Source organism: Streptomyces sp. NPDC054757 (assembly GCF_053612185.1).
The window spans coordinates 1-47,467 of sequence record NZ_JBSHBW010000047.1 but is presented as its reverse complement, the minus strand read 5'-3'; the positions used below and the strand labels follow the sequence as shown (position 1 = coordinate 47,467).

Sequence of the window (47,467 nt, the reverse complement as noted above, 5' to 3'; positions counted from 1 at the left end):
GTCTGCTCCGCAGACACGCCGCGCCGTCGCTACGCGACGGATTGGATAGCGATGCTCCGCATCGCTGATGCGGCGTCACTCCGTGACGCAGGTCGGCCGCTCCGCAGCCGGGCTCGGTTCGCTCCGCGAAACCGAGCGTGAGAGATCCCGCTCCGCGGGATCTCTCAACGGAGTTCGCTTCGCGAACTCCTAAAGCTGGCTGCAGGGATGCGGCGGCGCTTGGGACCTCCCCAAGCGCCGGCCTGCTGCTAAGTCTCAAGGGTTCCGGGCCGCTCTTGTGTCGATGGGAAGCCTTCCGGAATGCTTCCTTAGTGGAATCCATGAGAAAAAGTTACGAGATCTCTGAGATTTCGGGGCGTTCCTCTTCGGCGGGGACAGTGTCGGCTTCACGGAGGATGCTCTGGATCAACTGGCTTCTATTTTTGGAGAGCTGGCCGTTCTTCTGGCTGGTGCGGACCTTGCAGAGCCAGGGTCCGATCATGACGCGTTCCCCGTCGACCTCGATCTCCTCCCGGGCGCCGGGAGGACGGTCGTGCCGTTCTATGAAGGCCCGCAGCAGTGTGGCTGTTTGTTCGAAGGAGCGGCGTTTTCTGGTCTGGGGCGTGCTGGGTATGGAGGGGGCGGTGGTCTTCTTCGTCGACAGGGTGATGTGGTCTGGGGTGAGGTCGAGGCGGGCCAGGAGGTGGCGTTGGCCATCGTCAAGAGTGTTCCAGGTGGTGAGCTGGCGCTGCAGCCAAGTGCCGACTTTTACGCCGTCAATCACCGTGTCGCGGCGCAGAGTTGCGGGGTCGTGTCCGTCCTGGATGTGGCGGGCCAAGAGGTGGTACTTGCGGTGCCAGTCGGGTCCGTGCGGGAGGAGCCAGTCCGGGTCGAGGACGATGAGGCGGATGTGGCGGGTTTCGGGGAGTTGGCCTTTGCGGGCCAGACCGCGTTGGTCGACGAGGAACTGACCGCCGGGAGCATAGGCGGGGATGGCGAGGTGGCCGTGTTCGGTGTGGAAGGCCTCGATGAGGGTCATGTTGCCTTCGAAGGCGGCTTCATTCTCGTCCCAGATCATGCCGAGGGTCTCGAGTTCGGCGATCCAGTCCACAGTGAGGGTACGTCGGCGGTGGGCGGTGCGTTGGCCAGCGATGAATGCTCCCAGGCGGTAGCCGTATGCGTCGGTGTAGTCGACCGGGACCTTCAGATGGCCGTGTTCGGCGTGGTAGCGGGTGGCCGCAGCCAGGCCGGCGCGGCGGGGTGCGGAGAGCACCGCGCCGGCCGACGGCCAGACCAACAGGTCCATGGCGCGGGCGATCGCGTGTGGGTCGAGGGTGAAGTCGAAACGGAACCGGCGTGCAAGAAGGCGGTGGGTGCTGTCGTCCAGGCGGTGCGCGGTGGCCTTGCGGGGGGCGCGGGCAGCGATGGTCTGGTCGTGGTGGCGCAGCGCGGCGGTGATCAGCCAGAGGGCTTCGAAGGGGGTGTCGAGGAGGTCGGTGGGGTCGGCCTCGGGTGGGATGTAGGCGGGGATGACCAGGCTCGCGGTCTTCACGTCAGTGGTGGGGGGTTTGCGCAAGGCGCGGCCCAGTGCCTGGACAATTCGGCGCACGCTCTCGGTGCGGGAGGCGAAGACGATCGCATCTACGACCGGCAGGTCGATGCCTTCGGACAGGACTTGGGCGTTGGTGATCACTGCACGGTCGGCGTTCATGAAGCGGCCGAGGATTTTGGCGCGCTGGTCGGGGGTGTGGTTGCCGTTGATTGAGGAGACGGAGAGCTTCGCGGCCCAGGAGGGGCGCTGGTCGGGTGGGAGGGTGCGCAGGGTGTGGGGGAACTGGCGGGCGAAGTCCGCGGCGTCTGCGACCTGCTGGAAGTAGACGATCACATGCTTGAGGTCGTGTTCGGTCATCGCTTTGAGGACGGCCAGGTGCAGGGCGGTCGTCCGGCGCGTGGTCGGGGTGAAACCTGTGTGCGTGCCGTCGGGGTCGGTCAGGACGGTGCGGAGGACGGTGTCGGTGATGGTGGGGACGAGGAGCTGGTAGTCGGCCAGGACTCCGTCCTCGATCGCCTGGGCGTGGGTGTAGGTGTGCAGGCGGGGGCCGAAGACTTTCGGGTCGTCCATAGAGGCGATCAGGGACGGGGACTCCCATGCGGGTGCGGTCGAAGCGGTCCGCATGGGGCGCGGTCGGGTATCCGGTGCTTCGGCCAAACGGGGGGCCTCCCATTCGTAGGGCGTCGCGGTCAGGTAGAGGCGGCGGTCGGTGCGGATGCGGGAGGCGTCGTGGACCATCGTCCACTCTTTGTCCCAGGAGCCTGCGGTGCGGTGCGCCTCGTCCACGATCGCGAGGTCGAAGACGGGAGCCGGGAAGACGGAGTGCTGGATCTCCTCGATCCGCTGGAGGGAGTCCAAAGTGACGAATACGGTCGCCCGCTCGTTCTTCTTGGCGCGCTGGGTCAGCCAGTACGCCAGGTACTCCCCCGACCCCGTACTGCTCGCCCCGGCCTCAGCGAGCACGGGGTGCTTTTTTGCGTTCAGTGACGACACCGCCATCAACGGCTCGGTCCGCCCGTCCGCGCGGGCCGCCGCCGCCCACTGGCCGATTAGATCCCTCGAAGGGACCACCACCAGCAGGAACCGGATGTCGAGGGCTTCGGCCGTACGCAGTGCGCTCAGTGTCTTGCCCGTGCCGCAGGCGGAGACCATGTGGCCACGGGTTCCGGACTTTCTCAGTCCACGTACCCCACTGTCCACTGCCGCCTGCTGATCCGGGCGCAGTACCCGCCGGGCGGGAACGGAGGAGTCAGGCAGGGCCAGGGGGCTGTCCCGAAGAGCGAGGCGGGGGCTGATGGCCATCAGGCGGTTCCTTGGGACATCGACAGAAGGTTCGCAAGGGCTAGGGGCGGACAGGTCACTGGGAGAGGAAGTCCGTTCCCCGCATCTGGAGTCCGTCGACCAGGGGGACGGCGGTGTCCGCCGCTTCCCGGTGCTGTGCAGCTGTGCACGCGTCGTGTATGGCGTTAGTCAGTCCTGAGTTGTGGTACTTCGCAGCAAGCTGGCGGAAGGTGGCCGAGGGGCGGAAAACGGTATCCGCCGACGCGTCCTCATCGACGAGCTCCGCGGGAAGCCCGCCGTGCATCTCCGAAGTGATCAGGCATGTCCAGTCGATCAGTTTGCATGTCGACCCTACGTCGCTGGCGACGCGGTCGAGAAGCGTGGACCGGCACTCGTGGCATTCGTCCACTGTCGCGTAGAACAGCTGGTCCAGCAGAGCAGTGTCGATCCTAGTCGCAAGGTCTGGATGCAGCTCGGACGGCGGAATGAACTGCCGTTGTCGGCGGCGGACCGTGGCCGCATTGTGTACATGGTCAGCGCCGATCACGATTTTCTCCACGGCTGCTGCCTCCTGCAGGTTCGATATCTGGTCTTTCAGCCCATCGTCGCGCGCTCTGTCTGCACAGCGAGCGGAAATACGAATATGCCGCGCAGCGCTAGATCTTCTAGTAGGGAGGCTGTCGGCCCGCTCCCCCACCTTGCGGTGCTTCACCGTTGCCACCGCGCCCTTGCTTCGATCTCACGTCTGGCTTTGTTGCATGACATGCGCCGGGGGCGCCCCGGTGTCACCGCTGGCGGCGAAGAGTTGGCAATATTGGCAAGGGTCGTTGCCTAGTTGTGCCATTGGCTCTTATCTTTGTGCCATGACCGACATGAGGTTCAGCATCGTGATCCCGTACAAGCAGCGCCTGAACAACATCAGGGCGGTCCTGACCTCGCTGTGTGAACAAGACCTGGAGCCATGGAGCTTCGAGGTCGTCATCGGGGCAATGGAGTACGACCCCGCCTTCGTCGCGCTCTGCGAGGAGTTCACCGGGCGGCTACGGATCGTCTCGGTGCTCTCGGCCGAGGAGTGGAACACCAGCAAGGCCCGGAATCTCGGCATCCGGCAGTCCTTGGGGCGGGTGGTCGTCGTGCTTGATGCCGACGTGGTCCTCGCGACGGACGCCCTGCGCAACCTCTGGCAGACCTACTACCGGCACGGGCAGAACGTCTGCGTGCAGGGGGAGGTGTTCGGGTACGACGATGTGCTGGACGAGGACATCGACATGGTCGCGGCTCAGCCCTACAGCGTCTACCGCACGGCGCTCGAAGAGCTCGACGCGGCGCCGCTGGGCCGCCGGGATCCGCGGTGGTCCCCGGAGTACGCCGCCGCCATCGCTCGCTTCCCCTGGGCCTTCGTCCGTACCGGCTTCATGGCGCTTCCCGCCTCGGTGATACGTGATCACGGTCTCCTGCTGGACGAGGGCTTCCTCGGCTGGGGAGCCGAGGACCAGGAGTGGGGTCTACGGATCTCCAGGACCGGCACCCCGATCGTGCTCGGTCAGGGGGTCCGGGGCATGCACTTGCCGCATCACCGTGACTTCGCCGCCCAGGACCTCTCGGCCGGTGTGACCAACCGTTACTACCTGGCCAAGTGGCCGCGTCTCGAACTGGAAATGGCGCTGGCGCTGGGTGGCTGGCTGGAGGCCGAACGTCATCTACCGGAAGTCGAGCGGCAGATGGACGTCGTGGCGGGGGCCGGAAAACGGCTCGGTGTCGCCCTGGGAACCGTCGGGGGCACCCGCGTCCTCGTGGTGGGCGCCGTCCTCGTCGCGTCGGCGGACGGCCACCACACGCTGATCGACGCCACGGGCGCGGCACTCTTCGCCCCCTGGCCGAACGGACACGAGGAGGTGATGCCGCTCCTCGGCCTCGCCCTGCCCTACGAGGACGCGACGTTCGACGAGTGCCATCTCCTGCCGGCCGTCGACCAGCTCAGCGAACCCTATCGGCAGGCTGTGCGGCGTGAGGCCGGGCGGGTGTCGAAGAAAGTCCTGCCGGTCAGTCCCTGACCTCCCACCCCACCCTCTGGAGATGACCATGAACGCAACCCCCATCCGCCTCTCCGTGGCCGTGATGAGCCACCCCGACCGGGCCGCGGCTGCTGAGGCGCTGGCGCGCAGATACCCCGAACTGCGCGCCCGTGTCGTCCTGGATCCTGACCCTCAAGGTCCGCCGAGCGCCCTCAGGACCGCTCGACGGGCCTGGGCAGCGGTGGAGCCGGACGCGACCCACCATCTGGTGCTCCAAGACGATGCTCTGCTCGCCGACGACTTCGCAGCGCGGCTGGCCGCCCTGATCACTGCCTACCCGCGCGCCGCTCTGAGCCTGTTCGCGGAGTGGGGCTCGCGCTCCTCGTACGCGCTGCGGATCGCCGCCATGCACGGGCACCACGTGGCCCCCGTCGTCGACGACTACATCCCGTGTGTGGCACTCGTCCTGCCTGCCGAGGACGCCCGGCAGTTCGACGGCTGGGCCGGGGCCAAGGCCGCCACGGAGGATCCCGATGACCTCACCCTGCTCCACTATCTGGTCGAGCGGAAGACCCCCGCCCTAGTCCCGGTGGTCAACCTCGTCGACCACGAGAACGGCGACAGCCTCGTCGGCAACAACGTGCATGGTCCCCGCAGCGCCGCCTGCTCGGTACCGTGGCGCGACGATGTCGCCCTTCCCGCCGTTCCGTCCCTCCTGACAGGACTCGGGACGGTCCCCTACTACGACTTCTGGGGGCAGTACTCGGACGCCTGCCTATCCGATCCGAGTTCAGTGGACGGCAGGGTGCGCAGTTCGGCCCGCGTCTTCCTGCGAGAGAAGGGTGTCAGCGAGGTGGAGCTGGCGGTCGGGCTGCGGGCCGCGCTGGAACGGTCACCCGAGCGCGGATTCCTGGTGGACCGGCTCAGCGAGGTCGTGCTCACCGAGGTGTGGATCGTCTCCTTCCTGCTCGGCTACCTTGCCGCTGCGCACGAGGGGCGGGGCGCCGGTGCCCTCGACCTCACCGGGAGGGTGGCCGGGGCGGCGCTGGCCACCCTCGGACCCGGCGCGGTGCGGCGCGTGGTCCCCACCCGGTGGCTGCCCGCCATCGGGACGCTGCTGACACCGCTCGTGATCGACGCCGTACGGGCCGGAGCGGCACGCGTCCCGCTCGTCGGCTGACAAGCGGGACGGGCGGGGCGTGGTCTCCCCCGTGAAGTGAGAAACATGATCCGACGGGCGTCCGCTTTCCGCGGGCGCCCGTCGGCGTAGTGGCGTGGTCCACGGGCCGTGGGGTGCCACCAACCAGGCCTCGTCCCGCCCGTCGCGGCACGCCCGGGCGCCGCGATGGATAGGGCAAGGCCTGGCGCCCGGGGAGCAACCGCGGGTGCCAGGCCTCGGCTAGCCGTCAGCCGTAGCTACGGGCCTGAAGGGCGAAGAGCTCGGCGTACAGCCCGTTTGCGGACACGAGTTCCGCGTGCTCGCCGAACTCCACCACCGCACCGTCCTCGAGGACTACGATCCTGTCGGCCATCAGCACCGTCGAGAAGCGGTGGGAGACAAAGAGGGTGACACCCCCGTCCCCGCTCACCTCGCCGGCCGTTCCCGCATACCGTTCGAAGACGGCGTGCTCGGCCGGCGCGTCCAGGGCGGACGCCGGCTCGTCCAGCACCAGGAGCAGCGGATCTGCGCGGAGCGCCGACCGGGCCAGTCCCAGTGCCTGCCACTGGCCACCTGAGAGTTCGGCCCCGTCGTCGTAGCCGCGGCCGAGTATCCCGTCGAGGCCGCCAGGAACCCGGTCGATGACCGCTCCGGCGCCGGCTGTCGCCATCGAGCCGGTGAGGGCCGCATCGTCGCCGAGTCGCGCCAGGTCGCCTGTACCCACGTTCTCGCGCAGCCTCAGTTCAAACCGGGCGAAGTCCTGAAAGAGGGTGGAGACCCGGTCCTTCCACGCTTGGGCGGGAACGTCACGCAGGTCGGCACCGTCGACGAGGATCCGGCCGCTCGTGGGTTGGTAGAGACCGCACAGGAGCTTTACCAGGGTGCTCTTGCCTGCACCGTTTTCGCCCACCAGCGCTACGGTTGCCCCGGCCGGGAGGTCCAGGGTGACGTCCTGGAGTACAGGGCGGTCGGTGCCGGGATAGGTGAACGAGACATGGTCCAGCCGGATGCCCCGCTGTAGTCGCCGGGGCACGGTTGCGGACGCTGTGGCGGGCGGCTGTGTACGGGTCGTCGGCCAGGTGCGCAGCGCCGTCAGACGGCGCTCGGTCGCGCCGGCCGCCTGGAGGGTGGAAAGCATGCCGAGGGCGGCGGCCACCTGTACGTTGATCTGCACGGCGACAGTGATGACGAGGACTACCTCGCCGACCGTGACCTGCCCGGCGGCGGCCCGGCGCAGCACGAGGTAGACAGCCGAGAAACAGGCGACGGTGAACACGAGTTGACCTGCGGCCCGCAGTACCGCCCCTGTGACCTGGCCGCGTCCGATCCGGGATGTTCCGGACTGCCAGCTTGCGTCGTGCAGCGCCACCAGCGCGTCGTCGGCACCGAAGAGCCGTGCCTCCTTGGCTGATTGCGAGGATGTGGCTACGTGGAGCAGATGGCGTGCTCTGCGGTTGTGTTCGGCAGCTGCTGTCTTGCCGGCGTCGACCTTGCGCTGGGCGTATCGCCCCAGCACGACGGGCGGCAGCGCTCCGAGGGGCAACAGCAGCAGCCACGGTTCCAGCGAACCGAGAATGGCGGTGATCAGCGCAAGTTGCACGCCGAGCGTGGTGATCTGTAGCAGGGCTTCGACGTAGCCCCGCATCTTCTGGATCTCCTCACGGACCAGCGCCATCGTGTCGGCGAAGCCGGAACTCTCCAGATGTTCCACACCGCTGGTGCCGTTGGCGTATTGGATGAGCTCGGAGTTCACCCGTCCTTCGGCCTGTTCGCCGAGCTCGAAGTAGTACAGGTGGGCGAAATGGCCCATCATCAGCTCCGCCACCAGCATCAAGGCGATCACGCCGCCAAGGGCCGTCGCCTGCGCCGTCTTTCCGGCGAGCATCCGGTCGGTGAAGGCGCCCAGTGCGACGGCGACGACGGGCGTCGCCACATGGCCGATCCCCATCAGGACAAATGACTTGAGGAGTCGGCCGCGATCGGTTGCCCAGGCTGTGCCCAGCAACCAGCGTGCCGTGCGGGCAAGGCCACTCACCGCGTCACCTCTGTCATCGTCCGTGTCGTGCGTGGTTCCACGGGGCCCGTGGGAGCCTCCGCGAACCGGTCTGCCTGCAGTCTGAACATCTCGGCGTAGCGCCCCTCGGCCGCCATCAGTTCCTCGTGGGTGCCGCGTTCCACCACGTGTCCCTCCGCGAGGACCAGGATCTGGTCCGCCCGGCGAACTGTGGAGAAGCGATGGGAAATGATCAATGTGGTGACGCCCTCCGTCAGTTCGAGGAATCGGTCGAAGAACTCGACCTCGGCACGGACGTCGAGTTGTGCCGTCGGTTCGTCGAGCACCATCACCGAGGCGCCGGCCCGTACGGCGTACAGGGCGCGGGCGAGCGCGACGCGCTGCCACTGCCCGCCGGAGAGGTCGGTGCCGTCCTGGTACTGCCGTGAGAGCACGGTGTCCAGGCCCTCGGGCAACCGGTCGAGGAAGGCGTCGGCGCCTGCCCGCTGGGCGACTGCTCGTAGTGCCTCGTCGGAGCGGGGCATCGACGGCGCGCCGAGTGCGATGTTGTCGGCGGCCGTCAATTCGTAGCGCGCGAAGTCCTGGAAGATAACGGCGAGTTGCCGGTGCCAGTCGCGAACGTCGATGTCCGTCAACGGGCAGCCGCCCACGGTGATGTGTCCCTCGGTGGGGTCGTAGAGCCTTGTGAGCAGCTTTACCAGAGTCGTCTTGCCGGCTCCGTTGAGGCCGACGACGGCGGTGGAGCGTCCGGCGGCCAGTTCGAGGTCGAGCCCCTCCACCACGGCGCGTTGTCCCGGGCCGTAGCGGAAGCCGACGTTCTCGAAGCGGATCGAGCGCCGCGCAAGCCCGGTGGCCGGTACCGATCCCCCGGGGACGAGCGCCGGCATCGCGCGTGCTCCGTCGCGGAAGGCCTGCAGCGCGTGCAGGGCCATCAGGCCGTACTGGGTCTGGACATCGCACTCGGGGAAGTACACGCCGAAACGCATCAGGATTAGCACGGCCTGCAGGGCCATCCCCAGGCGCAGCAGGTCAAGACCGTGGCCGCCACCGGTAAAGGAGAGTCGGGTGAACACGACAGCGGCACCGACCAGGCCTACCAGCGCCAGTTTCACGAACGGGAGCCCGAGGATGCGCCTCCGTCCTCGCCACATCGCGGAGAGGTACGCAGTGGTTTCCCCCCGGTACCTGTCAGCCAGCCAGTCGACCAGGTGCAGCAGCCGGATCTCCTTCGATGCCTGCGTCCCGGTGGCGAGGTTCTTCAGGTAGGTCGACTTCCGCCGCTGGGCGCCGAGCCCGTCGTAGAAGTCGCCGAAAGAGCCCAGTGAACCCCGTTGGCCGAACCTCACGGCGAGAGCGGTGGCGCCGATAACCGCGCCGGAGAGGGGATCGATGGCGTAGCCAACCAGCGCGACGGCGCCCGCCAGCTGGAGGTATCGGGCGAGCAGAGCGAAGAGGCCCGCTGCTGCGTCACCCGGCGAGGCGGAGGCCCGGTCGAAGGCTTCGCGGGCCACGTCGAGCCGGTCCAGGAGCCGCTGATCGTCCAGCGCCATGGCAGGCGCGTCGGCGAGGGCGGAGCGCATCAGTTCCCCGCGGCAGCGCTGGTCGACATGGCGTACGACCAGCTCGCCGAGTGCCGCTTGGAAGGGGGCCAGCAGCTGCTGGGCTCCGAACGTCGCGCCCGCCACGAACAGGACCACCAGGACCCCGGCCCAACCGCCGGGCTCCGCGCCCCCGAGGGTCGTCGGAACGCGGTGCAGCAGGACGCTCATCGTGATCACGAAGAGGATGGGCAGTAGCCCGAGCAGGAGGTTGAGCAGCAGGGCGCAAAGCCGGATCCCTGGTGGGACGTGGCGCAGCAACGTCGCGATGTCCAGCCATCTGCTCAGTCGCCTGCGCAACCTGTCGGACGGTCTCGTCACGGGTTCGTCCCCCTTGAGAAGAACGGGATGGTGGAGGGAACAGGGTCCGGTGGATGCGGTGACGCCCTGCCCCTCGCACGTTGGCAATTATTTGACAGCGCCCAGGCGCCCGTTCGCTGCTCGATGCGCAGCGGAGATGCGGTACCTGTTCAGGGCCAGTCGATGTCGGAATGGTCGAGCGACACGGACGGCCTGTGGTGGACAGGGGGGTACACGAGAGGTCCCTACGGTGGAGGCCGCCGGATGACACCCGAAGGCGCGAGATACCTGACGTGAGGGAAGCTAACAGCCCACGATCCAGGTTGGCAACGTATTGCCATCTGAATGTCAAACTCCGCTCTGGCGCCGCCGTGTCACGCGCCGCGCGCGGTCTCCTCACAACGCATGTGGGACGGCGTGACGGCGGCGGTGGCGGGGTGGGGGCGGGGGAATACCCGGATCACTCGTCGTGCGTCCGGGTCGCGTCGAGGATTTCGGCCATGGTGCGCCAGATCTCCGCGGCCAGGCCCATGTTGCCGGCCCCGTGTGCCTCCTCGCCCAGCTGCTTGAGCTGCGCCAGGCCCTTGCGGGCCTCGCCCTCGAGGATCATCAGCCTGCTGCTGAGCACCCCCAGCCTGATCCGGTCGCGGTAGGTGAGCAGGACCTCCTGGCCCTGCAACTCGCCGAGGAGGGCGTGCGCTTCCTCGTACCTGCCCTCCTCGAAGGCCAGATGCGCCTTGAGCGTCAGGAACTCCTGCTGCATTAGCGGGGTGCGGACGAACTCGAGGGCCGACTCGGCCTGGCACAGTCGCAGTGTGGCCGGTCCGGTCAGCGGCGGAGTGCTCTGGAGGCAGAGGGAGGCCGCGGCAAGCCGCAACCGCACCCACAGTGAGAGGTCGGTGTTGCTGTGGAGCCCCTCCAGTGCCTCTTCCATGGAGCGCAGCGCCCGCTTCTGCTCGCCCTGGCGGAACAGCACGGTCGCCGCCGACCACAGAACCTCGGACCGCAGCGTCCCCTTGAACCCCTCGACGAGACTTACCAGTTCGTCGCTGTGCGTTCGTGCCTCGGCGAGCCGGCCGTCCTCGGCCTCGGCCGACACCAGTGCCATGAGGGCCGTTCCCGTGTCGTGGACGGACAGCCGCGCCCGCTGGGCTATCTCCACCGCCTTCCTGGCGACTTCGATGGCCCGTCGCACCTGGCCAGTGGCGCGCAGGCAGCGGGCCAGCGAGGACCAGGTGCGGCACTGCAGTTCGGGGAGCCCCAGTTCGTCCGTGATCTCGCTCAGTTCCTCCAGGCATGCCAACTCCTGTGCCTGGTCACCCAGCTTCCGCCTGCCGCGGGCCAGCAACCAGAGCGCCTGCCAGCGGAGCAGCAGGTCACCCGAATCCGCCCCTCGCAGGGCCGACACCAGTGGCTCCATCGACTCACCGTCCTCCGACGAGGAGGCGAGGCTGAGCGCGTGGGCCAGGGAGGTGCCGGGTGAGACGGTGAACGCCTCACGCTCGACACCCAGTTGGCTGGCGAGGTAACTGACGACACGCTCGGTCGGCTGTCGCGCGCCGGACTCCAGGCGGGACAGGTACCCCGTAGAGATCTCATCGCCGGCGAGCCTGGCCTGCGAGAGGCCGCGCGCCTGCCTCAGCTCCCTGAGGCGTCGTCCGAAGAGTGGCTGTTCCATGGGCGGTTCTCCGGATTCAGGGGGGTGCGCAACGGGACCCCGTGGTGAGCGGGGGCGCCAAGCACCCGCGGAACTCCTGATTTCGCATCCCCCGCCCGAAGGTAACCTCTGACCCACACTTTGACAACGTCTTGCCCGCCCTATTCAGCAACGAGAGATTCAGCGCGCTCCTCATTGGTCTAGGCTTGACATGCGTTGGCAACTATTGCCAACCGAGGTTTCCGTGCACTACCTTGACCAGCGGTCAGCACGACGCCTGCCCCACCGGCCGGTTTCCCGGCGGCTCTTCGCCGCCGACGCCGCAGGCGCTTCTCGTTCACGCGTCCTTATCGCGTGTTTTCCTTCACGATTTCCGCCTGGAGAGACAATGAGCATGATCGTTCGCGTCGTGGTCGCCTCGGCACCGGTCGCCCTGGCCCTGGCCTTCATGGCCGGCTCGTCCGACATCGACTGGCCATCGAGCGGGGGAACTTCCCCGTCCAGAGCCGTCGCCTCTGACATCGACTGGCCGACCTCCGGCCAGGACGGCGTCGTGACCACCGCCTCCGATGCGGGCCCGAGCGACATCGACTGGCCGTAGGCGTCCAGGGCAGGGCGTCCGCCCGGCCCGCCCCCGCGGGATCGGCGACCGTCGCTCCCGTGACCCGGCCACAGCGAACGGGGGCTTCGCGTCGGATCGCCGACGCGCATGCCGTGACACCCCTGAACCCGACGATACGACGGCAGATGCCCGGCGCCGCGGTGCCGTCGCCACACCGTGCACGTCCTTCCTATGGAGTTGAAATGAACGGGTCGTCCGAACACACCCTTGACCTGGACCGAACCGTCCGCTTCGGAGAGGTCCAGTACGACTTCCACGTCCGCTCCGGCACCTCGGGCTGGAGCGACCTGCGCGTGCGCCTGACCGAGCTGAACGCCGACCGCTTCGTGCTGGTCGCCGATGCCGGGCTCCCACAGGACCTGCTGCAGGCGGTCGAGCTCAACCTCGGTTCCGTCGCTCCCACCACGGTCGTCAGAGCCCGCGCCGCCGAGACGGACAAGAGCCTCAGCGCCTTGGACCGTATCGCCGAGCAGGCCCTCATCAGCGGAATCACCCGCCAGTCCGTCGTGGTCGCACTCGGCGGCGGAGTCGTCGGCAACCTCGCAGGTCTGCTGGCCGCGCTGCTCTTCCGCGGAGTACGGCTGGTTCACATGCCCACCACACTGCTCGGGATGTCGGACTCCGTGCTCTCCCTGAAGCAGGCCGTCAACTCGACGTGCGGAAAGAACCACTTGGGCACCTTCCATGCCCCGGTGATGGTGTGGAACAACCTTGACTTCCTCCAGACGCTACCGAGGGACGAGATTCGCTCCGCGCTCTGCGAGATGATCAAGAACGTGCTCGGAATCGTACCGGAGCGCTTCGACGAGGTCGCCTCCCTGCTGCGTGCCGATGCCGACTACACCCCGCAGGTCCTGGGCCGCTTCATCGACCTGTGCGTGGACGCCAAGTCCGCCGTCATGCGGAGCGACCACACAGAAAAGCGCGAGGCGCTGATCCTTGAGTACGGTCACACCACGGGACACGCTGCGGAACTCCTCACCGGCGGTCGGCTGAGGCACGGTTACGCAATCGGAGTCGGCATGCTGGCCGCGGCACGCATGTCCCGGCGGCTCGGTCTCCTCGACCTCTCCGACGAGCGGGCCCACCGTGAACTCCTGGAGCGCAACGGAGCGCCGACTCAACTGCCGCCGGGCCTGCACACCGACGCCCTGGTAGAGCTGGTACGACTGGACAACAAGCGGGGATACCTGCCCGGCAGCCCCGGGATGCTGGACTACATCCTGCTGGAGGCGCTGGGCCGGGCGCACCGCCCGGCCGGCGGGATGATCACCCAGGTCGACGAGGAGACGGTGCGGGCCGGCATCGCGTCCGTTCTCCACGAGCAGCACTCCCTGGTGGTGGCCTGAGATGGCGACAGTGGTACGCGGCGAGCGCCGCCCCTTCGGCCCGATCGCCAACGACATCTCCGGCCCCGCGGTCACCCACCGCCAGGTGGGCGGGGAAGGGGTCTGCCGTTGGAAGATGCTGATGAACGGCATGCATCTGGAAGGCGAGTGGAACTGCGTCGAGTACGTAGTGATCGAGCCGGGAGCCTCGGTCGGCGAACACGTCCACCTGCGCACCGAGGAGATCTACTACATCGTCTCCGGCCGGGCCGTTCTCACCATGAACGGGGAAGAGTTCGAGGTGGCGGCCGGTGACCTCGTCACCACCCCGATCGGCGCGGCCCACGCGATAGCCAACCACGGCGACAGCGACATGCACTTCTTCGTCACCGAGGTTTTCCCCGGCACGGGCCCCGCCGCAGACCCCGCGATCGTGCGCGTGCCGGAACTGCTCGCCCCGCGGGGGGACCACCGCATGGCCCAGGTGGACCTGAAGTCGTACTTCACGGGCGACTGGCAGGAGTTCCAACTGCTGGAGATCCCGCCCGGCGTCCGGATCGAGGAAGTCGTGCCACAGGACCGCAGCGTGGTTCTGCACGTGCTGGAGGGCAGCGCGGTGATCGGCACCGGCGGTGTGGAGTACCGGGACGAGGCCGGGCTCTCGGTGGCCGTGCCGCCGAAGTACGTCTGCACCGTGGAGAACACACACGCATTCGAACTGCTGAGGGTTATTCGTACGGAGGTGGGGATCAGGTGAAGCTGGGGATCGAAGGACAGCGGGCCATCGTCACGGGAGCCGCCGGCGGCATCGGAGCCGAGACGGCCCGGGCGCTGGCGGCCGAGGGAGCCAGGCTGGCTCTGCTCGACCGGGACGAGACCGGACTCAAGACGCTGAAGGCGGAGCTGGAAGGCACGGTTGAGGTCGCGGTCGTCCCCGGCGACCTCTCGACGGCGAAGGGCGTGAACGAGACGATCGGCGCCGCGCTGGCGGAGCTCGGCGGCGGCGCGGACGTCCTGGTCAACAACGTCGGCCAGTGCCGGGCCCGGACGTTCGACGAACTCTCCGACCAGGACTGGCGGGACACCTTCGAGATCAACTTCATGAGTGCGGTGCGAGCGACGCGTCTCGTGCTGCCCGGGATGCGGGAGCGCGGCCGCGGAAGCATCGTCAACAATGCCTCCGACCTGGCCCGCCAGCCGGAGGCAGGACCGGCCGACTACCAGGTCTCCAAGGTCGCGCTTGTCAGCCTGACCAAGAGCCTGGCGCTCTCGGAAGGGCCGGCGGTCCGGGTCAACGCGGTCGCACCCGGCCCGGTGTGGACTCCGCTGTGGACCCGCCCGGGAGGCTTCGCCGACACGCTTGGTGACGTCCACGCCCGCGACGCGCGCGAGGCGGTGGAGTACGAGTTGAGCAAGCGGCAGTTGCCGCTCGGACGGATGGGCACCCCCGACGAGGTCGCCCGGGTCATCACCTTCCTCGCCTCGGACGCCGCGTCCTTCGTGACTGGTTCGGTCTGGGGCGTGGACGGCGGCACCATCCGCGGTCTGCTCTGATGCCACCGCCCGCACCAAGGCAAGGAGGTCCCCGATGAGCACAGCACCCCCGCTCCGCGGCCGCACACCGCTCCGCGCAGGCCGGCCCTGGCCCCGCTGGCCTCGGCCGGCGGCGGGAGCCGAGCAGGCCCTGCTGGAGGTCCTGCACTCGGGACGCTGGTCCATCGCGAGCCCGTACGACGGGAATCCCACGCAGGAGCAGCGGTTCGCAGCCCGGTTCGCCGACTACCTCGGCGTCCGCAACTGCATCCCGACCGCCAGTGGCACCGCCTCCCTCATGACGGCGCTCGAAGCGTGCGGGGTGGGCGCCGGCGACGAGGTGATCGTGCCCGCGCTCTCCTGGGCGGCGTCGGCCTCGACGGTGCTGGGGGTCAACGCGGTACCGGTCTTCGCCGACGTGGACCCCGGCACACTCTGCCTCGACCCGGCCGCGGCGGAGGCCGCCATCACATCCGCGACCAAGGCGGTGGTGGTGGTGCACCTGTACTCGGCGGTCGCCGAACTTGCCGCTCTGAGAGCGGTCGCCGACCGGCACGGGCTCGCCCTGATCGAGGACAGCGCCCAGGCACACGGCGCCGCCTACCGGGGCCGGAAAGTAGGCACCATCGGTGACGTGGGCACCTTCAGCATGCACCACACCAAACTGCTCAGCAGCGGGGAGGGTGGTGCGGCGGTCACGAACGACGCACGCATCGCCCGCCGAATTGAGCATCTGCGCGCCGACGGCCGGTGCCGGAGCACGGCCCCGCCGGCCCTCGGCCTCCCCGAACTGGTCGAGAGCGGCGAGCTGATGGGCAGTAACCGCTGCCTCTCGGAGTTCCAGTCCGCGCTGCTGACAGCCCAGCTCGACGAGCTCGGCCCACTGAACGCCCTGCGGCGGACCAACGCGGAGATCCTCGACTGTCTGCTGGGCCGGATGGGACTCGTCCCGCAGCGGACCTCACCCGGTACCACGGAACGCACCTACTTCGGATACGCGGTCGGTCTGCCCGACGAGGTGCTGAGGACGACGTCGGCCAAGGCAGTGGCCGGTGCCCTCACGGCCGAACTCGGTCTGCACGTGAAGCCGGTGTACACACCGCTGTACGCCAGCCCGCTGTACGACCCGGCCTCACGCCCACGGTTCGGCATCGGGGCCTGCCACCTCGACCGGCTGACCCGCGGCCGGCGCGCCCTGCCGGTCGCCGAACGGGCGGCCCGGTCCTTTCTCACCTTCCACCACGCGGCCCTCCTCGGTGAGGAGAGGGACATGGAGGACATCGCCGAGGCCTTCCGGCGCGTGCTCGACCCTCGCACGCGGCTGCCGCAATGATGAGTGTTCACGCCCCCTGCACGGCCGAGGCCTCGCGCAGGCGCCGCAGCGCCCGTACGGCGGACCGGATCTCCAGCAGGTACTCGGTGGCGCTCAGGGCCCAGGCAAGGGCCGGCGGCACCGATTCCGCCGTGTGTCCGACGGTGTCGATGCGGGCGCCGTACGGCAGCGCCAGCATGCGCAACGCCGTGAAGTGCTGAGCGGGCACGTTGACGGCGCTGGTAACCAGCAACAGTTGTGATTCCGAACGGAGTTGACCGAGCCGATCGGCGAAGAACGCGTACGTGTCGGCGGTGTCGGCGCGGCGGCCGGGTGTCCGCGAGGGCGCGGCGGCCACCCGCACCGGCAGCCCCACCGTGTTCCGGTAATGCCGTACTCCCCAGGTCGCACCGATCTCGGCGGAGTCCTCCCCGACGACCCGCTCGGGTTCGCCCAGGCCGAACATCTCCCGTGCGCAGGAGTCAAGTGCCTGGAACTCCTCACGGAGGTGAGAGTGCCCGATGGCTGCGGCATGAGTGAACTCCTCAGGCGAGAAGGGCCGGTGGCCCCCGAGCGCGGTGACGGCCTTCGCGCCGAGCCGCCCGCTGTTCAGCAGCCGCGCCGCCTCGCCGGTACGGACACGGCACCCCCTCAAGGTCCCGCCCAGCACCAGCACGTGGTCGTAGGTGGAGAACCGCGCCGGGGGGCCGCCGCGAAGTCCGAGCGCGGTGGCCGCCTCCAGCACCATCGCCTCCTGATGGCTCGTCATCTCCAGTGCACGGGCTTCGCGCCGCTCCTTGCCTCCGCGGGTGTCCCACCTGTCGGTGAACGCGTCCAGCCGTGCCAGCACGCCGGTCTCACGGGGCGCCCCCGCGGCGAGCGCCGCGGCCAGGCGCCGCTCGTCGGGATGGAGGGCGAAGGCCGAGACCAGCCGTGCAAGGGCCGGTGCGGCGAGCCATTTGGCACCGTACCCGGTGGCCTCGTCCCCCCATTCCGCAGGCAGCGATCGTCCCGCGACAACTGGCATGCCAGGCCCCTTCCCGAACCTTCATGACGTACTTGGCAACGTCGTCAACGTAGCCGCACCGACACACTCTTGCCAAACCTTGCCCAAGACTGGCAATGTTTGCCTAATCCTGAACACAGCTGCGAGAGGCCCGGCATGACGGAGCAGAGCACGCTCACCCCCTCCCCCGACACCCGGCCCGCCCGTCCTGCGGACGGGGCGGAGCCCGAGGGCCGGCTACTGGCCCCCGTCCACTTCGTCGGCATCGGGGGTGCCGGCATGAGCGCTATCGCTCGGCTCCTCGCCCAGCGGGGCGTAGCGGTCTCCGGCACCGACGCGAAGGAGTCGCCCCGGCTGTCTGCCCTGCGCGCCCTCGACATCGACGCGCACGTCGGCCACGACCCGGCTCACCTGCCGCAGACGGGCACTGTCGTCGTGTCGGGCGCCGTTGCCCAGGACAACCCGGAGCTGGCACACGCCCGCGCGCTCGGCCTGCGAGTGATGCCGCGCGCCGCGGCGCTGGCCGGCGTCATGGAGGGGCACCGGAGGGTCGCGGTGGCCGGCACGGCGGGCAAGACCTCGACCTCCGGCATGCTGACGACGGTCGCGCAGCACTGCGGAGCCGAACCGTCCTTCGCGATCGGCTCCGAACTGAGCGGCTTCGGCACAAACGCGCACCACGGGGCGGGAGGACTATTCATCGCCGAGGCCGACGAGAGCGACGGCTCCTTCCTGCTGCTCTCCCCCGAGGTCGCCATCGTCACCAACGTCGGCAGTGACGACCACCTCGACTTCCACGGCACTCCCGAGCGGTACGCGAGGGTCTTCGAGGAATTCGCGCACCGCGTCACACCGGGCGGTGTCCTCGTCGTCAACGCCGACGACCCGGGCGCCGCCCGCCTGGCGGAACTCACCCGCCCCCACATGCGGGTACGCACCTTCGGGGAGTCACCCGGGGCCGACCTGCGCCTCTCGGGGATCACCGTGACGGCCGATGGCACCACCTACGACTGCGCCCTCGGCGGGGCGCCGCTGCCGACCGTCCGCATCGCGTCCCCCGGCCACCACATGGCGCAGAACTCGGCCGCGGCGCTCCTGGCCGCGCTCGAACTCGGTCTGCCCGTCGAGCGCGTCGTCGAGGGTCTCGCCGAGTACCGGGGGGTCGCACGACGTTTCGAGTTCCGGGGCACGGAGGCCGGGATCCGCGTCTACGACGACTACGCGCACAATCCGACGAAGGTCACGGCGCAGCTGCGGGCGGCCCGGCAGGTGGCAGGGGACGGCCGGCTGGTCGTGGTCTTCCAGCCGCCCCTCTTCACCACCACCCGCCGTTTCCCCGCCGAATTCGCCGCCGCTCTGGGCCAGGCCGACGAAGTGATCGTTGCTGATGTCTCGCGCGCCCGGGAGAAGCCCATCGAGGGGATCACGGGGGCGCTGGTCGCGGACCGGGTGCCGCTGCCGGCGGATCGCGTCCACTACTGCCCCGAGCGCGCCGAGGTTGTGCCCCGCCTGGCCCAAATCGCACGCCCCGGCGACCTCGTACTGACCGTGGGGACCGGTGACATCACCACGGTCGGTCCGGAGTACTTGGCCCTGCTGAGGGCCACGGCGGAGAACTGACGTGGGAGTCCCCACGGACCGGAGACGAAGCAACATGGAAACGCACGAGGCATCACCCGCGTCAGCGGCCAAAACGGCCGGGCCCGGGGCAGCCGGACTCAGACGGAACCGCGAGTTCCTGGTGTTCTTCCTCTCCAGGACCGTGTCCCGGTTCGGCGACGGCATGGTGCCCGTCGCCCTCTCCCTCGGACTCGTCGCCACCGGGCACGGTGCCTCTGCGGTCTCCTTCGCCCTCGGAGCCTGGACGGCGTGCTTCGGTGGTCTGGTGCTCTTCAGCGGGGTCCTGGCCGACCGCTTCTCCGCCCGCACTCTCATGATCCTCGCCGATGCGGGACGGGCTGTGGTGACGATCGGCCTTGCCGTCCTGTTCACCACCGACACCCCGCCTCTCGGCCTGGTCTACCTGCTCAGCGCCGTCAACGGGGTGGGCGCAGCCCTGTTCCAGCCCGGCATCGCGAGCACCATCCCCTCCGTAACGGACTCGGTCCGTCAGGCCAACGCCGCCATCCGGGTGACGGAGTCGCTGATGATGACGGCCGGTCCCGCAGTCGCCGGCGTCATAGCCGGGTTCAGCAGCGCCTCAACCCTCTTCCTCGTCGACGCCGCCACCTTCGCGCTCAGCGGACTGTGCCTCGCCCTGATGCGCCGGCGGACGGCGACGGCGCCGCGGGGGACGTCCCTGCTCTTTGACCTGACCGAGGGATGGCGTGAGTTCCGTTCGCGGACCTGGCTGTGGACGGTGATCGCGGTGTGGACCGTGTACTCGCTGGCTTCGCTCGGCGCGCAACTCCCCCTCCAGGCGGTCCTCATCACCGAGGACCACGGGCCGGGCGTCTTCGGCCTGATGATGGCCGTCCAGGGGGCGGGGAACGTCGCTGGCGGACTCGTGGCCTTCCGGACCAGTCCTCGCAGGCCCCTCGCCGCGGGGACGCTGGCCCTGCTTGGGGTAGCCCTCAGCACCTTCGCCCTCGCGGTCTCCGCTCCGGCCTCCCTGATCGCCGCCGCCCTCTTCGCCGGTGGCGCGGGGCTGGCTTTCTGGGTCGTGATGTGGAGCACCTCGATGCAGACGCACATCCCGCGAGCCGCGCTCAACCGGCTCAACGCCTATGACGTGACCGGCTCCGTGCTGTCCCTGGCCGCGGGTCGTGCCCTCGCGGGTCCGGTCGCCCAGCACGTCGGCGCCCACCGGCTCCTTGCGGTCTCGACCGTGGTCAACCTGGCGGTGATCGTGGTACTCCTCGCAATTCCCGCCGTGCGGAACCTGCCTCCGGCTGTCGCAGAACCGCGCCCATCCGGGACCTGACGGTTGGTCGCCGCCCGGCACGTGGCGGCCGCAGCCACGTTGACGCTGGCAGGGACGGGAAAATGGTGGTGGAGCGGGAGCGTCCGCACTGTCATGGCGTCCGCGGCCCAGGACCGTACGGACGAGCTGCCCGGAGAACACACGTGAGGATCGAGAGCAGTTGAGCATCGAGAGCAGTGCGAACAACCGGCCCGCGATCGATGCCGGTCTGGCCACACGTCTGGTAGGCGCCCAGTTCCCCCAATGGGCCGAGTTGCCTGTGAGGCTGGTCGATCCGGCAGGGTCGGACCACGTGATCTACCGGCTGGGGGACGAACTGGCGGTCCGGCTGCCGCGTCACCCGGGAGCGGTAGGCCAAGCGGAGCGGGAGCTGAGGTGGCTGCCGCTGCTCGCGCCCCACCTGCCGCTGGCCGTACCCGTGCCGCTCGGTGTCGGCGAGCCCGCCTTCGGATACCCGTGGAAGTGGTCGCTCGCCCGCTGGCTGGAAGGGGAGAGGGCGACGTCCGACGCACTGTCCGACTCAGCCGGGGCGGCCACGGCCCTGGCGGAGTTCCTGCTCGCCCTCCACTGTGCCGTACCGGTGCCCACGGCCCCCGAGCGCTCCGGGGACGGCCTCACCGTGGCGCCGCTGGCAGTCCGGGACCGGGCCACCCGCGAGGCCATCGCGAAGACCCGCGACGTCTTCGACGCCTGCGCCATGACCGGCTTGTGGGACGCCGCACTCGCCGCCCCGGCGTGGGACCGGCCGCCGGTCTGGTGTCACGGCGATCTCCACACCGGCAATCTGCTGACGGTCGCCGGCTGTCTCAGCGCCGTCATCGACTTCGGTGAACTGGGCTTCGGTGATCCGGCCTGCGATCTCACCATCGCCTTCACGCTCATGTCTCCCCGGTGCCGGCGGCTGTTCCGCGCCGCCCTCGGCGTGGACGACGCCACGTGGATGCGGGGCCGCGGGTGGGCCCTGGCCACCGGGCTCAACGCCTACAGCAACTACGCAGCGGTGAACCCCTGGGTCGCCGCGCAGACCACCAGGCAGATCACCCAGGCCCTCATCGGCTGAAGACGGCCACGCCGCCGGAGCGGGCGCCGTCAGCGGGCGGCCAGCACCTGGCCGATGGTGTGGCGGGCGTTGGCGGCGATGACGGGGTTGGTGCGCCGGTAGTACGGCAGTTGGATGAGCGCCATGGACAGAGCCCAGCCGCGCCCCCGGGCCCAGGTGGCCTCATCGACGTCGACAGCGTCATGGAAGCGGGACCGGCCAGCCGGGGATAGCAGGTTCCACGCGGGGATGAGATCGATGGCCGGATCCCCCACGCCGACGGTGCCGAAGTCGAGCACAGCGGTCAGCCGGCCGTCGGCCCCCAGCAGGTTCGACGGCATCAGATCGGAGTGGGACCACTGGTCCCGTCCCGTCCAGTGCGGGACCCGCAGGACCGAATCCCAGGCGGCGAGCAGCGCGTCCGGTTCGAAGGGTTCCTCGGTGCGCCGCAGGGCATCGATCGCGTCGCGCGTCTCCGTGTCCACGCTCACCGGCGGGCTTCCCCGGTACGAGCGGGGGCCGCCCTCGGGATCGATTCCGCGCAACGCGGTCACGAAAGCGGCCAGGTCCCGCGCCAGCGTCCGCTGACCATCCGTGCAGCCCTCCACCAGCACCTCGCCCGCCACCCACCGGTGCAGGGCCCACCGGTGGGGGTAGCCTTCGGCCGGCTCTCCGAGCCCGATGACCTCGGGGATCGGGAACGGCAGCGACGGGGCGAGCCGCGACAACCAGCGCACCTCGCGCTCCAGCGCCTCGACGCCACCGGGCAACAGGGGCAGCCGGACGGTGGCCCCCGTTCCCACACGGTAGATCGCGTTGGTGGTGCCGCCGGACGCCAGTCGCCTGATGGGCAGGCCCGCCAGGTGACGGAACTGGCCGCGCAGCAGGGAACGCACGAGCGACTCGTCGGTCCGTGCCTCGTTCGCGTGCATGCGCATACCGTGCATCACTCCCTTTTCGCTCCGCTGTGTGGCGGCCTGTCAAAGCCGTGCACCCTGGCCAGTTGCTCGACGGCGCCCCTGGGAGGCGCCACGCCGGGCCGGCTCTCATTCCTCCGGAACCAGCGACTCCGCGAGCAGGCGCCACGCCTCGGCCGCGAGGTCCACGTCGGCTCCGCGCTGCGCTTCCTCGCCCAGCCGCCGCAGTCGTTGCGCCCCCTCGGTTCGCTCGCCCCCGAGAATCATGAGCTGGGCCTCCAGGACCTGGAACCTGAGTTGATCGCGATGGCTGAGGCGCTGCGGTTCGTCGCGTAGTGAGCGGACGATCTCCCGGGCGTCGTCGAGACGGTCCTGGTGGAAGGCCAGGCGAGCCCGGAGCGCGGCCAGCTCCTGCCGGGTCACGTCCGTGCCGACCAGTGCGACCGCGGGCTCCGCCTCCGCGAGGAGAGCCGCGGCCCTCGTGACCAGCGGGGGGCGGGACTGAAGGGAGAGGGAGGCTGCAGCCAGGCGCAGCCGGAGCCAGAGCAGCAGGTCGTCGCCGCTGGCCAGCCGGTCGAGCGCTTCACCCAGCAGTCGCTGGGCGCCGTCGTAATCGCCCTGGCGGACCCGGACGGTCGCGGAGGCCCAGCGCGCCTCTGCCGCCGGGGCGCCGTCGGAGTCGCCGACGAGTCCGAGCAGTTCGTCGGCGTGTGCGCGTGCGTCCGGCAGCCGGCCGGTCTCGGCCTCGCAGGAGATGAGAGTGAGCAGTGCCGCGCCGGCCTCGGGCCCGGGCAGCTCCGCGTCGCGCGTCACCCGGTACGCCTGCTCGGCGACAGTCAGCGCGTCGTCGAACTCGCCCAGGGAGCGCAGGCACCGGGCTAGTTGGGTACGCGCACGGCAACGCAGCTCAGGGACGTCCAGTTCGTCGGCGATCCGGACCGCTTCCCTGAAACCGTCGCGCGCCTGCGCAACCTGCCCCTGCCGCTGTTTGCGCCCTGCGATCAGCCAGAAGGCGTGCCACTGGAGGGCGGGGTCCTCGGCATCCGACCCACCCAGCAGTTCGTCGACTTCTGCGGCGGGCGCCTCGCCCGAGGAGGCGATGGCGAGGGCCTGGAGGAAGGGACGCCTGCCCGGCTCCTCGAAGGCCTCCCGCTCCACGCCGAGCCGTCGGCACAGGTAGTCGACGGCCCGGTCGGTAGGTCTCCGTGCCCCTGATTCCAGCCGCGAGAGGTATCCCGTGGACATGCCGTCCCCGACGAGCGCGGACTGCGACAGGCCGCGTTCAGTCCTCAACTGCTTGAGGCGGCGGCCAAAATGGGGCTGTTGCACCTGGCGAATCCCAGCATCGTCCGGACAGGGGGTGAACCACGCGTGATGCGCGAAAGCGGCCCTCCTTGGAGCGTCAGGTTGGCTGGCAGAGGAACTGCCCCCTGCTCACGCGGTTCAGGCAACAAGGATCCTATCTCCGAGCTGCATGTTTGACAAAGTCTCGCCAATGACCGGCACCAGAGGTGGTGCTCGTGCAGCAACCGGCAGGGTGAACGCAAGTTGCCCCTTGGCAAGCATTGCCAAATGAGAGAACCAGTCGATACTATTCTTGGCAAGTCAGCGGTAAGGGCTTGGGCTCGGCCTTGCCGGTTTCACGAAACGGCGACAGGCCGGACCGGAACACCGGCACGTCTCGTGGCCCCGGTGGTGTGCTTCCCGTCAAGCGCCCTCCGGTGCACGGCCCGACGAGGCCCCACCGGAGGCCCGGTGATCGCTCGGGGCGTCCACCAGCAATTTCTCGATCGGCCGCGCACAAGACGGACGGTGTCACCGGCGGTGGATCGCGACGACCGCGAGCGGGACTGCGGGGATCCAGCCCGGCGCCCGGCGGCCCAAGTGGGCAACGGGTCGAGGTCGGCAAGCTCCCGGTGGCCCGAAAATCACCTGCACTCCACCGGTTCCGAACTAGTCAACTCTATTGGCAAGATCTGGCAAACACATCCGTCGCGGGGGCCGGACCCGGTCACCCGGTACCGGAGAGGGGCGAGAAACGCCCGCGGATCCGCCGTACCGGATCACCCCCGCGCCCACCGAACAAGAACGGAGTCGAATCCGTGCCTATGCAGACCCCTGCCGCACCCGCGGCAACACTGCGGCTGGACGGCGAACAGGTCCGGCAGTTCCAGGACAGCGGCTATCTCGCGCTGCCCGGTTTCCTCACCATGGACTTGGTGGACCGTCTCAAGCCGGAGGTCGACCACTGGGTCGACGCGGGATTGCGCGCACAGTCGATCGCCTCGGCCCTCGATCCCGACACCCATGGCGTGCCGGACGTGATGGAGCTGGACCTCCCCGCCCACGGTGAACTGCTCACCCACGAGCCCCTGTTCCAGATCCTGAGGCAGCTGATGGGACGGGACTTCGTCTTCCACCACCTGCACAGCGACCGGCACGCGCCCTCCCTGCCAGGCAAGCCCTGGCACCACGACTACGAGCAGCACCTTCCGCAGGACCGCCCGCACACCATGATCCACGCGTTGCACTACCTGGACGGTATGAAACCGGATATGGCCGGACTCGCCGTCCTGCCCGGTTCCCACCGTGAAGTCACCGCCAAGGGGGCGCGCTGGCACCTCGGTACAGCGGTGCTGCCAGGAGAGGAGTACATCGAGGAGCTGCCGGAGGGTTCGACCATCCTGCTCAACTCGGCCCTCTTCCACGCCCGCCGCGCCAAGCCACACGCCGCCGGCCGCCCCCGGTACTTCGTGGATGCCTCCTACTGTCAGACCGGGACGCTGTGGCCACCGGTCAAGCCCTACTGGCGGGAGACGTTCCGGCGTGCACGCCGGAACGGGCTGGCGCGCGAGGACTGGCCGGAACTCTTTGCCGAACGCCACTTCAGCGTCTACTCAAAGCCCGAGTGAGCGAGGGGGAACCATGCTGTACGCAGGAATATCCTGGCACCGGGACGGATACCGCCTCGCAGTAGTCGACGAGGCAGGCCGCACCGTCCTGGAGCCCACCGGCCACCCCTCGCACCGGGTGCCCGAACTCGTTTCCCTGCTCAAGGGACTCGACGCCCCGACGACCCTCGTGGTCGACAGCACCAACGGAACCATCGATGGCCGCCTGATGGCCGCCGGCCTGCGCGTCCACCGCGCCGACCCTGCTCTGCTCCCCTCCGCCCCCCGGTTCGGTTCGGTCGAGGCCGAGCAGATCGCGCGAGCCGCGGCACTCCACGCGGACGCCCTGGTCGAACTGGAACGGCACCGCGGCACCCAGACATGCCGGGAGGACTTGCTCGCCGCCTGGATCGCCGGATCGGCCGAGGCCGACCTGGAGTTGGAGTCGTCGGGACTCCTGTTCAGCCACGGAGACCGTACGAGCAAACAGGTCGCTCTCACCTTCGATGACGGCCCCCTGCCGCGATACACTCGCCGGGTCCTCGACGTGCTGGAACGCTACGAGGTCCCGGCCACCTTCTTCTGCTGCGGCATCCACGTGGCGGGAGAGGGCGGCGAACAGCTGCTGCGCATGCGCGAGCAGGGACACACGATAGGCAACCACACCTGGTCGCACCCGTTCCTGCCCGAGCTCACCCGGGCCGGGCTGACCGAACAGATCGACCGTGCGGGGGAAGCGATCGCGCAGGCCACGGGCGGTGACGTGCCCCACCTGTTCCGCCCGCCCTACGGGGCCCGTACACCGGAGGTCCTCGGATGGCTCCGCGAATCCGGGACCACCACGGTTCTCTGGGACGTCGCCCCCGACGACTGGGCCCTGCGCCCGGCCGACGTGATCGCCCGGGACGTCCTGGCCGACGTGCGCCCCGGCTCCGTCGTACTCCTCCACGACGGCGGGGGTGACCGGTCGCCTACGGTCGACTCCCTCGCCCCGATCATCGAGGGGCTGCTGGCACGCGGATACGAGTTCGTCCTGGCGGAGGCCATGTCCGACTGTGCCAGAGCCCGCCCGGCAGGTGTCGCGTGAAGAACTGGGCAGGAAACATCGACCTCGGCACAGCCTCCGTTGAACGGCCGGCGTCCCTCGAGGAACTGCGGCACGTCGTCGCGCGCGGTGAACGGATACGGGCGCTCGGCGCCGGCCACTCCTTCAGCGGCATCCTCGCCACCGGTGGCACCCTCGTTCGTCTCGACGGCCTGCCACCGGAGATCCGCATCGACGCCGGATCTGGGACCGTCACGGTCGGCGCCGGCGTCCGCTACGCACATCTCTCGGCCGAGTTGCACGAGGCGGGATACGCCCTGGCGAACCTGGCCTCGCTGCCTGACATCACCGTCGCGGGGGCGGCTGCCTCCGCGACCCACGGTTCGGGCGACGGGCAGCGATGCCTTGCCGCATCAGTGGCAGGCGTCGAACTCGTCGGACCGGAGGGAGATCTGACCACCCTGCGCCGCGACGTCGACGGCGACGCGTTCACCGGCTCGGTGGTATCGCTCGGAGCACTGGGGGTCACCGCCAGGCTGACCCTGGAGATCGAGCCATCCTTCGAAGTGGCGCAGTCGCTGCGGACCGCCGTGTCCCTCGACGAGCTGTGCGCCCGCTTCGACGAGGCGTTCGGGGCGGCCTACAGCGTCAGCGCATTCACCCTGTGGCGCGACGACGCCGTCCTGTGGCTCAAGAGACGAACCGACCGGCCCGCCACCGAACTGGAACTCGGGGCTCTGGCGGACGGGCCGCTGGCCCCGGTGCCAGGCGACGACCCGTCCCACTGCACCCCTCAGGCCGGCCTGCCGGGGCCGTGGCACGAGCGACTGCCGCACACCCTGGCGGGCAGCGCCGGAGACGACGGCGACGAGTTGCAGTCCGAGTACTTCCTGCCGAGAGAGGCGGCGCCGGCCGCGTTCGCGGCGCTCCAGGAACTCTCCGGCGTGCTGGCGCCCGTACTGCAGGTCTCCGAGGTTCGGACCGTACGCGGTGACGACTTGTGGCTGAGCCCAGCGCACGAGAGGGACTCGGTGACCTTCCACTTCACCTGGACGCGGGATCTCGCCCGCGTCCGTCCCGTGATCGAGGCGGTGGAGGAGCGTCTGGCCCCGCTGGGTGCCCGGCCGCACTGGGCGAAGCTCACGGAGATGAGCAGCCCCACTATCCGTTCCCTGTACCGCCGTGCGCCGGACTTCACCGAACTGCGCACCAAGGCGGACCCGGACGGCAAGTTCGGTAACCAGTTCATCGACGAGGTGTTCCCGAGCGGAGGCCCGACCGGTGTTCCGCTCCCCGCGCACCACAGGAGGAGCGCTCATGGAAAGGCGTGAACTGGCCGGGACGGGCCGGAAGGTCTCCGCCGTCGGACTGGGCACCTGGCAGTTCGGGGACGGCTGGGGCCACATCCCGGAAGCGGATGTCCGGGGCGTCCTCGAGGCCGCCGTCGAGGGCGGCGTCGACCTCATCGACACCGCCGACGTCTACGGCGATGGCCGCAGCGAGCGGCTGATCGGGAGGTTCCTGCGGGACTTCCGCGCCTCGCCGGCGGAGCGGCCGACCGTGGCGACGAAGTTCGGGCGCCGGGGTCCGCAGGAAGCCGGCTCCTTCACCCTGGACAACCTTCGTGCCTGGGCGGACCGTTCGCGGGAGAACCTCGGGACCGAACGGCTGGACCTGGTGCAGCTGCACACACCACCGGACGAGGTGTTCGCGTCCGACGCGGTCTTCGACGCCCTGGACACGCTGGTCGAGGAGGGGCGGACCGCGGCCTACGGGGTGAGCGTCGAGACATGCGACCAGGCCCTCAGCGCCATCCGCCGGCCGGGTGTCGCCTCGGTCCAGATCATCCTCAACATCTTCCGGCGCAAACCGCTGGAGCGGGTCCTGCCGGAGGCGGCTGCGGCAGGCGTGGGCGTCTTCGCCCGGGTGCCGCTCGCCTCGGGGCTGCTTTCCGCGAAGTTCCGGCGGGAGACCCGTTTCGCCGCCGACGACCACCGCTCGTACAACCGGAACGGCGAACAGTTCGATGTCGGCGAGACCTTCTCCGGCGTCGACTACGCAACGGCGGTCGAGGCCTCCGCGGAGTTCGCGGAGCTCGCACCCGACGGGATCACCCCGGCTCAGGCGGCGCTGCGGTGGGTGACCCAGCAGGAGGGCGTCACCTCGGTCATCCCTGGCGCGAGTTCGACGGCCCAGGCCCGCGCCAACGCCGCCGTAGGGTCGTTGGCACCGCTGCCCCAGCCCCTCCTCGACCAGCTGCGGGACCTGTACGACGCGCGGATACGGGACCAGGTGCATCACCGCTGGTGACCCAGGTCATGGTTGACGTCCCTTCGGAACTAGCTCGGGAGCTGAGTCGATGAAAATCAGAGGAGAGAGGGTGCTCCTCACCGGCGCGACCGGCGGCATCGGCCGGGTACTCGCCGCCGCACTCGTCGGAGCGGGTGCTGACGTGATCCTGAGCGGTCGCGACCCCGGGGCGCTGCGGGAGGTGGCCGAGCCGCTGGGCGCCCGATGGTTCGCGGCCGACCTCTCCGATCGCCAGGACGTGATCGCACTCGCCGAGCACTGCGCGGGGGTCGGAGTCCTCGTCGCGAACGCCGCGCTGCCGGCCAGCGGGGACCTGCTCGAGTACACCCCGGAGCAGGTGGAACGGGCCCTCTCGGTGAACCTGGGGTCGACCGTTCTGCTGACGCGGCTGCTCGCCCCGGCGATGGTCGCGGCCGGCCGGGGGCATCTCGCCCTCATCGGGTCGATGTCCGGCAAGGCCGCCACCCCGCAGTCCTCGCTCTACACGGCGTCCAAGTTCGGCTTGCGGGGTTTCGCGCACGCGGCCCGTACCGACCTTCGGCCCGCGGGCGTCGGGGTCTCCCTGATCCAGCCGGGATTCGTCGCGGGAGCGGGCATGTTCGCGAGGACAGGGGCACCATTGCCCCGCGGAGCGCAGGCCGTAACCCCAGAGCAGGTGGCGGGAGCCGTGCTCAGGGCAGTCGAACGCGATCTCGGGGAGGTCAACGTGGCCCCCCTGAAACTCCGGATGACGTGTGCTCTGTCCGTCCAGTACCCGGCCCTGGCGGCCTGGTTGCAGCGCCGGGGAGCCCCGGACAGCAGCGGCAGGCTCATCGTCGAGGCGCAACGCGCCTCTCGCTGAACACCATCACGGTCGAGATCGGGAGTGTCTGATAAACGGCGGATCTGTTGATCATGGAGACGCCAAGTGAGTGAGATGACGATCGAGCAGGAGCCTGTTGCCGAGGTGGCGGGGTCCGGCACGTCGGACGAGCAGTTGATCGCGATGCTGGTCGACCGGGCCCGGAGCGAGGGCCTGCAGCTGACCGGCGAGGGAGGACTGCTGCAGCAGCTGACCAAGCGGGTCCTGGAGTCGGCCCTAGAAGGGGAGATCACGGACCACCTCGGCTACGACAAACACGATGCCGAGGGCCGCGGCAGCGGCAACAGCCGCAACGGGACGAGGGCGAAGACCGTGCTGACCGACGTCGGGCCGGTCGAGGTCAAGGTCCCGCGGGACGTGGCCGGCACCTTCGAGCCGCAGATCGTCAGGAAGCGGCAGCGGCGGCTGACCGGCGTGGACGAGATGGTCCTGTCGCTGTCGGCGAAGGGGCTCACCCACGGGGAGAGTGCGCCGTGAGGCGCTGGTTGATCGTGAGGGGGTGAAAGACCTCTTCCGTCGGGCCGTCGCAGCGGGCTGGCGAAGCTGAGGGCAGCCTGATCCGGGAGGTGCCGGGGAGGGTGGCAAGCGGCCCTGACAAAGCCGGGACGTGTCCAGCACCGTCAGATGGGGCGGGTCCGGCGAGCGACTCGGAAAGGTGTACGTAAGGAACCGGCGTGTTACTCCCTCAATGTGGTCACCGGCTCGAACCTGACGGATCTGGGCCGGTCGCGGTGCGCGCCCTCCTCGATGGCTGGGGCGGGGAACTCCCGGGCGGTGATTTTCTCGCGTCCGCCCGGAGGCCACGGTGAAAGCCTGCGGCGTAGCCGTGGCGATGCCGCAGGGGCAAAGTCGGGCGCCTCCTCCGGGAAACGATCAACTGGTGAACACGGGAACCGCCTGGTCACGGCTCCCGGCGGCGGGCAGACAATCCGCCGTTCGGGATAGGCCCACCGTCGGCCGAACGGACCAGGAGGGGCGGAGCCGTCGTAGTACTCCGAGGCCGGGAGAGCCGGCCACATGGGGAAGGACGGCAGCGGTTTCACGGATGAAGGGAGACTGCAATGTCGAAAGACGCGCCGCCGAACGGCGGCGCCCCGGACCCGGAGCCGCTTGGCTCCGCGTCGCGGGTATCGAAGATGCAGACCAAGCTCCACCGTTGGGCGGCGGCCGACCCTGGCCGCCGGTTCGATGACCTGTTCAACTTTGTGCACGCCCCGGCGACGCTGAAGGTGGCGTTCGACCGGGTCGCGGGCAACCGCGGGGCCAAGACCGCTGGAACGGACGGCCTGACGGTCGCCCGGATCGAGCGGGAGATCGGCGTCCCGGGGTTCCTGGGCGACCTGCGGAACGCGCTCATGAGCGGCGAGTTCCGCCCGCAGCGGGTACGGGAACGCAAGATTCCCAAGCCGGGCGGGTCCGGCAAGGTGCGGAAGCTCGGCATCCCCACCATCACCGACCGGGTGGTCCAGGCAGCGCTGAAACTCGTACTGGAACCGATTTTCGAGGCCGACTTCAAACCGGTCTCCTTCGGGTTCCGGCCCAACCGGCGGGCACACGACGCGATCTCGGACATCCACCTCTACGGCAGCCGCGGCTACCACTGGGTGGTGGACGCCGATATCGAGGCGTGCTTCGACTCGATCGATCACACGGCCCTGATGGACCGAGTGCGAGGACGGGTGAAGGAAACGTGTGCTGTCCCTGGTCAAAGCCTTCCTTAAGGCTGGGCTCCTCACCGAACTCGGCGAGGAGCCCGACCGGGACACCGCAGGGCGGGATCCTCTCCCCACTGCTGGCCAACATCGCGTTGTCGGTGCTCGACGAGCACTTCCACCACGACTGGGAGCCCGGCGGACGGATGGATACCGAGGGACGGCGCCACTGGCGCAGGAAGCAGGGCCACGCCACCTGGCGGCTCGTCCGCTACGCGGACGACTTCGTCATTCTGGTGTTCGGCACCCGCGACCACGCCGAAGCCCTGCATGAAGAGACCGTCCACGTGCTTGCTCCGGTCGGTCTTCGCCTGTCCCCGGGAAGACACAGATCGTGCACGTGGACGAGGAGTTCGACTTTCTGGGGTTCCGCATCCGGCGGCGCCGCAAGAAGGGGGACAGCCGACAAGTGGCACCTCTACACCTTTATCGGCGCCCGCGCATTGCGGACGCTGCGAGGCAAGATCCGTGCCCTGACCCACAGGTCGTCGCAGATCCCGCTCAGGGACGTGCTGATCCGGATCAACCAGATCACGCGCGGCTGGGCAGCCTACTTCCGGCACGCCGTGGCCAAGCACACCCGGGACACGCTGTCTCACTTCGTGTGGTGGCGCGTCATCAGGATGCTCAAGGCCCGACGTCGCTGGAGGTGGCGCGACGTCCGCCGATGGCTCCGCACCCCAAGGGGATGGCGGCCCATCCACGCAGACGGCGTTGAGCTGTTCGACATCGCCTCCACGCGGGTCACCCGCTACCGGCGGCGCAACAGCATCCCCACCCCCTGGACCAAGACCGCAACCGTTACCGCCTGACGCAGAAGCCGTGGGAGCCGGGTGCGGTGAGAGCTGCACGCCCGGTTCGGCGAGCGGCCCGCAGAAACGGACCGGTGGCAACACCGGCACCGCGCTGCGGGCCGACTCGACTTTCCGCGCACCTGGCCGAGGTCTACGGAGCGGAGGTGTCCAAGCAGACGATCTCCACGATTACCGACAAGGTGATGGAGGGGATGGCCGAGTGGCAGAGCCGCCCGCTTGACCGCGTGTATCCCGTTTTGTTCGTGGACGCCATCAACGTCAAGATCAGGGTTCTGTCAACGATCTTGTGATCCGGTGGGTTGGAGCTCATCGGTTGACGTTGCCCTCGACGGCACCGGAACTGTGGGGCAGGGTCAGTCCGTTGTGGACGGCGGCGTAGTCGCGGCGGAGATTGCGGGCGAAGCCCGCGAGCGGAGCCAGGCTGTCCGTTCGACGTCGGTGATCCAGTCGTCGAGGCGGTCGCCGTGGCGGCCGGTCATCATCGCGGCGAACTTCCTGACGTGAAGAGTGAGCCGGTCGAGTTCGGGATCGCGCTCGCGCAGCCGGTGCAGCTTGTCGGCGTCCTCGTCTCGTAGGTGCTCGGGGTGGGTCATGATCCAGGAGGTGACCTCGCGGACCGACGGAGGCTTGGGTCCCGGGGCGGGAGCGTGTCCACGCCCGTTCCGGTAGCGCCGCAGGTGGTGCTGGACAGCCAACTCGCCGCCCGGATAGCCGAGTTCTTGGAGGCGGCGTTTCGGATGCCTTCGTTCCAGCGCTGGTGCAGGTGGCTGACGTATGGGTCGACGATATGGGCCCGCTGCAGGCTCTTGGCGACGACATCGTCGGCGGAGCGGGCGTCCACCAGCTTGCAGACGGTCGCCTGGTGCAGACCGGGTTTCCGGCCGATCGCCGCCTTTGACATCCCCTGTTCCCGCAGCTCATGGGCGGCGGCATGCTGCTCACGCAGCCGAACCACGATCTTCAGTTCTTCCGGGAGCTGCACTACCTCTGGCTCCGCCGCGCCAGTGTCGTGACCGCTGGCCCGTGCTGGAGGCGGGTTTGCCAGTCGGGAGCGATGGGCGTTGACCGTCTTCTCGACCGCCTGGCCGAGGTTGGCCCACAGGTGATAGCGATCCGCGACCTGTTCGGCCTGCGGCGCCCCGACCCGAGCGCCCTCTGCATATCCGCTGGAACCGTCCCGGCAAATGACCTTCACCTCGGGGTGATCGCGGAGCCAGGCAGCCAAATCCTCCCCGTCGCGACCGTCGTAGAGGTACAGCAGCCGGTGGGTGGCCATGTCGATCAGTATCGTGCCGTAGTGGCGGCCCTTGCGGAACGCGAAGTCGTCGACGCCGAGGACCTCCACCTTGCCGATCTCCGGCTCGGGCAGGGACCTGACCAGCCGCAACAGCGTGTCCCTGCCGATGGTGAGGCCGACCGCGGACGCCAGTCGGGCCCCAGCCCGGCCGGCCAGGGCCAACCCGATCCGCGTCAAAACCTCGCCCAGCAGCGGGGTATGCCGGCTGTGCGGGATGGTCAGCCCCGAGACCTGCTCGGCGAACGTCACCGCCGTGCAGGAAGGGTTCTCGCAGCGGAAGCGGCGGACGCACAACTCGATCACGACACCGAGGCCACCCACAGCGACATCACGCAGCCTGCGGACGTACCGACCGTGCACCCGGGCCGAGCTCTGGCCGCACCGACACAAACCGGTCGTCGCCCGCACCCGCGTCCTCAGCACTACCTGGTCCGGCTGCCGCTCGACCTCCTCGATCAGCAACGCGGACAGGTACGGAAACAGCTCCAGGAGGACATCATGAGACCACGCGATGCATGATCGCGAACAGGCGGAGCAACGTGCTCAGCCGCCCGGATCACAAGATCGTCGACAGAACCGAGATCAGGGACGGCCAGGTCGCCAACCGGCCCGTCTACGTCGTCATGGCCGTCACCGTCGACGGCACCCGCGACATCCTCGGCATCTGGGCGGGCGAGGGCGCGAAGTACTGGCTGCGCGTGTTCACCGAACTGAAGAACCGCGGCCTGGACGACGTACTGATGCTGGTATGCGACGGGCTGAAGGGCCTCCCGGATGCCGTGGAGGCCGTCTGGCCTCGAACGATTGTCCAGACCTGCATCGTTCACCTCCTGCGCAACAGCTTCCGCTACGCGGCCCGGCAGGACTGGGACAAGATCGCGAAGGCGCTGAAGCCTGTCTACACCGCGCCGAACGAGAGCGCGGCGGCCGAACGCTTCGGAGAGTTCCAGGACGCCTGGGCCGGAAGTATCCGGCGGTCATCAAGCTGTGGGAAGCAGCCTGGGCCGAGTTCGTGCCCTTCCTCTCCTTCGACGTCGAGATCCGCAAGGTCATCTGCTCGACAAACGCGATCGAGAGCGTGAACGCCCGCATACGCAAGGCGATCCGAGCCCGAGGTCACTTCCCGAACGAGGCTGCCGCCTTGAAGTGCGTCTACATGGCGCTCATGAGCCCGGATCCCACAGGCAAGGGCCGCAAGCGCTGGAAAGCACCTTTGAACGCCTTCCAGATCGCCTTCGAAGGTCGACTCGCCCCGACCAACAACTGAACCTCAACAACCAAGATCGGCCGTTAAGTTGACACACCCCCTGGTCGATGGATTCGGTGAAGTCCTCGCCGATGCGGGCGGAAGCCCTCCGCCTCCGGTCCCCAGGACCGGAATCCGAAAGTCGACGCTCACCGAAGCCGACGGCCGCTACACCTTCACCACTGGCGGGGGCGACGGGGCGATGAGGTCGGCAGGTGCCACGGCCTTACTCAACGCGGCGAGGCGATGGGCTCTGTGGGGGCGTGCGCCCAAAAGGCGGCAGTGACACGCTGGACGAGGAGGGACTGGTCGCTCGGCGGGTCGTTGTCGCTGTCCACGGCGTGCGGCACAAGGACCCTGGTGCGGGCCACGTGGCGTACCTCTTGTGCCATGAGTGGGCGCAGGACGTTGACGAGTTGTGTGGCTGTGCAGTTGGGGTCCGGCAGCACGATGGCGTCAAGGTTGCGGGGCATCGGGTTGTAGCTCCTGCGTACGCAGTGGATGACCGGCTGGTCGTGTGTGTGCCGCACGGCCGGATCGCCTTCCAGATGGATTTCCGCGTCGAGCATGTCCACCGCCAATTGCATGGCGAACTTCTGGGCCTCGGCCCTGGTGGCCAGTACGGCCACGACGCGACGCAGCCGGAGCCGTTCGATGATCTGCGCGGTTGCGTTGGCTTGGGTGGACCATTGCCGCGGACGCCGCGAGGCGGGGTTTCTGCGGACGCGGACCACCGCCAGCTGGCAAGACGCCAGCAGTTCTTCGTCCTCCAGTGCCTGCCGGCTCGTCGGGACGACGTGGCTACCGAAGATCTTTTGTGCGGGCATGTGGACCGCCCAGTCCACGTCGCGCGCCTTGAGGCCGGGTGCTATCTGGCGGGGGATGCGTGGAGTGGCCGTCAGATAGATGCGCCGCCGGGCAAAGATGCGGTCGTCGTAGTGGATGTCGGCATAGGGGTGTTCCGGCGTGATGATGCCCTCTGCCGTGCGGTGCGCTTCTTCGACGACGAGGTGTCCCCAGGCAGGAAGGTCGTGGCGACGGTGGCTGTCGGCGACCAGCCGGGCATCTGCGTAGCGGGCGAACACCAGCGCTCCGGGCGGCTGCTGTCTGATCCAGTCGGCCAGATCGGCAGCGCTGGTCAGACGGGTACCACCGTGCGGGCCGAAGCCCATGCCCGCCTGCGGCCTGTCGCCCACTTTCCGCCAGGTGGCGGCGGCCTTGCGGAGGTAAAGCACATCCGGGCCGAGGATCAGGCAGGTTTCCGGAGCGAGTTCAAGCACAGCGGACGCGACAGTGGTGGTCTTGCCTGCTCCGGCAGGCATGCTGATCAGTGTCCGGCGGCCGCCCCCGCCGAAGATCATCGGGGCCAAGCCCGGTGGCGGCTCGCTCTCGGCCGTCCAAAACACCGGGTCGTGCGCACCCACCAACGCGGCAACGTCCTGGAGAGCCGGTTCCTCCCCAGCCGCGGAATTGCTCGTGACAGCAGCAGGGCTCTGTGCTGACGGAAGCGGTGCCGGCGGCGTCTGCGCGCGCTGGGAAGCCGGTGTCCACTCCATGGCCAGTGAGTCCAGGGACGCGATCTCCTCGCTGCCGAGGGCGTCTTGGCGGGCCTGAGCGCACAGGTCGGTGATCCATGGGCCGAGCGGGAAACGCCTGTCGCCTTCGCCGACGTGGAGGCCGGGCGGGACACGCAGGTGGTGGTGCTGGCGGTAGAAGTGCCGGGCGGCTCGCAGCCCGCCTGCGAAGTGGTTGGTGGGGGCTCGATGGAGCGCCAGGACCAGTGGACTGTCTTTGAACGGCAGCGCCGCCAGTTGCTGGCGCTGCTCCTTCTCCAGGGTCGGGAACATGTCGAACTGCCGGTCGAGCCAACGGGTGGCGTGGTCTGCGTCGCCGGGCAGGGGGCCGGGGGTGATGACCGGAGGGGACGCGCTGTCGCGGACCCGGGTCAAGGTGCGCTGCCATGCGTCGGACCAGCGGGGGTTCCACCAGCGGTCGATGTCTCGCAGGGCGCGCCGGTAGGGGTCGGGCAGGGTGCCCTCGCTGTCCTGGCGGCGCTGCTGCAGGAGCCACTGCGCGAGGGAGCGGCGCTGGTAGGTCTCCTGCGCGTCACGGGGAAGGAGGTGGCCGTGCTCGCATGCGTAGGCCTGCGCGGTTTCGAGGAAGGCCTCGGTGCTGTCCGGGTCGTGGCGCCAGGTGATGTTGAAGGTGGCCAGTGCGGCGACGCGGGCGGCGGGCAGGTGTCCGGCAGCTTTGAGGGCGCGCTGATAGCCGAGCCAGCAGCCGAGATGAAACCCGTCGTCGGTGATGTGATTGCTGGGGACGTCGAGGTGCCCGTGTTCGGTCTGGAAGGCCCGGGCGGCGGCCATCCCGGCGTCCCAGATGTCCGGTTCGGGTTCCATGATGCGCAGCATCAGGTGGGGAGCGATCTCCAGGGCGCGTGCGGGGCGGATGGCGTAGTCGGGGGTGGAGATGAGCAGGCGGCGGCCGCTGATCGGCAGGCGGTAGAAGTAGTGCTCGTCGTAGGCCCGCAGCGCGATCATGACTTGGTGGAGCAGGTGGTAGGGCGTGCCGAAGGTTGCTTCTTCGGGGCGTTGCCCGGGGCCGAACAGAACGGGGATGATCAAGGTGGAGACCTTGTTCATGCCGGGGCCGATGCGCAGGGCCCGTCCGATGGCCTGGATGATGTCGATGGTGGATTGCTTGGGGTCGGCGAACAGCACGGAGTCGGCCAGCGGGAAGTCCACGCCTTCGACGCACAGGCGGACATTGCACAGGACGCGGAGCTCGGCGAGCGAGCCCTTGCGCTGGTCTGCGGGGGCCTGCCCGAAGTGGCTCATGCGTTCGCGCCGCACCTGCCGGGAGTGCTTGTGGTGGATGCTGGAAACCCACAGGCCGTCCGCGTGTCCGCCAGGGATGGCGGCCGCGGTCTGCGGGAGGGTTTCGGCGAGGGCGTCGCACTGCGCGATGCTGCGGCTGAAGGCAACCGCCCGCTGAATGTGGTGGTCCTCGCGGGCTTTGAGCAGGGCCAGTTAGGCTGCGGCGACCCGCGCGGCATCGGTCTGCGGGGTACGGCCCCGCTTCGTGCGGCTGGTGAGGAAGGCGCGCAGCTGCGGGTGGTGGATCTCGGGGGCTGCGATGCGGTAGTCGGCGAGTCTGCCTTCGTGGATGGCCTCGGCCAGGGAGTAGCGGTAGGCGACGGTGCCGTAGAGGGACACATCGTCCATGGAGGCGATCGGTTCGGTGACGATGCCCCGGTTGACGTCCCAGATACGAGGCGTGGCGGTGAGGTAGAGGCGATGGCGGGCGGGGATGGCGTCGTCGTCGTGGATGACGCCCCAGGCCTTGCTTCGGGCTCCGGCGGTGCGGTGGGCTTCATCGACGATGGCGATGTCCCAGCGGGGTAGTTGATGGTCGTGGTGGGCCAGGCGGAGCTTTTTGAGGGCGGCGTAGGTGGCGAAGACGTTGACCGGGCCGTCGGCGTCTCGTACGGCTTGGGCCAGGTGTGCCGGGTTGCTTGTCATGGTGAGGATGCCGTCGAGGACGGGCTCGTTGGTCTGCGGATCGGAGCAGACCCCGAGGTAGCGGCCCGGGCGGCCGGCGGTGTACCAGACGCGGGCGGTCTGGTTCAGCAGGTCCAGGGTGGGCAGCAGAGTCAGGCTGCGGCTGTTGGTAGTGATCTCGTGGGCGACGTGGACGGCGAGGTGGGTCTTGCCGGTACCGCACGGCATGATCACCTGCTGTCGTGTGCGTCCCATCGCGAACGCGTTGAGCACACAGTCCGCGGCATCACGCTGACGGGTCCACAGCTTGCTGGACAGGCGTTCGCCGGAAAGATCAAGTTGCACGGGCCAACTCCGCAGTTCTGGCAGGTCAGTGGGTCTGCCCGAAGAATGCGCAGCAGAACGACCACGCGCTGCCCGCCCGCGGTGTTGCCACACGATCAGGTGAACACCGTACGAAACAGGCCCGTTCTATGCCCGCGCGCGATGTAGATGTAACTGTGCAGGAACAGCACAAGGTAGAGGCTGTGCGAGGCCGATGTGTCTGCAGGACGGAGCGGGAGCCGGATGGCGTGGGGCCGGAGTCTGGCACGCGTGAACGTGCTGCTGGCCGGCCATGAGTCGAACTGCTCGCTGCTATGGCGTGTGGCGGCGGCTCAGGGGGTGGATATCGCCTTCCTGCTGGACGAGTTGGGCGACGGGGAGCCGGGACAGCAGGCGGTGCAGCCGCATCTGGCCGAGGTCTTCTTGAGCGCTCCGGCCGCCGAGAGGCTCGCCGCGATGCTGAATGTGGAACTGTCACGGCTGCAATGGGCGCTGCCTCATCTGCGCGAGATCCACCTGCTGCCCGGGCAGCAGGCCCGGTGGGAATGGCCGTGGTATCCGATGGAGCACTATCTGGTCCCGGCCTGCAGCCGGTGCGTGGCGCTGCGCGGGGGCGGGTGGGGGCGATCTGGCTGGTCTGGCCCGAGTCCTGGAAGATCTGCGACCGGCATGGCCAGTTCACCCATGTGCGCCAGTCCGGCTCCGGCGTGGAACTGGCCCCACTGGCGCAGGTGGTGCGGGCGCACCGGCAGCGCCAGCGGTTCGAACGCCGGCACGGCCGCGTCGGGGCTTACCTGGTCGCGGACGCGTTCGCGGTCACCGGCTGGTGGTGGCGCACGACGGTCGTGGGGTGCTGGGCGCGGCGGGCACAACGCGCCGGGCGACCGGAGAGCGACCTGGAGTCGGCGTGGCTGTGGATGCACCCGGAGGCCGTCGCAGTGGCCCGCGCTCTGCTGGACTACGAGCGGCAGCGCGCGATGCAGGGCGCCGGGCCGTGGGCCGTGGCCGAGGCGCAGCTGCTCGAGCGCCTGGCGCAGCTGGCCACTGTGCTCGAGCTGCCGCCCGGGACGTGGCGGATCCCGGTGGCACAGTGGCTGCACCAGCATCTCCGGTGCGCGCCGCCGGTAGCGCAGATGGGCGAGCCGGGCCGGCCGGTGACGGCGCTCATCCACGCCGACGACGAGCAGCAGCAATCCCTGGCCGAGCGGTGCTGTCTGCCCTGGGAATGGAACGACCCGTCCGTGCCCGTGTGACCCCGGAGCGGCAGCGCGGGCCGCCGCCCGCAGGACCTCAACCGGGCAGGTTTCGGACCGGCGTTCGCCATGCCCTTCGTCCGGGTGATCGGCTGCGGCAGCGGCCACGAGGGCACCCGGGCCGGCGGATCATGGAGCGAGTTTGCCGGGCAGCGAGCTGGCGGAGGGGTATGTACGTGCCGGACGCTCCCCTAGACCAGCAGGCGATCACCGTCTGCTATCTCGACCGGTTCGGACGCCGGTGTGAACTGCCGGTGGAGCAGGCCGCTCAGGTGCCGTTCGAACAGCTGGCGCCCTTGCAGATGCCGGTGCCCTATCCAGGTCGGCAGTCCTTCGTCACCAAGGCCTGGGCCTCGGCCACCGGCCAGTCGCTGGCGTGCGGTTCACTGCGCCAGCAGCGCTGCGGCATGCTGCTGGACCGGGATCCGACGGTGGCCGCGCGCAGCGCCGGGCCAATGGAGCTGCACTGGACACAGGGCGGCTGCACGCAGAGCCTGCGGCCGGACTTCGTCGCCTTACGGGCAGCGCGGCGGGAGGTCATCTGCGTGGCTCCAGAGGAGATCACCGACCGTTGGCACGCAGGGCAGCAACTGCTGGCCCAGGCCGCCGCTGTGGCGGGCTGGCGGGTGCGGGTCCTGAAGCTGCCGGATGGTGTGGAGCTGGACAACCTGATGCTGCTGTACGCCGTCCGTAGTCCACAGTGGCTGGCCGTGGCCGATGCCGAGGCGTTGGCCCGCCGCTTCACTTCCCCTCGCACCATTCGCTCCGGGGTGCGGGCTGCGGGCCTGCCCATGTTTGCGGGCGTGGACCTGGCCTATCACCTGATCTGGAAACGGCGGCTGCACACCGACATGACCAGGCTCCTGACGCCGTCATCGACGGCATGGCTGCGGGAGGACGGATGACCGCACCGCACGGCGCGGTTCCGGACGGCGCGGACACTCTGGCCCTCGGCGACACCATCACCTTCAGCGGGGCGCGCTGGCTGGTGACCGCCTTTCACGGTCCGCGGGTCTTCCTCAACGCGCCCGGTGACACCACAGCCGAGCCTTTGATCATCCTCCAGCCGGTGCTGACGTCCGCGAAGGACTTCGCGGTCCTTGACCGGGCGGCTCCCCGCACGGTGGTCACCCACCGCGGGCACGAGCTGAAAGCCCTGCCCGCCGCACTGCGTCGCGAGGTGACCCGGTGGGAGCGCATCGTGAAGGAGGTGCTGCACCAGCAGGCCCCGAACGTGCCGGCGACCACTCCGCCCAAACCCGCCTTCGACCCGGAGCTCCGCACTCTCAAGCAGCGCTACCGCACCAAGACCGACCAGTTGACCGAGGCTGGCTGGCCGACCTCGCCCGCCACCATCGAGCGCAAGTGCCTCGCCTGGCGCAAGGAGGGACTGCTGGGGTTGATCGACCGGCGTGGCCAGCGCGCCGCCTCAGCGCACGGACGCGTCGAGCAGCGGGTGATCGACCTGGTGTGGGAGATCCTGGATGGCGAACGCGACCAGGGTCTGTCGCCGGGCACCTTGTCGCGGCTGATCGGCCGTGTGCAGCAGACGGTTCAGGCCCGCTACGCTCGTGAGCTCGCCGACGCCGATGCGGCCACCGCGGCTGCGCTGCTGCCCAGCCAGGCCACGTATTACCGGCTGCTGCAGCGTCTGGGGATCACGGCACACAATGCGCATGCCGCGGCGGCCCGGCGTGCGGCCGGCCCGCCGCTCTCAGCGATGCGGCCCGGCAGCCGGCGGGCGACCACGGCGCGCTGGCCCGGGGAACTGGTGCAGATCGACACCACCGGACTGGATGTACTGGTCATCGGCGACGAGGGACAGATCATCTCGGTGGAGCTGACCATCGCGATCGATGTGGCCACCCGCAGCATCGTCGGCGCGCTGATCGTGCCCAAGCGGTTCCGCCGTGGTGCCGGTGCGGGCCGGTGGCTGGGCGGGCCACCCGCAGCTTCGACACGGTGCAGGTCGTGGCGCAGAGCACCGCACCGCTGCCGGTACAGCCGGGGTGGTCCCCGGAAACCTTCATGGGCGGCTCGGACCTGCCCTTCGAGGAACTGCTGGCCGCCGATGAGCGGTTCGCCGGTGCGGCCGCCAGGCCGGTCATCAAACCCGAGACGCTCGTCGTCGACCACGGCTCACCGTTCGTCTCCGCGGACTTCACCCGCTCCTGCAACTCCCTGGGCATCGAGGTCCGCGAGGCCCGGCTGCGCACCCCCGTCGACAAGGCGATCGTCGAGCGCGCCATGCTGGCGATCAAGACCGGCTTCAGCCAGCACCTGGCCTCCTACACCCACCACCGTCTGGACCTGCGCGGCAAACACGTCCGCAAGCAGCCGCTGTGGACGATCGCCCAGCTGCAGGACCTGTTCGAGCAGTGGGTGGCGCTGCGCTGGCAGCAGACCCCGCACGGCGCGCTGCGCAGCCCGTTCACCCCGGGACTGAAGCTCACCCCGAACCAGATGTATGCAGCGCTGATCTCGCTGCGCGGCTACCGGGCCACGGCGCTGACCGAGAGCGAGAACCGCAAGCTGCTGCCGACCGTGTGGGCACGCATCAACCGCAAGGGCTTCCAGATCAACAACCGCACCTACAACCTGGACAAGGGAGCCCTGGATCCCTTCCGCGGCTCCTCCGGGCTCGCGGCCTTCCAGGGAAGGTGGGAGGTGCACTACTCCCCCAACCAGCCCGAGGTCGCCTGGCTGTTCAACCACCGGGCCGCCCCAGACAGCGACCCGTGGGTGGAGGTGCCCTTCATCCACCGGCGGATCCTGCACGACCGGTGGACCGAAGAGAGCTGGGAGCAAGGACTGCAGGTCCATCTCGCCGTCGGCGGACACCGACACGACGAGGCCGCCATCGCCCGGGCCACGCACCGCCTGCTGTCCAAAGCGGCTAAGGGGCCCGGGCCCGCCGATGCACCCGCTGCCTCTGCCCGTTCCCTGCCCGCGCCCCGCCGCCGGCCGGCGGCACCCAAGGAGCCCTATGCCGCCGGTATGCCGCCGCTGGATCCGGAATCGGTGCGGCCCTTCCGCCGCCTCGATCGCCCCGCTGCGGAACTCTTCACCGCTGGCGAGCCCGTAAAGGACAGCAGGCAGAGCGTCGATGCCTTCCTCGCCTCGCTGCCCGAACTGAACCCGCCCGCCGACGGCGATAACGGCTATAACGGCCAACAAGGAGAGGACCGTTGAAAGCCTCGGTACGTGATCCGCAGTCCCCGCCCACTCCCCCAGCCCCGCCGGCCCCCGACACTGTCGGCCCGCCGACCACCCTGCTGGGGTGGCGCACCCGCCTGCGGCAACCGTCCTCCAAGCTCCCATCCTTGGTTCCGCTGCCGCCGGAAGACCCTTCCTCCGCCAACAGCGAGGAGGAAGGGGAGAAAAGGGAGAACGATCCCCGCGTCCGATACCGCGCCGACCTCGGTCTGGTCGAGACCACCGACATCCAGCGCGGACTGCTCCTCGCACGGCGGATGCTGCGGCGAAACGGCGAACGCCGCCAACCCGGCCCGCACATCGCCATCGACAGCGACTACCGCGGCACCGGCAAACGCACGCTGCTGCACCACATCGGCATGGGCCACCAAGGGCGCCGCGAGAAACTGCACGGCATCGACGACACCCGCATCCCGGTGATCTGCATCAACGCCCCGCCCACCCCGGGCACCCCGGCCGACTGGTCCGCCGCCCTTGCCACGTTCCTGGGCTGGGCCCTCTACCGCTCCGACACCGACAGCCGGCCCGTGCAACGCATGAAGGACTTCACCGGGCCCGCCGTGCATGTGATGCGCACCAACCACGTAGAGGTGTGCCTGGTCGACGGGATCGACCGGCTGCGCACCGAGGATCTGCAGCCCACCTTCGACTTCTTCGACTACCTCGCGGACGAACTGAGCCTGACGGTCTTCTGGAGCGGCATCGGCTCCAGCGACATCCTCCGCGAAGCACGCACCGCCCGCTTCCCCGCCCTGCGCCGGACAACCGACGCCGCACCGCTGCGCCAGCGGCCCGTACCCACCCTCTGGGTCAACCGGCTACCCCCTCGCAGCCCCGAACACCCCGACGAGTGGCCCCGGGCCCTGGCCAGTTTCGACGGAAGACTCCAGCTGTGCCGCCACCGGCCCAACAGTCTCCTGGAGCTCGCCGAAGAGCTCTACGACATCACTGACGGGCTCATGGAAAACCTCACACCGCTGCTCAGCACGGCCGCGCAGATCGCCATTCTCGACGGCACCGAGGCGATCACACCGGAGATCCTGCACGACGCAGCCCGATACCTCGATCTGCCCGCGGCAGGCACGATGGACGAGGCGTGGTGACGCAGAGCGCGGATGCCGGGCTCTCACCACCGACGAGTACGCGGGCCGCTCGCACGCCGTGCCGGGCACTCGCACACGTCGCCCAGCGGGCCCGCAGGTGGCGGGCGTCCCTGAAATGCGACAGGGCCCGGATCCTCGAATGGATCCGGACCCTGCTCGGCAGTAGCGGGGACAGGATTTGAACCTGCGGCCTCTGGGTTATGAGCCCAGCGAGCTACCGAGCTGCTCCACCCCGCGTCGATGAAGCCAACCGTAGGTCTTCCCGCGAGGTCCGCAGACCGCCCTCGGCCAGGGGCTATGCAGCGAAGCCGACGTTGGTGCAGTACTCGTACGCTCCGTACTGGGATCCCAGATCAGGCAGGACGTCGTCGGTCCAGGCCGCGTCCAAGCCGTGGTGGTCACCGGCCGCCCACGCGCCGACGATCCGGTCCCAGCGGCGCACCTTCATGTGCCGGAAGGGAACGTCGCGCTGCAGCGGGCGGGCGACGCCGGACTGGTTGAGGGGATGGATCTCCACCCTGGTGCCGCCGTTCGCGTTGAGGCGCTTGAGCAGGTGCCGGGCCACGTTCTGCCGGCGCACCACCCGGTAGGCGTCGTCGATCTTCTTCAGGTTCTTCGCCGAGGGGTGGCGCTTGCCCTCCAGCCATGCCTTGAGCGTGCGGTCGGTCACCGTCAGCCCGGCATCCCTGGCGGCCTGACGGGCGTGGTCGGACCTCGTCAGATAGTTCAGGCGCGCCATCAGGCCGCGCTTCGCCGTGACGGGTGTGGCGATGCCGCCGGCGAGGTCGTCGAGCTTTTGCCCGACGAGTTCGCTTCCCCTGACGCCGCTCGCGCCGAACCTCCCGAAGTCGCTGTTCCTCTCCGGCATCTACTGCTCCTCCCCCATCGTGTCGGTGCCCGCGGTGTAGAGGTCTTTGACCTTGACCTCGGTAACCCCACGGCCTTCGGGAAAGACACGGCGCCAGTCGCCGATGACGTGGAGTTCGTCGGTGCCCATCGCGCGGACGACGGCGAGTCCTTCGTCGTGGGCTTTGAGCGCCTTCATCCAGAGGTTGGCGAAGGCCTGGGAGCGGATGATGTGCATCCAGTCCGGCCGATACAGCTCCCGGTTGTAATTCGACTCCCCCATGGTGGAGACGAACTTCGAGTACATCGCCTTCACGTACTCCAGGGTGACCGCGTCGCCGTCGGCGATGGCGGTGTCGCGGGCGTCCTTGAGCGTGATGCGGAACTTCTCCAGCAGGTTCTCCGTCGCCCCCGAAGTGTAGGACTCGTGGACTTCCGGCGCCTCGCACAGCCCGTATTTCGGGCTGGACAGGCGCAGCAGGAGACGCAGGGTGGGTTCGGTGACCCACAGGGGTCCGGGTTCGTCGCGCTCGCCGATCGGGTTGGGCAGCACGGCGTCGTGCTCCCAGGCGGGTGGGGTGATCAGGTGGACTCCGGCGCGGCGGCGGTCGTGCGGCATGCCGGTGGTGTGCTCGAGCTGCCCGAGCGGCAGATGAGTCTTGAGGGCGGACAGGTAGGCGCCGTTGATGTCCAGTGCCGTCACCCCATGAACGCCGGGCGGCAGTTCGGCGCGGGTCCACTTGGGGCGGGCCTCCCAGATCTGGTCCGCGCCCCGGGAGGTCTGCTTCTTCAGGATGTCGGGAATCCCGGGGTGGGCGATCACGTCGTACCGGGCGCCCTTGCGGGTCTCGTCCAGCAAGCGCATCGTGTCCGGGATCGCCTTCTTCAACAGCGCCGCGGTGGCCGCTTCCACGTCGCCCTGGTGCTCGGCGAGCGCTCCCTCAACCGCCGCATGGATCAAGCCCACCGCGCCTGACGGCTCCTGGAATGCCCGGCGGGCCGGGCCCTTGGCACGCTCCGACGGCTTCGAGGCCGGGGCAGGCCGGCCTGCGACCGGGGCGGTAGGGGCGGGCTGCGCCTCGGCTGTGCTGTCCTGACATTCGGCCGGGTCCAGGTGCTGAGCGAAGCCCTCCACCCGCTGTCCGGCCGGACGCCCGCACAGCACACACGGCTCCGGCGAGGTGAGTACCTCTACCTCGTCGCCGCCCTCGGGCTCGGAGGAAGCGGGCTCGGCTGAAGCGGCAGCCTCCGCTGCGACGGGCTCGGCCGCAGTGGACTCCACCGCGGGCTCGGTGTCGGCGGTGAGCTTGGCGCTCAACCCGTTCAGGAGATAGGCGTACTTGACGCGCACCTCGCCGGCCGGGACCCGGCCGGCTTCCCAGGCACTGACCGTGGACGGGCTCACCCCGAGGGCGCGGGCGACCTGTGCCTTGGACAGTTGGGCCTGCTCGCGCAAGGCGCGGCGGGCCGCGGGGTCCGGGAGGTCGGCCTGCGGGCCGACGGAGGCGAGGAGCGAGTCGATCGCGTCGAAGTCACTCACCGGGCGCTCCCTTCAGATGTAGGTTACGGGGTTGCGGGACAAGTGCGGGCTCTTGGTGGGCCGTCCGACACGGTCGTCGCCCCGCAGCAACTCCCCTTGGAGGGCGTAGCGGTCGCCGTGCTTGGAGATCCCGGTGATCGTCGCGACGGCGAGGACAGTGCCTGACGTGTTGATGATCTGCACCTCGTCCTGGGACAGGGCACGGTCGGCATTGAACTTCCAGATGCCGCGGCCGGTCTCCCATGCCTCGTCCTCGCTCATGCCGGGCCGCCAGCCAATGGTCATCCGTTCGAGCATGTCGTCCGGGCCCGCCTCGCGCTCGGGGCCGATCTGGATCTGCAACACCCGCCCACCTCCCAGAACCTGAACTCTTCAACTTGTTGCGAAGTTACCACCTGAACATGTAACTTCGCAACAAGTTAGGAAGTAACCGCCTTTCCTGACCCCAGCACGACTTCACCGCTCCGACCCTCGACACGAAGGAGACCCACTCCATGGCCAAGGCGTACGGCGAAGTACTGCGCGGCATCCGCACCGACACCTGCTGCACGACCGGCGCGGAGCTGATCCACATCCGGTTCACCGACGACTGGGGCATCCGCGGCTGCAACGAGTGCGGCGGCCCAGAACAAGCTCGGAATCCTGGTGCACGCCCGTCCCAGCGAAGTAACGCACCCCGGCGCCAGCTGATCCCCCGCCCCGGCCTTCGGGCCTCCGCCCGCCGCCAGCCCGACGGCAGTCAGAGGCCCTTGCGCACGCTTCCAACTCGGATTCCGGAGTCCCCGTAGTTCCGGGCCCGGCGGGCCTGCTCCCCAGCCCGCATCCTGCGCCCTGAGGTTCCCCCGTCATGCGGGAGCCGCTGATCAGCTGGTCAGCAGGGGGTGACGGGTGTTCAGATTCGTTGGTTCGGCCGTCGCCTGCTCGGCGTAGTACTTCTCCTCGAACTCGATCGGGCTGAGGAAGCCGAGCCGTTCCTGGATGCGGCGGGAGTTGCAGAAGCCGTCGACGTACTCGAAGAGCGCGAGATTCACCTCGGCCCTCGTGGTGAAGGTGCGGCCGCGGAGGCCCTCGGTTTTGATGAGCATCCAGAGGTTCTCGGCGAGGGCGTTGTCGTACGAGTCCCCGACCGAACCCATGGATGCCTCAACTCCCGCCCGCATGAGTCGAGTTGTGAGCTTGATGGACGTATATTGACAGCCGTGGTCGGCGTGGTGAATGAGCTTGCCCGGCTCAACTTCGCGGGACGCGAGGGCGTACTCCAGCGTGGTCAGG

At 69.1% G+C, this 47,467-nt stretch carries 38 protein-coding genes, 1 tRNA gene and 3 pseudogenes; 24 read left to right on the top strand and 18 right to left on the bottom strand.

The window, feature by feature from the left end:
• Window positions 1–331 precede the first annotated feature (331 nt).
• Together ACWGKJ_RS33395 and ACWGKJ_RS33390 are read right to left on the bottom strand one after the other, a co-directional pair.
• Window positions 332–2,833 carry a DEAD/DEAH box helicase gene (locus tag ACWGKJ_RS33395; RefSeq protein ID WP_385026706.1) on the bottom strand — a complete coding sequence of 834 codons (2,502 nt, stop codon included), beginning with the start codon at window positions 2,831–2,833 and terminating at the stop codon, window positions 332–334.
• Between the two features lie 55 nt (window positions 2,834–2,888).
• On the bottom strand, window positions 2,889–3,371 hold the full coding sequence (locus ACWGKJ_RS33390; RefSeq protein WP_385026709.1) for a hypothetical protein: 483 nt from the start codon (window positions 3,369–3,371) through the stop codon (window positions 2,889–2,891).
• Window positions 3,372–3,675: 304 nt separating this feature from the next.
• On the opposite strand from ACWGKJ_RS33390, the gene ACWGKJ_RS33385 reads away from it, so the two are divergent.
• Both ACWGKJ_RS33385 and ACWGKJ_RS33380 read left to right on the top strand, forming a co-directional pair.
• Complete coding sequence (locus tag ACWGKJ_RS33385; protein ID WP_385026712.1) at window positions 3,676–4,866, top strand: glycosyltransferase family 2 protein; 1,191 nt, start codon at window positions 3,676–3,678, stop codon at window positions 4,864–4,866.
• Between the two features lie 22 nt (window positions 4,867–4,888).
• Window positions 4,889–6,007, top strand: a complete 1,119-nt coding sequence (locus ACWGKJ_RS33380) for a hypothetical protein (RefSeq protein WP_453315892.1) — start codon at window positions 4,889–4,891, stop codon at window positions 6,005–6,007.
• Window positions 6,008–6,233: 226 nt separating this feature from the next.
• Here the strand turns inward: ACWGKJ_RS33380 and ACWGKJ_RS33375 are convergent, their stop codons facing one another.
• From ACWGKJ_RS33375 to ACWGKJ_RS33365, 3 genes are all read right to left on the bottom strand, one after another.
• The gene (locus tag ACWGKJ_RS33375; protein WP_385026718.1) at window positions 6,234–8,021 is read right to left on the bottom strand and encodes an ABC transporter ATP-binding protein; all 1,788 of its coding nucleotides are present in this window, start codon (window positions 8,019–8,021) and stop codon (window positions 6,234–6,236) included.
• Window positions 8,018–9,919, bottom strand: coding sequence for an ABC transporter ATP-binding protein (locus ACWGKJ_RS33370; RefSeq protein WP_385026721.1), 1,902 nt, complete (start codon window positions 9,917–9,919; stop codon window positions 8,018–8,020). Before ACWGKJ_RS33370 ends, ACWGKJ_RS33375 begins: the two co-directional genes overlap by 4 nt.
• Before the next feature lie 439 nt (window positions 9,920–10,358).
• Window positions 10,359–11,576, bottom strand: a complete 1,218-nt coding sequence (locus ACWGKJ_RS33365; protein WP_385026724.1) for a helix-turn-helix domain-containing protein — start codon at window positions 11,574–11,576, stop codon at window positions 10,359–10,361.
• 367 nt (window positions 11,577–11,943) lie between these two features.
• Between ACWGKJ_RS33365 and ACWGKJ_RS33360 the strand changes: the two genes are divergently transcribed.
• The 5 genes from ACWGKJ_RS33360 to ACWGKJ_RS33340 all read left to right on the top strand — a co-directional run bounded on the left by ACWGKJ_RS33360 (window position 11,944) and on the right by ACWGKJ_RS33340 (window position 16,371).
• The gene (locus ACWGKJ_RS33360) at window positions 11,944–12,156 is read left to right on the top strand and encodes a hypothetical protein (RefSeq protein WP_385026727.1); all 213 of its coding nucleotides are present in this window, start codon (window positions 11,944–11,946) and stop codon (window positions 12,154–12,156) included.
• A 203-nt stretch (window positions 12,157–12,359) separates the two neighbouring features.
• Window positions 12,360–13,526, top strand: coding sequence for a 2-deoxy-scyllo-inosose synthase (locus tag ACWGKJ_RS33355; protein WP_385026730.1), 1,167 nt, complete (start codon window positions 12,360–12,362; stop codon window positions 13,524–13,526).
• Window position 13,527: 1 nt separating this feature from the next.
• The gene (locus tag ACWGKJ_RS33350; protein ID WP_385026732.1) at window positions 13,528–14,262 is read left to right on the top strand and encodes a cupin domain-containing protein; all 735 of its coding nucleotides are present in this window, start codon (window positions 13,528–13,530) and stop codon (window positions 14,260–14,262) included.
• Window positions 14,259–15,059, top strand: coding sequence for an SDR family NAD(P)-dependent oxidoreductase (locus ACWGKJ_RS33345; RefSeq protein ID WP_385026735.1), 801 nt, complete (start codon window positions 14,259–14,261; stop codon window positions 15,057–15,059). The genes ACWGKJ_RS33350 and ACWGKJ_RS33345 overlap by 4 nt, the downstream gene beginning before the upstream one ends.
• Window positions 15,060–15,093: 34 nt before the next feature.
• Window positions 15,094–16,371, top strand: a complete 1,278-nt coding sequence (locus tag ACWGKJ_RS33340) for a DegT/DnrJ/EryC1/StrS aminotransferase family protein (protein WP_385026738.1) — start codon at window positions 15,094–15,096, stop codon at window positions 16,369–16,371.
• Window positions 16,372–16,378: 7 nt separating this feature from the next.
• Here the strand turns inward: ACWGKJ_RS33340 and ACWGKJ_RS33335 are convergent, their stop codons facing one another.
• Window positions 16,379–17,377: a hypothetical protein gene (locus ACWGKJ_RS33335; RefSeq protein WP_385026740.1), complete on the bottom strand. Its 999-nt coding sequence runs from the start codon at window positions 17,375–17,377 to the stop codon at window positions 16,379–16,381.
• Window positions 17,378–17,512: 135 nt separating this feature from the next.
• On the opposite strand from ACWGKJ_RS33335, the gene murC reads away from it, so the two are divergent.
• From murC to ACWGKJ_RS33320, 3 genes are all read left to right on the top strand, one after another.
• Entirely contained in the window at window positions 17,513–18,976 is a 1,464-nt protein-coding gene (gene murC, locus ACWGKJ_RS33330) for a UDP-N-acetylmuramate--L-alanine ligase (RefSeq protein WP_385026743.1), read from the top strand.
• A 34-nt stretch (window positions 18,977–19,010) separates the two neighbouring features.
• On the top strand, window positions 19,011–20,279 hold the full coding sequence (locus ACWGKJ_RS33325; RefSeq protein ID WP_385026746.1) for an MFS transporter: 1,269 nt from the start codon (window positions 19,011–19,013) through the stop codon (window positions 20,277–20,279).
• A 160-nt stretch (window positions 20,280–20,439) separates the two neighbouring features.
• Window positions 20,440–21,339, top strand: coding sequence for an aminoglycoside phosphotransferase family protein (locus ACWGKJ_RS33320; protein WP_385026750.1), 900 nt, complete (start codon window positions 20,440–20,442; stop codon window positions 21,337–21,339).
• A gap of 29 nt (window positions 21,340–21,368) precedes the next feature.
• On the opposite strand, the gene ACWGKJ_RS33315 is transcribed toward ACWGKJ_RS33320, so the two are convergent.
• Window positions 21,369–22,250 (bottom strand): aminoglycoside phosphotransferase family protein, encoded by an 882-nt coding sequence (locus ACWGKJ_RS33315; RefSeq protein ID WP_385026752.1) that lies wholly within the window; start codon window positions 22,248–22,250, stop codon window positions 21,369–21,371.
• A 114-nt stretch (window positions 22,251–22,364) separates the two neighbouring features.
• Window positions 22,365–23,564: a tetratricopeptide repeat protein gene (locus tag ACWGKJ_RS33310; protein WP_385026755.1), complete on the bottom strand. Its 1,200-nt coding sequence runs from the start codon at window positions 23,562–23,564 to the stop codon at window positions 22,365–22,367.
• Between the two features lie 779 nt (window positions 23,565–24,343).
• On the opposite strand from ACWGKJ_RS33310, the gene ACWGKJ_RS33305 reads away from it, so the two are divergent.
• The 9 genes and pseudogenes from ACWGKJ_RS33305 to ACWGKJ_RS33265 all read left to right on the top strand — a co-directional run.
• Window positions 24,344–25,147: a phytanoyl-CoA dioxygenase family protein gene (locus ACWGKJ_RS33305; protein ID WP_385026811.1), complete on the top strand. Its 804-nt coding sequence runs from the start codon at window positions 24,344–24,346 to the stop codon at window positions 25,145–25,147.
• Between the two features lie 13 nt (window positions 25,148–25,160).
• Complete coding sequence (locus ACWGKJ_RS33300) at window positions 25,161–26,213, top strand: polysaccharide deacetylase family protein (protein WP_385026758.1); 1,053 nt, start codon at window positions 25,161–25,163, stop codon at window positions 26,211–26,213.
• On the top strand, window positions 26,210–27,502 hold the full coding sequence (locus tag ACWGKJ_RS33295; RefSeq protein ID WP_385026761.1) for a D-arabinono-1,4-lactone oxidase: 1,293 nt from the start codon (window positions 26,210–26,212) through the stop codon (window positions 27,500–27,502). Before ACWGKJ_RS33300 ends, ACWGKJ_RS33295 begins: the two co-directional genes overlap by 4 nt.
• Complete coding sequence (locus tag ACWGKJ_RS33290; protein WP_385026764.1) at window positions 27,489–28,481, top strand: aldo/keto reductase; 993 nt, start codon at window positions 27,489–27,491, stop codon at window positions 28,479–28,481. The genes ACWGKJ_RS33295 and ACWGKJ_RS33290 overlap by 14 nt, the downstream gene beginning before the upstream one ends.
• A gap of 49 nt (window positions 28,482–28,530) precedes the next feature.
• Window positions 28,531–29,322, top strand: coding sequence for an SDR family NAD(P)-dependent oxidoreductase (locus ACWGKJ_RS33285; protein WP_385026766.1), 792 nt, complete (start codon window positions 28,531–28,533; stop codon window positions 29,320–29,322).
• A gap of 75 nt (window positions 29,323–29,397) precedes the next feature.
• Window positions 29,398–29,808, top strand: a pseudogene (locus tag ACWGKJ_RS33280) (transposase); the annotation flags it as partial.
• Window positions 29,809–30,404: 596 nt separating this feature from the next.
• Window positions 30,405–31,064, top strand: coding sequence for a reverse transcriptase domain-containing protein (locus ACWGKJ_RS33275; protein ID WP_385026769.1), 660 nt, complete (start codon window positions 30,405–30,407; stop codon window positions 31,062–31,064).
• Between the two features lie 92 nt (window positions 31,065–31,156).
• Window positions 31,157–31,867, top strand: a complete 711-nt coding sequence (locus tag ACWGKJ_RS33270) for a group II intron maturase-specific domain-containing protein (RefSeq protein WP_385026772.1) — start codon at window positions 31,157–31,159, stop codon at window positions 31,865–31,867.
• Between the two features lie 110 nt (window positions 31,868–31,977).
• A pseudogene (locus ACWGKJ_RS33265) lies at window positions 31,978–32,139 on the top strand (transposase); the annotation flags it as partial.
• Between the two features lie 84 nt (window positions 32,140–32,223).
• On the opposite strand, the gene ACWGKJ_RS33260 reads toward ACWGKJ_RS33265, so the two are convergent.
• Both ACWGKJ_RS33260 and ACWGKJ_RS33255 read right to left on the bottom strand, forming a co-directional pair.
• On the bottom strand, window positions 32,224–32,463 hold the full coding sequence (locus ACWGKJ_RS33260) for a hypothetical protein (RefSeq protein WP_385026775.1): 240 nt from the start codon (window positions 32,461–32,463) through the stop codon (window positions 32,224–32,226).
• The gene (locus ACWGKJ_RS33255; RefSeq protein WP_385026778.1) at window positions 32,460–33,629 is read right to left on the bottom strand and encodes an ISL3 family transposase; all 1,170 of its coding nucleotides are present in this window, start codon (window positions 33,627–33,629) and stop codon (window positions 32,460–32,462) included. Before ACWGKJ_RS33255 ends, ACWGKJ_RS33260 begins: the two co-directional genes overlap by 4 nt.
• Before the next feature lie 116 nt (window positions 33,630–33,745).
• On the opposite strand from ACWGKJ_RS33255, the pseudogene ACWGKJ_RS33250 reads away from it, so the two are divergent.
• A pseudogene (locus tag ACWGKJ_RS33250) lies at window positions 33,746–34,434 on the top strand (IS256 family transposase); the annotation flags it as partial.
• Between the two features lie 209 nt (window positions 34,435–34,643).
• On the opposite strand, the gene ACWGKJ_RS33245 reads toward ACWGKJ_RS33250, so the two are convergent.
• Window positions 34,644–37,409, bottom strand: coding sequence for a Helicase associated domain protein (locus ACWGKJ_RS33245; RefSeq protein WP_453315893.1), 2,766 nt, complete (start codon window positions 37,407–37,409; stop codon window positions 34,644–34,646).
• 33 nt (window positions 37,410–37,442) lie between these two features.
• The gene (locus ACWGKJ_RS33240; RefSeq protein ID WP_385026781.1) at window positions 37,443–38,258 is read right to left on the bottom strand and encodes a DEAD/DEAH box helicase family protein; all 816 of its coding nucleotides are present in this window, start codon (window positions 38,256–38,258) and stop codon (window positions 37,443–37,445) included.
• A 572-nt stretch (window positions 38,259–38,830) separates the two neighbouring features.
• On the opposite strand from ACWGKJ_RS33240, the gene ACWGKJ_RS33235 reads away from it, so the two are divergent.
• Window positions 38,831–39,490: a hypothetical protein gene (locus ACWGKJ_RS33235; protein ID WP_385026784.1), complete on the top strand. Its 660-nt coding sequence runs from the start codon at window positions 38,831–38,833 to the stop codon at window positions 39,488–39,490.
• A 170-nt stretch (window positions 39,491–39,660) separates the two neighbouring features.
• The gene (locus ACWGKJ_RS33230) at window positions 39,661–40,395 is read left to right on the top strand and encodes a hypothetical protein (RefSeq protein ID WP_385026787.1); all 735 of its coding nucleotides are present in this window, start codon (window positions 39,661–39,663) and stop codon (window positions 40,393–40,395) included.
• Window positions 40,396–40,919: 524 nt separating this feature from the next.
• Here ACWGKJ_RS33230 and ACWGKJ_RS33225 read toward each other — a convergent pair.
• The gene (locus ACWGKJ_RS33225) at window positions 40,920–41,168 is read right to left on the bottom strand and encodes a hypothetical protein (RefSeq protein WP_385026790.1); all 249 of its coding nucleotides are present in this window, start codon (window positions 41,166–41,168) and stop codon (window positions 40,920–40,922) included.
• 293 nt (window positions 41,169–41,461) lie between these two features.
• Here ACWGKJ_RS33225 and ACWGKJ_RS33220 point away from each other — a divergent pair, with 293 nt between their 5' ends.
• Window positions 41,462–42,682, top strand: a complete 1,221-nt coding sequence (locus tag ACWGKJ_RS33220) for a hypothetical protein (protein ID WP_385026793.1) — start codon at window positions 41,462–41,464, stop codon at window positions 42,680–42,682.
• A gap of 131 nt (window positions 42,683–42,813) precedes the next feature.
• Entirely contained in the window at window positions 42,814–43,809 is a 996-nt protein-coding gene (locus tag ACWGKJ_RS33215) for a hypothetical protein (RefSeq protein WP_385026796.1), read from the top strand.
• 163 nt (window positions 43,810–43,972) lie between these two features.
• On the opposite strand, the gene ACWGKJ_RS33210 is transcribed toward ACWGKJ_RS33215, so the two are convergent.
• The 5 genes from ACWGKJ_RS33210 to ACWGKJ_RS33190 all read right to left on the bottom strand — a co-directional run.
• Window positions 43,973–44,046 (bottom strand) — tRNA-Met (locus ACWGKJ_RS33210).
• 58 nt (window positions 44,047–44,104) lie between these two features.
• Window positions 44,105–44,677, bottom strand: coding sequence for a helix-turn-helix domain-containing protein (locus tag ACWGKJ_RS33205; RefSeq protein ID WP_385026799.1), 573 nt, complete (start codon window positions 44,675–44,677; stop codon window positions 44,105–44,107).
• A complete protein-coding gene (locus ACWGKJ_RS33200; RefSeq protein WP_385026802.1) occupies window positions 44,678–46,195 on the bottom strand; it encodes a helix-turn-helix domain-containing protein in 1,518 nt (505 codons plus the stop codon).
• Window positions 46,196–46,207: 12 nt separating this feature from the next.
• Window positions 46,208–46,540, bottom strand: a complete 333-nt coding sequence (locus tag ACWGKJ_RS33195) for a hypothetical protein (protein ID WP_385026805.1) — start codon at window positions 46,538–46,540, stop codon at window positions 46,208–46,210.
• Between the two features lie 518 nt (window positions 46,541–47,058).
• A partial coding sequence (locus ACWGKJ_RS33190; RefSeq protein ID WP_385026808.1) for a transposase occupies window positions 47,059–47,467 on the bottom strand: 409 nt, incomplete at its 5' end.

Coding starts and splice junctions, on each gene's coding strand:
- ACWGKJ_RS33325 (WP_385026746.1), top strand. CDS start 19,011: ATGGAAACGCACGAGGCATCACCCGCGTCAGCGGCCAAAACGGCCGGG.
- ACWGKJ_RS33225 (WP_385026790.1), bottom strand. CDS start 41,168: ATGCGCATTGTGTGCCGTGATCCCCAGACGCTGCAGCAGCCGGTAATA.
- ACWGKJ_RS33355 (WP_385026730.1), top strand. CDS start 12,360: ATGAACGGGTCGTCCGAACACACCCTTGACCTGGACCGAACCGTCCGC.
- ACWGKJ_RS33300 (WP_385026758.1), top strand. CDS start 25,161: ATGCTGTACGCAGGAATATCCTGGCACCGGGACGGATACCGCCTCGCA.
- murC (WP_385026743.1), top strand. CDS start 17,513: ATGACGGAGCAGAGCACGCTCACCCCCTCCCCCGACACCCGGCCCGCC.
- ACWGKJ_RS33230 (WP_385026787.1), top strand. CDS start 39,661: ATGTACGTGCCGGACGCTCCCCTAGACCAGCAGGCGATCACCGTCTGC.
- ACWGKJ_RS33305 (WP_385026811.1), top strand. CDS start 24,344: ATGCAGACCCCTGCCGCACCCGCGGCAACACTGCGGCTGGACGGCGAA.
- ACWGKJ_RS33365 (WP_385026724.1), bottom strand. CDS start 11,576: ATGGAACAGCCACTCTTCGGACGACGCCTCAGGGAGCTGAGGCAGGCG.
- ACWGKJ_RS33290 (WP_385026764.1), top strand. CDS start 27,489: ATGGAAAGGCGTGAACTGGCCGGGACGGGCCGGAAGGTCTCCGCCGTC.
- ACWGKJ_RS33260 (WP_385026775.1), bottom strand. CDS start 32,463: ATGACCCACCCCGAGCACCTACGAGACGAGGACGCCGACAAGCTGCAC.
- ACWGKJ_RS33315 (WP_385026752.1), bottom strand. CDS start 22,250: ATGCACGCGAACGAGGCACGGACCGACGAGTCGCTCGTGCGTTCCCTG.
- ACWGKJ_RS33335 (WP_385026740.1), bottom strand. CDS start 17,377: ATGCCAGTTGTCGCGGGACGATCGCTGCCTGCGGAATGGGGGGACGAG.
- ACWGKJ_RS33275 (WP_385026769.1), top strand. CDS start 30,405: ATGTCGAAAGACGCGCCGCCGAACGGCGGCGCCCCGGACCCGGAGCCG.
- ACWGKJ_RS33380 (WP_453315892.1), top strand. CDS start 4,889: ATGACCATGAACGCAACCCCCATCCGCCTCTCCGTGGCCGTGATGAGC.
- ACWGKJ_RS33385 (WP_385026712.1), top strand. CDS start 3,676: ATGACCGACATGAGGTTCAGCATCGTGATCCCGTACAAGCAGCGCCTG.
- ACWGKJ_RS33285 (WP_385026766.1), top strand. CDS start 28,531: ATGAAAATCAGAGGAGAGAGGGTGCTCCTCACCGGCGCGACCGGCGGC.
- ACWGKJ_RS33395 (WP_385026706.1), bottom strand. CDS start 2,833: ATGGCCATCAGCCCCCGCCTCGCTCTTCGGGACAGCCCCCTGGCCCTG.
- ACWGKJ_RS33205 (WP_385026799.1), bottom strand. CDS start 44,677: ATGCCGGAGAGGAACAGCGACTTCGGGAGGTTCGGCGCGAGCGGCGTC.
- ACWGKJ_RS33350 (WP_385026732.1), top strand. CDS start 13,528: ATGGCGACAGTGGTACGCGGCGAGCGCCGCCCCTTCGGCCCGATCGCC.
- ACWGKJ_RS33360 (WP_385026727.1), top strand. CDS start 11,944: ATGAGCATGATCGTTCGCGTCGTGGTCGCCTCGGCACCGGTCGCCCTG.
- ACWGKJ_RS33340 (WP_385026738.1), top strand. CDS start 15,094: ATGAGCACAGCACCCCCGCTCCGCGGCCGCACACCGCTCCGCGCAGGC.